The sequence below is a fragment of the Hafnia paralvei genome (genome assembly GCF_020150375.1).
GTDB classification, from domain to species: domain Bacteria; phylum Pseudomonadota; class Gammaproteobacteria; order Enterobacterales; family Enterobacteriaceae; genus Hafnia; species Hafnia paralvei.
Window position 1 is genome coordinate 1,093,752 of the sequence record NZ_CP083737.1, and the last position, 56,115, is coordinate 1,149,866.

General features: G+C 47.5%; 62 protein-coding genes and 1 riboswitch (1 of these 63 cut by a window edge). Of the genes, 36 read left to right on the top strand and 26 right to left on the bottom strand.

The window, feature by feature from the left end; all coding sequences use genetic code 11:
• Positions 1-22 precede the first annotated feature (22 nt).
• Both K9N75_RS04955 and K9N75_RS04960 read left to right on the top strand, forming a co-directional pair.
• Positions 23-307 (top strand): hypothetical protein, encoded by a 285-nt coding sequence (locus K9N75_RS04955; protein ID WP_004847375.1) that lies wholly within the window; start codon positions 23-25, stop codon positions 305-307.
• Positions 304-642, top strand: a complete 339-nt coding sequence (locus K9N75_RS04960) for a type II toxin-antitoxin system RelE/ParE family toxin (RefSeq protein WP_008812523.1) — start codon at positions 304-306, stop codon at positions 640-642. The genes K9N75_RS04955 and K9N75_RS04960 overlap by 4 nt, the downstream gene beginning before the upstream one ends.
• Positions 643-801: 159 nt before the next feature.
• Here the strand turns inward: K9N75_RS04960 and emrB are convergent, their stop codons facing one another.
• The 7 genes from emrB to K9N75_RS04995 all read right to left on the bottom strand — a co-directional run bounded on the left by emrB (position 802) and on the right by K9N75_RS04995 (position 7,574).
• Positions 802-2,298: a multidrug efflux MFS transporter permease subunit EmrB gene (emrB, locus tag K9N75_RS04965; protein WP_208326293.1), complete on the bottom strand. Its 1,497-nt coding sequence runs from the start codon at positions 2,296-2,298 to the stop codon at positions 802-804.
• Positions 2,299-2,354: 56 nt separating this feature from the next.
• Entirely contained in the window at positions 2,355-3,530 is a 1,176-nt protein-coding gene (gene emrA / locus K9N75_RS04970) for a multidrug efflux MFS transporter periplasmic adaptor subunit EmrA (protein WP_008812525.1), read from the bottom strand.
• 24 nt (positions 3,531-3,554) lie between these two features.
• A complete protein-coding gene (locus tag K9N75_RS04975) occupies positions 3,555-5,012 on the bottom strand; it encodes an efflux transporter outer membrane subunit (RefSeq protein ID WP_008812526.1) in 1,458 nt (485 codons plus the stop codon).
• 34 nt (positions 5,013-5,046) lie between these two features.
• Positions 5,047-5,565, bottom strand: a complete 519-nt coding sequence (gene mprA, locus K9N75_RS04980) for a transcriptional repressor MprA (RefSeq protein ID WP_004847364.1) — start codon at positions 5,563-5,565, stop codon at positions 5,047-5,049.
• Between the two features lie 157 nt (positions 5,566-5,722).
• Positions 5,723-6,064 (bottom strand): L-valine transporter subunit YgaH, encoded by a 342-nt coding sequence (gene ygaH / locus K9N75_RS04985; protein WP_174705379.1) that lies wholly within the window; start codon positions 6,062-6,064, stop codon positions 5,723-5,725.
• Between the two features lie 22 nt (positions 6,065-6,086).
• Positions 6,087-6,848 (bottom strand): AzlC family ABC transporter permease, encoded by a 762-nt coding sequence (locus K9N75_RS04990; RefSeq protein WP_039187395.1) that lies wholly within the window; start codon positions 6,846-6,848, stop codon positions 6,087-6,089.
• 231 nt (positions 6,849-7,079) lie between these two features.
• Positions 7,080-7,574 (bottom strand): DUF1198 family protein, encoded by a 495-nt coding sequence (locus tag K9N75_RS04995; RefSeq protein WP_020303905.1) that lies wholly within the window; start codon positions 7,572-7,574, stop codon positions 7,080-7,082.
• A gap of 268 nt (positions 7,575-7,842) precedes the next feature.
• Between K9N75_RS04995 and K9N75_RS05000 the strand changes: the two genes are divergently transcribed.
• Positions 7,843-8,847 (top strand): dihydroxyacetone kinase subunit DhaK, encoded by a 1,005-nt coding sequence (locus K9N75_RS05000; RefSeq protein WP_130996279.1) that lies wholly within the window; start codon positions 7,843-7,845, stop codon positions 8,845-8,847.
• 1 nt (position 8,848) lies between these two features.
• Positions 8,849-9,484, top strand: coding sequence for a dihydroxyacetone kinase subunit DhaL (gene dhaL / locus K9N75_RS05005; RefSeq protein ID WP_039187389.1), 636 nt, complete (start codon positions 8,849-8,851; stop codon positions 9,482-9,484).
• A 42-nt stretch (positions 9,485-9,526) separates the two neighbouring features.
• Here dhaL and K9N75_RS05010 read toward each other — a convergent pair whose 3' ends face one another.
• The 12 genes from K9N75_RS05010 to cobD all read right to left on the bottom strand — a co-directional run bounded on the left by K9N75_RS05010 (position 9,527) and on the right by cobD (position 20,993).
• Entirely contained in the window at positions 9,527-9,793 is a 267-nt protein-coding gene (locus tag K9N75_RS05010) for an HPr family phosphocarrier protein (RefSeq protein WP_039187387.1), read from the bottom strand.
• Positions 9,794-9,815: 22 nt separating this feature from the next.
• Positions 9,816-10,466 (bottom strand): dihydroxyacetone kinase family protein, encoded by a 651-nt coding sequence (locus tag K9N75_RS05015; RefSeq protein ID WP_224452286.1) that lies wholly within the window; start codon positions 10,464-10,466, stop codon positions 9,816-9,818.
• A 1-nt stretch (position 10,467) separates the two neighbouring features.
• A complete protein-coding gene (locus K9N75_RS05020; RefSeq protein ID WP_039187386.1) occupies positions 10,468-11,487 on the bottom strand; it encodes a dihydroxyacetone kinase subunit DhaK in 1,020 nt (339 codons plus the stop codon).
• A 123-nt stretch (positions 11,488-11,610) separates the two neighbouring features.
• Entirely contained in the window at positions 11,611-12,267 is a 657-nt protein-coding gene (locus K9N75_RS05025) for a class II aldolase/adducin family protein (protein WP_096081158.1), read from the bottom strand.
• Positions 12,268-12,336: 69 nt separating this feature from the next.
• Positions 12,337-14,400, bottom strand: coding sequence for a BglG family transcription antiterminator (locus K9N75_RS05030; RefSeq protein WP_224452287.1), 2,064 nt, complete (start codon positions 14,398-14,400; stop codon positions 12,337-12,339).
• A 53-nt stretch (positions 14,401-14,453) separates the two neighbouring features.
• On the bottom strand, positions 14,454-15,854 hold the full coding sequence (locus tag K9N75_RS05035; protein WP_224452288.1) for a PTS galactitol transporter subunit IIC: 1,401 nt from the start codon (positions 15,852-15,854) through the stop codon (positions 14,454-14,456).
• An 87-nt stretch (positions 15,855-15,941) separates the two neighbouring features.
• Complete coding sequence (locus tag K9N75_RS05040) at positions 15,942-16,220, bottom strand: PTS sugar transporter subunit IIB (RefSeq protein WP_004847337.1); 279 nt, start codon at positions 16,218-16,220, stop codon at positions 15,942-15,944.
• Entirely contained in the window at positions 16,217-16,741 is a 525-nt protein-coding gene (locus K9N75_RS05045) for a PTS sugar transporter subunit IIA (RefSeq protein WP_224452289.1), read from the bottom strand. The genes K9N75_RS05040 and K9N75_RS05045 overlap by 4 nt, the downstream gene beginning before the upstream one ends.
• Before the next feature lie 290 nt (positions 16,742-17,031).
• Entirely contained in the window at positions 17,032-18,009 is a 978-nt protein-coding gene (locus K9N75_RS05050) for a DMT family transporter (RefSeq protein WP_166712989.1), read from the bottom strand.
• Positions 18,010-18,106: 97 nt separating this feature from the next.
• Positions 18,107-18,928 (bottom strand): AraC family transcriptional regulator, encoded by an 822-nt coding sequence (locus K9N75_RS05055; protein WP_039187377.1) that lies wholly within the window; start codon positions 18,926-18,928, stop codon positions 18,107-18,109.
• A 121-nt stretch (positions 18,929-19,049) separates the two neighbouring features.
• Positions 19,050-19,604, bottom strand: coding sequence for a Dps family protein (locus tag K9N75_RS05060; protein WP_008812532.1), 555 nt, complete (start codon positions 19,602-19,604; stop codon positions 19,050-19,052).
• Between the two features lie 309 nt (positions 19,605-19,913).
• Positions 19,914-20,993, bottom strand: coding sequence for a threonine-phosphate decarboxylase CobD (cobD, locus tag K9N75_RS05065; RefSeq protein WP_224452290.1), 1,080 nt, complete (start codon positions 20,991-20,993; stop codon positions 19,914-19,916).
• A gap of 203 nt (positions 20,994-21,196) precedes the next feature.
• A riboswitch (cobalamin riboswitch) is annotated at positions 21,197-21,389 on the top strand.
• Between the two features lie 174 nt (positions 21,390-21,563).
• On the opposite strand from cobD, the gene K9N75_RS05070 reads away from it, so the two are divergent.
• The 29 genes from K9N75_RS05070 to K9N75_RS05210 all read left to right on the top strand — a co-directional run bounded on the left by K9N75_RS05070 (position 21,564) and on the right by K9N75_RS05210 (position 47,933).
• On the top strand, positions 21,564-22,928 hold the full coding sequence (locus K9N75_RS05070) for a cobyrinic acid a,c-diamide synthase CobB (RefSeq protein ID WP_008812534.1): 1,365 nt from the start codon (positions 21,564-21,566) through the stop codon (positions 22,926-22,928).
• A complete protein-coding gene (gene cbiB, locus K9N75_RS05075) occupies positions 22,928-23,881 on the top strand; it encodes an adenosylcobinamide-phosphate synthase CbiB (protein WP_039187438.1) in 954 nt (317 codons plus the stop codon). The genes K9N75_RS05070 and cbiB overlap by 1 nt, the downstream gene beginning before the upstream one ends.
• A 49-nt stretch (positions 23,882-23,930) precedes the next feature.
• Positions 23,931-24,575, top strand: a complete 645-nt coding sequence (locus K9N75_RS05080; RefSeq protein ID WP_071887129.1) for a cobalt-precorrin-8 methylmutase — start codon at positions 23,931-23,933, stop codon at positions 24,573-24,575.
• On the top strand, positions 24,572-25,735 hold the full coding sequence (cbiD, locus tag K9N75_RS05085) for a cobalt-precorrin-5B (C(1))-methyltransferase CbiD (protein ID WP_114446061.1): 1,164 nt from the start codon (positions 24,572-24,574) through the stop codon (positions 25,733-25,735). Before K9N75_RS05080 ends, cbiD begins: the two co-directional genes overlap by 4 nt.
• On the top strand, positions 25,732-26,334 hold the full coding sequence (locus K9N75_RS05090) for a cobalt-precorrin-7 (C(5))-methyltransferase (RefSeq protein WP_008812538.1): 603 nt from the start codon (positions 25,732-25,734) through the stop codon (positions 26,332-26,334). The genes cbiD and K9N75_RS05090 overlap by 4 nt, the downstream gene beginning before the upstream one ends.
• On the top strand, positions 26,324-26,893 hold the full coding sequence (locus K9N75_RS05095; RefSeq protein WP_039187367.1) for a decarboxylating cobalt-precorrin-6B (C(15))-methyltransferase: 570 nt from the start codon (positions 26,324-26,326) through the stop codon (positions 26,891-26,893). The genes K9N75_RS05090 and K9N75_RS05095 overlap by 11 nt, the downstream gene beginning before the upstream one ends.
• Positions 26,886-27,659 carry a cobalt-precorrin-4 methyltransferase gene (locus K9N75_RS05100; protein WP_008812540.1) on the top strand — a complete coding sequence of 258 codons (774 nt, stop codon included), beginning with the start codon at positions 26,886-26,888 and terminating at the stop codon, positions 27,657-27,659. The genes K9N75_RS05095 and K9N75_RS05100 overlap by 8 nt, the downstream gene beginning before the upstream one ends.
• Positions 27,640-28,749, top strand: coding sequence for a cobalt-precorrin 5A hydrolase (locus K9N75_RS05105; protein WP_224452291.1), 1,110 nt, complete (start codon positions 27,640-27,642; stop codon positions 28,747-28,749). The genes K9N75_RS05100 and K9N75_RS05105 overlap by 20 nt, the downstream gene beginning before the upstream one ends.
• On the top strand, positions 28,749-29,489 hold the full coding sequence (locus K9N75_RS05110) for a precorrin-3B C(17)-methyltransferase (protein ID WP_224452292.1): 741 nt from the start codon (positions 28,749-28,751) through the stop codon (positions 29,487-29,489). The genes K9N75_RS05105 and K9N75_RS05110 overlap by 1 nt, the downstream gene beginning before the upstream one ends.
• A gap of 86 nt (positions 29,490-29,575) precedes the next feature.
• On the top strand, positions 29,576-30,403 hold the full coding sequence (locus K9N75_RS05115) for a cobalt-precorrin-6A reductase (RefSeq protein WP_130973817.1): 828 nt from the start codon (positions 29,576-29,578) through the stop codon (positions 30,401-30,403).
• 15 nt (positions 30,404-30,418) lie between these two features.
• On the top strand, positions 30,419-31,210 hold the full coding sequence (gene cbiK / locus K9N75_RS05120; RefSeq protein ID WP_040012512.1) for a sirohydrochlorin cobaltochelatase: 792 nt from the start codon (positions 30,419-30,421) through the stop codon (positions 31,208-31,210).
• Complete coding sequence (locus K9N75_RS05125) at positions 31,210-31,950, top strand: cobalt-factor II C(20)-methyltransferase (RefSeq protein ID WP_130996287.1); 741 nt, start codon at positions 31,210-31,212, stop codon at positions 31,948-31,950. The genes cbiK and K9N75_RS05125 overlap by 1 nt, the downstream gene beginning before the upstream one ends.
• Positions 31,947-32,675, top strand: a complete 729-nt coding sequence (locus K9N75_RS05130) for an energy-coupling factor ABC transporter permease (RefSeq protein WP_008812546.1) — start codon at positions 31,947-31,949, stop codon at positions 32,673-32,675. The genes K9N75_RS05125 and K9N75_RS05130 overlap by 4 nt, the downstream gene beginning before the upstream one ends.
• Before the next feature lies 1 nt (position 32,676).
• On the top strand, positions 32,677-32,958 hold the full coding sequence (locus K9N75_RS05135; protein ID WP_008812547.1) for an energy-coupling factor ABC transporter substrate-binding protein: 282 nt from the start codon (positions 32,677-32,679) through the stop codon (positions 32,956-32,958).
• Entirely contained in the window at positions 32,945-33,622 is a 678-nt protein-coding gene (gene cbiQ, locus K9N75_RS05140; protein ID WP_061060390.1) for a cobalt ECF transporter T component CbiQ, read from the top strand. Before K9N75_RS05135 ends, cbiQ begins: the two co-directional genes overlap by 14 nt.
• Positions 33,622-34,437 carry an energy-coupling factor ABC transporter ATP-binding protein, CbiO family gene (locus K9N75_RS05145; RefSeq protein WP_061060389.1) on the top strand — a complete coding sequence of 272 codons (816 nt, stop codon included), beginning with the start codon at positions 33,622-33,624 and terminating at the stop codon, positions 34,435-34,437. Before cbiQ ends, K9N75_RS05145 begins: the two co-directional genes overlap by 1 nt.
• Before the next feature lie 9 nt (positions 34,438-34,446).
• On the top strand, positions 34,447-35,991 hold the full coding sequence (locus K9N75_RS05150) for a cobyric acid synthase (RefSeq protein ID WP_215758178.1): 1,545 nt from the start codon (positions 34,447-34,449) through the stop codon (positions 35,989-35,991).
• Entirely contained in the window at positions 35,988-36,536 is a 549-nt protein-coding gene (gene cobU, locus K9N75_RS05155) for a bifunctional adenosylcobinamide kinase/adenosylcobinamide-phosphate guanylyltransferase (RefSeq protein WP_008812551.1), read from the top strand. The genes K9N75_RS05150 and cobU overlap by 4 nt, the downstream gene beginning before the upstream one ends.
• 108 nt (positions 36,537-36,644) lie before the next feature.
• Positions 36,645-37,694: a nicotinate-nucleotide--dimethylbenzimidazole phosphoribosyltransferase gene (cobT, locus tag K9N75_RS05160; RefSeq protein WP_008812552.1), complete on the top strand. Its 1,050-nt coding sequence runs from the start codon at positions 36,645-36,647 to the stop codon at positions 37,692-37,694.
• A 787-nt stretch (positions 37,695-38,481) separates the two neighbouring features.
• Positions 38,482-39,027, top strand: a complete 546-nt coding sequence (locus K9N75_RS05165; RefSeq protein ID WP_008812553.1) for a fimbrial protein — start codon at positions 38,482-38,484, stop codon at positions 39,025-39,027.
• Between the two features lie 151 nt (positions 39,028-39,178).
• Positions 39,179-39,706: a fimbrial protein gene (locus K9N75_RS05170; protein WP_008812554.1), complete on the top strand. Its 528-nt coding sequence runs from the start codon at positions 39,179-39,181 to the stop codon at positions 39,704-39,706.
• 185 nt (positions 39,707-39,891) lie between these two features.
• Positions 39,892-42,447 carry an outer membrane usher protein gene (locus K9N75_RS05175; protein ID WP_008812555.1) on the top strand — a complete coding sequence of 852 codons (2,556 nt, stop codon included), beginning with the start codon at positions 39,892-39,894 and terminating at the stop codon, positions 42,445-42,447.
• A 4-nt stretch (positions 42,448-42,451) separates the two neighbouring features.
• A complete protein-coding gene (locus K9N75_RS05180) occupies positions 42,452-43,174 on the top strand; it encodes a fimbria/pilus periplasmic chaperone (protein ID WP_008812556.1) in 723 nt (240 codons plus the stop codon).
• A gap of 11 nt (positions 43,175-43,185) precedes the next feature.
• Positions 43,186-43,809, top strand: a complete 624-nt coding sequence (locus K9N75_RS05185; RefSeq protein WP_008812557.1) for a fimbrial protein — start codon at positions 43,186-43,188, stop codon at positions 43,807-43,809.
• A gap of 49 nt (positions 43,810-43,858) precedes the next feature.
• Complete coding sequence (locus K9N75_RS05190; protein WP_008812558.1) at positions 43,859-44,389, top strand: fimbrial protein; 531 nt, start codon at positions 43,859-43,861, stop codon at positions 44,387-44,389.
• A 46-nt stretch (positions 44,390-44,435) separates the two neighbouring features.
• On the top strand, positions 44,436-46,163 hold the full coding sequence (locus tag K9N75_RS05195; protein ID WP_224452293.1) for a PglL family O-oligosaccharyltransferase: 1,728 nt from the start codon (positions 44,436-44,438) through the stop codon (positions 46,161-46,163).
• Complete coding sequence (locus K9N75_RS05200) at positions 46,160-46,819, top strand: EAL domain-containing protein (protein ID WP_224452294.1); 660 nt, start codon at positions 46,160-46,162, stop codon at positions 46,817-46,819. The genes K9N75_RS05195 and K9N75_RS05200 overlap by 4 nt, the downstream gene beginning before the upstream one ends.
• Positions 46,820-46,841: 22 nt before the next feature.
• Positions 46,842-47,543, top strand: a complete 702-nt coding sequence (locus K9N75_RS05205; RefSeq protein ID WP_215758185.1) for a LuxR C-terminal-related transcriptional regulator — start codon at positions 46,842-46,844, stop codon at positions 47,541-47,543.
• A gap of 126 nt (positions 47,544-47,669) precedes the next feature.
• A complete protein-coding gene (locus tag K9N75_RS05210) occupies positions 47,670-47,933 on the top strand; it encodes a FaeA/PapI family transcriptional regulator (protein WP_020303900.1) in 264 nt (87 codons plus the stop codon).
• A gap of 269 nt (positions 47,934-48,202) precedes the next feature.
• Here the strand turns inward: K9N75_RS05210 and K9N75_RS05215 are convergent, their stop codons facing one another.
• The 3 genes from K9N75_RS05215 to K9N75_RS05225 all read right to left on the bottom strand — a co-directional run bounded on the left by K9N75_RS05215 (position 48,203) and on the right by K9N75_RS05225 (position 50,967).
• Positions 48,203-49,201 carry a fimbrial protein gene (locus K9N75_RS05215; RefSeq protein ID WP_130975818.1) on the bottom strand — a complete coding sequence of 333 codons (999 nt, stop codon included), beginning with the start codon at positions 49,199-49,201 and terminating at the stop codon, positions 48,203-48,205.
• Positions 49,202-49,211: 10 nt separating this feature from the next.
• Positions 49,212-49,748, bottom strand: coding sequence for a fimbrial protein (locus tag K9N75_RS05220; RefSeq protein WP_020303899.1), 537 nt, complete (start codon positions 49,746-49,748; stop codon positions 49,212-49,214).
• A 337-nt stretch (positions 49,749-50,085) separates the two neighbouring features.
• The gene (locus K9N75_RS05225; RefSeq protein WP_008812564.1) at positions 50,086-50,967 is read right to left on the bottom strand and encodes a LysR substrate-binding domain-containing protein; all 882 of its coding nucleotides are present in this window, start codon (positions 50,965-50,967) and stop codon (positions 50,086-50,088) included.
• A gap of 108 nt (positions 50,968-51,075) precedes the next feature.
• On the opposite strand from K9N75_RS05225, the gene K9N75_RS05230 reads away from it, so the two are divergent.
• The 3 genes from K9N75_RS05230 to K9N75_RS05240 all read left to right on the top strand — a co-directional run bounded on the left by K9N75_RS05230 (position 51,076) and on the right by K9N75_RS05240 (position 53,157).
• The gene (locus tag K9N75_RS05230; RefSeq protein WP_224452295.1) at positions 51,076-52,053 is read left to right on the top strand and encodes a TDT family transporter; all 978 of its coding nucleotides are present in this window, start codon (positions 51,076-51,078) and stop codon (positions 52,051-52,053) included.
• Between the two features lie 252 nt (positions 52,054-52,305).
• Positions 52,306-52,614 (top strand): ArsR/SmtB family transcription factor, encoded by a 309-nt coding sequence (locus K9N75_RS05235; protein WP_008812566.1) that lies wholly within the window; start codon positions 52,306-52,308, stop codon positions 52,612-52,614.
• A 9-nt stretch (positions 52,615-52,623) separates the two neighbouring features.
• Complete coding sequence (locus K9N75_RS05240) at positions 52,624-53,157, top strand: rhodanese family protein (protein WP_064574887.1); 534 nt, start codon at positions 52,624-52,626, stop codon at positions 53,155-53,157.
• A gap of 63 nt (positions 53,158-53,220) precedes the next feature.
• On the opposite strand, the gene K9N75_RS05245 is transcribed toward K9N75_RS05240, so the two are convergent.
• The 4 genes from K9N75_RS05245 to K9N75_RS05260 form a co-directional block, all read right to left on the bottom strand.
• The gene (locus tag K9N75_RS05245) at positions 53,221-53,556 is read right to left on the bottom strand and encodes a hypothetical protein (RefSeq protein ID WP_008812568.1); all 336 of its coding nucleotides are present in this window, start codon (positions 53,554-53,556) and stop codon (positions 53,221-53,223) included.
• Between the two features lie 261 nt (positions 53,557-53,817).
• A complete protein-coding gene (locus K9N75_RS05250) occupies positions 53,818-54,942 on the bottom strand; it encodes an MFS transporter (protein ID WP_233454366.1) in 1,125 nt (374 codons plus the stop codon).
• Positions 54,943-55,244: 302 nt separating this feature from the next.
• Positions 55,245-55,739: a FidL-like protein gene (locus K9N75_RS05255; protein WP_008812570.1), complete on the bottom strand. Its 495-nt coding sequence runs from the start codon at positions 55,737-55,739 to the stop codon at positions 55,245-55,247.
• Positions 55,736-56,115 carry the 3' end of a winged helix-turn-helix domain-containing protein gene (locus K9N75_RS05260; protein WP_008812571.1) on the bottom strand. 493 nt of this gene lie beyond the right edge of the window, so the window shows 380 of its 873 coding nt (coding positions 494-873); the start codon falls outside the window, past its right edge; its stop codon occupies positions 55,736-55,738. Before K9N75_RS05260 ends, K9N75_RS05255 begins: the two co-directional genes overlap by 4 nt.

The window sequence follows — 56,115 nt, forward strand, 5'->3', positions numbered from 1 at the left end:
TTATAAATGAGAGCCGCCAATTATGAGTACTATTCATTTTCGCATTGATGAAGAGACTAAACGTCTAGCGATGCAGGCTGCGGAGCGTAAAAAGATGAGCCTAACTGAGTTAGTGAGGGAACGCGTGGAGGCGTTGGCTGATGAGGAGCGCCGCTTCCAGTTAGAAAATGCCAATATGGAGCTTGAAACGCTGATCGAACAGGCTTTCAGCGATTATGATTCAGGGAAAATGGAGTTTATTTCTGACGAGCAAATGAATTCGGAAATGGGCAGTCTGAAAGACTTAGCACGGCAGGGAAAGCTGTGAATTCTGTATTTTGGGGAAATCAGGCAGTTGCCGACAGAATGTCTATTTTCCGTTTTTTGGTTCACAAGGCTGGCGCTAAGGTAGCGATTGCGACGGATGAGCGCTTTATCGCGCTGTCTTCATTGCTTTCCGAGCACCCAAAGTCGGGGCATGCCATTAATGGCAATATGCAACGGAGAAGGTTAATTGTGCCACATTTTCCTTTTGTCATGGTTTACGCCTTAGAGTCTCACTCTGTGCGCATTTTGCGCGTAATCTACACCTCTAGAAAGATCGCGGTAAATTACACTCAAAAATCATCGTTACCAATAAAAAAGCCCAGACCGAAGTCTTAATGCTTGTCAGTTAAGCCTGATTTTAGGGGAAGTACACCGATGGGGTCGTAGCAGCTTTAGCTGCCGGAGCGCCCCGCGGTGTGCTAGCCCCGTGTATCTCGATCTCTTAAATGAACAGCATTAAGACCGAAGTCTGAGCTTTTTCCTAAACGCATCGGGTTAGTGAGCACCACCACCGCCACCGGCGGTTGAGAACGGTGGGCGAGCGAACCAAATGAGTACCAGCAGTACCAAGAACACGCCCGCAGACATCCAGAATATCTCGTTGGCGGAGATGATCAGTCCCTGCGAGGTAATTTCATTCGCGAGGTAAGCAGAGGCTTGCTTACTGCTCATACCCAGTTTTTCAAGCTCGCTGTACGTCTGCTGTGCCAGCGGATTGTACGGATTCACCGATTCGGTCAGCTGTGAATGGTGTAGCGCTTCACGGCGAGTCCACAGCGTGGTTGTGATCGATGTACCAATAGAACCGGCCAGCGTACGGCAGAAATTACTCAGGCTAGAGGCTGCCGCCAAACGCTCAGGAGGAAGTCCCGAAAGGCTGATGGTTGTCAGTGGCATAAAGAAGCACGCCACGGCGAAGCCTTGAATAAACTGCGGCCAGGCTGAAGCGCCAAAGTCCATCCCCGGTTCAAAAGTATAGGCACGCCAGTAGAAGCAGACGGCATACATTATGAAGCTGAATGTTACTAAGCGGCGCATGTCCAGTTTAGGCGCAAACTTACCGATAATGGGCGATAATATAACCGGTATCAAACCGACTGGCGCGGACGCCAAACCAGCCCAGGTTGCGGTATATCCATAGACCTCTTGCAGTAGCTGCGGTAGCAATACGATTGCACCGAAGTAGAGCATGTAGGCCAAGCTGATACATAGCACACCAATGGTGAAGTTACGCATTTTGAATAAGGATAAATCGACCACCGGATGTTCGTCGGTAAGCTCCCAGACGAGCAGGAAACACAGAGCAACGACGGCGACAACCGTCAGTACAATGATCTCGGTGGAGTTAAACCAGTCGAGCTCTTTCCCCTTATCCAGCATCACCTGTAGACAACCTACGCCGAGCGCAAGAAGCACCAGCCCCACGGTATCGATAGGCTTGATTTCGGTTTTGGTTTCGCGTCCTTTCAGCGTAGACATGGCGACCAGCGCAACGGCGATCCCCAAAGGCACGTTGATGAAGAAGATCCAGCCCCAGTGATAGTTATCACTGATGTAGCCACCCAGAACCGGTCCGCAAATCGGCGCGACGATAACGGTCATAGACCACATCGCCAACGCCATACTTCGCTTCGCAGGCGGGTAGTTACTGAGCAAGAGACTTTGCGACAGGGGAATCAGTGGGCCTGCTACGATCCCCTGTAACACGCGGAAGAAGATCAGCATCTCGAGGCTAGAGGAGATCCCACACAGCCAAGAGGCTGCGGCAAATAGGATCGTTGACCACAGAAATAAACGAACTTCCCCGAAGCGTTTTGCCAGCCAACCGGTGATCGGGATCGAGATGGCGTTAGCCACCCCGAATGAGGTGATCACCCAAGTTCCCTGCGAGTTAGATGCACCTAGGTTCCCGGAGATCGTCGGGATCGCCACGTTGGCGATCGTCGAGTCCAGAACCTGCATAAAGGTGGCCATTGCAAGGGCCACCGTCATCCATGCAAGCCGTGCGCCCTCAAGTGGTTTTTGTTGCACGTTAACCTCTGCCGTTTTTAGCTTGCGTTAGCCTGAATGATCTCGGCAATCACCTGATTCACCGGTTCAAGGTTCAACGTCAGGACATTACTTTCATATGCAGGCGTTTTGCGTACGTTGTTAGCCAGCACTAAACCGTCGGCATTGGCGGTATCTACCGTAACCAGCGTAGACAAACCAATACGCAGCGGATGCTCTGCAATCTGTTTGGCATCTAATTCGATACGGACGGGTAAGCGCTGAACCACTTTGATCCAGTTACCGGTCGCATTCTGTGCCGGGAGCAGAGAGAACGCACTACCGGTCCCCATGTCTAAGCCGACAACTTTACCTTTATAAACGACATCATCGCCGTACATATCACTGATAACGGTGGCTGGTTGCCCAATACGCATGCCGGCGAGCTGAGTTTCTTTAAAGTTGGCGTCAATCCACAGCTGGTTATCGGGAACGACGGCCATCAGAGGAGTGCTTGGTGTAATTTGAGCTCCCACCTGAACGCTACGGCGCGACACATAACCCGTGATCGGGCTACGGATCTGAGTACGCTCCAGCGCCAACCATGCATCACGAACCTGTGCTGCGGCCTGCTGAATCGCGGGTTGTTTTTCAAGCGGCGTGTTCAGAATCAACGCTTGGTTCGCGTTATATTGCTGAATAGCCACATCCAGCGCGGCTTTAGCGCTTTCAACCGCATCTTGCGCGTGTTGCAGTTCTTCACGACCAATAGCATTAACACTGCCTAGCACCTGACGACGCTTGTAGTCATCGGTGGCTTTATTTAGCTCGGTTTTACGCAGCTGGATGTTGGCCTGATATTGCTTGCCGTTAATGATGAGCTGATGCGTTTGACGCACGCTGTTTGCCAGCGCGGTTTTCGCTTTTTCATAGGCTTGTTCAGCGTCGGTACGATCAAGTGTTACCAGAATATCACCGGCTTTCACTAAATCGGTGCCATCAAAATACACTTTAGTCACGCTGCCAGAAACCTGTGCGTTAATCTGCACCTGATTACCGGTGACGTAAGCATCGTCAGTTTCCTGATGATGACGCAGTACGAGGAACCAATAGGCCAAATAGGCAATACCAATAACGACAAAAATAACGGTCAAAATCGTGAGCCACGTTTTGCGCTGTCTCTTTTTGTTCGAAGGTTGCTGCTGAGTGGTTTGAGCTGCCACGCTTTCGCTCATGTGTGTCTCCGCCTTGCTAAAATATTATGCTTTTGAATTCACGACAGGGGCTTGATAGCCGCCGCCAAGTGAACGAATAAGTCCAATTTTTGACTGCAACAGATTATTTTTGGCATTCAATTCTGCCTGTTGCTGCTGTAACAGCTGAGTTTCACTGTTTAACATAGGCAAACGCCCAGTCAGTCCGCTTTGGTACTGGGCTTGGGCAACACGATAAACCTGTTCGGTTGACTGCGATGCGCCCTGTGCTTGCTGATACATCTGGCTCGCGCTTTGCTGCTGAGTAATGGCGTCAGCGGCATCTTGAACTGCATTAAGGATAGTCTGGTTGTAGGATTCTACCGCTTGATCATAAAGCGCTGATTCTTCTCCCAGTTTGCTCTGCAGTGCACCTGCGTGGAAGATAGGTAGCGAAATCGCTGGCGCTAAGTTCCATGCTTTACTGGCTGCTTCCAGCAAGGTTGGATTCGTTCCTTTGAAGTTAGCAGTAGTAAATCCGGCAAAACCGCTGATGGACACGCTTGGATAAAAATCTTTGCGTGCCGCTTGAACGCTTTGTTCATAAGATTCAACTAACTCACGCTGAGCAGTGATGTCGGGACGCTGGCCTAACAGATTGATAGTTAGCTCTGTCGGTGGTGTTAGCCACTGGCTATCAGGAAGACTAACGCGCTGAATGGCTGATTTTCCGGCTGCGCTTTTGCCTGTCAGTGCTGCGATCTGATGCGACAGCAAATCGATTTGCGTCTGGATTTGCGTCACCATTTGGCGGTTGATATCCACCTGTGCCTGCGATTGCTGCCAAACCTCAATACCAACCACGCCAGCGTTATATTGCTGCTGATTGATTTCGGCCAACGCCTGATAGGACTGGATCTGCTTGTTCAGCAATTCTTGCATGGCATAGTTGCTTTGCAGCTGATAATAGGCCGATGCAATGGCAGACGTCAGTGATAACGCTGTCTGCTGCTGTTCAGCCTGCGCCGCATTAACCTGTGCTTTTGCAGCATTGACCTGATTACGGTATTTCCCCCACCAGTCAAACTCATAGCTAAAGTTAAGACCCAAATTATTGGTGGTTTCATACAGCGGCTGCGGGTTTGGCATATTAGGTGCCAATGGCTGAATCGTATTCTTAGAGAAACGATCGCGACGACTGCTGGCGGTGAGATCGAGATTCGGGCCATTGGCTGAGTTGGCCATACCTACCGCGTTCTCAGCTTCACGCACGCGCGCCGCCGCCTGTTTCAGCGTCGGTGCATTTTTCAGGGCGTCAGCCATGAGTGCATTCAACTGTGCGTCATTGGCTGCCGTCCACCAGTTAATGCTCACCGCTTTAGCGGTGTTAGTTGACGTGGATAACTGCAACTGCTGTGAGTTAATCAGCGAGGACTGCGGTTCAATATTATTGGTTGATGCGCAGCCTGCCAGCAGGAGCACCGCAGTAAGCGCGGTAAATTGTCCACGAATAGGGAATTGCATGGTTAATACCTGATGGTTTAGTTGCCAGACGCGGTTATTGCGTCAGGCCAGATTGTTCCATCTCTTCAATGCGACCCAGCAGCTTACGCGTCAAGGTTTCGAGCACCTGTTGCTCATCCGCAGTCAGAGTGGACCATAAGAAATGCAGGCATTTGTGCTGTGGAGGAAGGATCTCTCCAAGGAACGCTTCGCCGGCTTCGGTCAGGTGCAAATGCAGACAACGACGGTCGCTGTCACTTTCCTGACGTTCAATCCAGCCACGTTTTTCCAGCTCATCGGCAATTCGAGTTGCATTGGTACGCGATGAACCTAAAGCGGCGCTCAGCTCAGATGGTTGAATACTTTTGCTCTCTTGTGCATCCAGCGTGATCAGAGCCATGAACAGTGTTTCGTTAATCCCTTGTTCTTTAAGCATCTTGTTGCGATTTTCCAACAATTTGCTTTGCATATGCATACACAGACGTGTCAGGAGAATTTCTTGGTATGGGAAGTCTTTCTGACGGAGTGCGCGTAGCTTTAGCATTTCCTCAATATGAGCAATAGAACTTGACATGGATGTAACCTCGTTAGTTTCAGGCGGTATAGTAACTATGGGAATTAATAATGTAAATAATCTAACACATAAATAATTAGCGATGATTGTTATTAATTGCTGTTAGAAACATTAATCGCAAAAAATAATTTGCCTGATTAATATCACTGAGATGAAATCAGGTGAACATCATCATCATCTTAAAAACCAAACCGAAGGTAACTGCGCCCGATATGGTAGACATAATGATGCTTTGAGTGCGGTAAAAACACAGTGAAAGGGCGAGAAAGCCACAGAGCGTGGGAATGAATCGTTCGTGGTGAGATAAAATTTCAGGCGTACTCGAAACCACCAACAGAGCGCAAATAGACGCGATGCCGATATTGTCTAAGAGCAAAGAGACAATTCCCTGTTTCGCGGTGTCGCTTTTGCGCGCCCGCCCGAGTCTGAGTGGTAAATAGCGAAAGAGAAAGTTTGCCCCCCCGACGATCAGGCTGATAGTGACGACCGTTGAATCCATCGCAAGGCTACTGAAGGTAAAATTATTTATCATTGCAGACCTCCGGTAACGGCTGTGATTTTGGTCCAAACAGTGAGGCAAGGCAGCCTGCAGCAATACCGGCCAAAATGGATGCAGGAATCGAAAAGATGAGAAGCGCAGCCAAAGAAGCAGCCAATGATGCTATTACGGTAAAACTTTGCTGGCGTTTAAACGAGGCTAATAAAAAGCTCAGAAACAGCGCTGGAAGCATAAAGGTCAGCGATGCTTCGATGGCAGGATAGGCTTTCAGTGGTCCATTGCCAAAAAGTGCGCCAACCGCGGTGCCAAATACCCAAGACAGCCACGAACAGAGTGCAATACCGATCATCCAGTTTTCGCTCCACCGGCGATTATCGCGCATCAGTTTGCTGGTGGCTGCGGCAAAGACTTCATCGGTCAGGCCAAACGCCCAAAGCGCAGTTTTTCCCGGACTCATCTTGGTGATAATGCGATGGCGGAGCGAAGGTCCATACAAGATATGACGAATGTCCATCGCCATCACCGTCAGCGCTGATATCCATAACGACATCCCCGCACTGAGCAGCGCGGTTATCACAAACTGGCTGGCACCTGCGTAGATCACGCTGGAAAAGAAGATGCTCTCAAGCGGAGAGAACCCGAGTTTCACCGCGGTTAAACCAAAGGCAAAAGCGACAGGCAAGTAACCAATCACAATCGGCAAGCTATCTACAATGCCGTCTTTGAAGGTTGATGGCGTAACGATAGTCTCTGCGGCTTGTTCAGCAGAAATTTGAGTTTGCATGTTTGGGTCGTTATGGCTGGATTAGAGATAACACATGGTGAATGAATCGTTAATATGATCACATTATCAGACTGTATACACGCATGATAGTCCCGTGATTAATTAAAATTAAAAATAACTATTTGCAAACTAATTTATGCAAGGGATGATTTGTTTTTTGATTGAAATTTATACAGATGGCGTGAGGTCCCCTAACGAACATTAGGGGAGAACGGGGGTTTATACTGAATGCTAATCTCGATGAGATGATCCATCTATATAAAAGACATTACTGTTGGACGCTTCGCCTTCAGGCACAACGGCGGTAAACCGTGCATTATAGCGTAGGCGATAGGACGCCATTTCATTCGGATCAGGTTCAAGCTCGCGTAAGAAAGACAACGCCAGTCGAACATGCTTGTGGGTTATCTCTGTTGGCAGATGCGCTTTACGCAATACCGAACGCCAAAACGTTAAGCTCTCTTCAGACTCATCAACGATAAACGTTTGGTAAATCAGCAGCACACCCGCTGCGTTTCCCATGTGTGATTCGCTATCCTGCAACAGATACTGGATAAATTCTCCACCCGCGGTCTTGCCCATCTGGCTAAGCATCGATTCCACATAGACCGGCTCGATGTTCAACCGTTTGGTCAGAGCCTGTGATGCGCGACGCGCATCGGAGTTCAGTACTCGAAAACCGATAATAAAAACCACCACTAGCGTCGCCAGCATTAACCAAATCATGGACAGTCCTATCAAGAAAGATGGCGGGTATCATAAAGGGAAATAGCGAGAGAGAGAATAGCTGCTGAGTAATACTTCTCAAGGAGATATTAACAGTCAACGATGCCCGATAAAAATTGACGTAACAATCATGCGCCATGGGTAGGATATTAATTGTCATTAACGGTTGTGGCTCAATAAAAACATATTAAATAGAATAAAAATAGCTATTGGTCTTTATGTCCTAAGAACCTTTATACAACCATTAACCTCTCGAGTGAATAATATTATGCGAAAGCCAAAGAAGATATTAAATAACCCCGACAATTTACGCCATGAAATTATGCAAGGAATGGTTTATGCCTACCAAGGAAAAATGATTTCTATCGATGAGTTTTCGGCGGTTTACCGACAAGGCATTAATCCTGAACAGGTGGTGATCATCAGCGGAGGTGGAAGTGGCCATGAACCTACCTTCGCTGGTTTCATTGGCTTTGGTGGTATTGATGGCTGTGCGCTAGGGGAGGTTTTTACCTCTCCATCGCCCGATCAAATTATCGCTGTAGCTAAAGCTACGCATAAAAATAATGGCGTGCTATTCCTTTATGGGAATTATTCTGGCGACAGTATGAATTTTGATATTGCGGCAGAAATATTAGCCGAGGATGGTATTGAAACTCGCACGGTGAAAGCAACTGATGATATTGCTTCTGCACCTTTAGATCGAATTTCAGATCGTCGCGGCGTGGGCGGGATTATGTTTTTATATAAAATTGCTGGTGCCGCGGCACAGTATAAAAAATATGATATTTCTCAGCTACAAGATGTCGTTATCAAAGCGAACTTTAATACCCGCACCATTGGCGTCGCTTTAGACGTTTGCGCGTTACCACAATCTGACTCATTTAATTTTAGACTGGCTGACGATGAAATTGAAGTCGGCATTGGTATTCATGGTGAGCCTGGACTCTATCGCCAAAAATTGACTACGGCAGATGAGATTGTAGACATCATGATCGAACGCTTGTGTCAGGACAGACCTTTCAAAGCCGGTGATCGCCTGTGCGTAGCCGTCAATAACTTGGGGGCTCTAAGCAATACCGAACTATTGGTTATTAGTCGCAGAGTGGGGATGGCATTGAGTGCTCGTGGCTTAGAAACCCATGACGTGGTCATTGGTCACTTTTGTACATCGCTAGAGATGTCAGGTTTTTCCATCAGCCTCATGTTGCTGGATGAGGAACTACAGGCGCTGTATGACATGCCGCATTCCACTTTAGGTTGGAGCAAATAAAATGAATATCTCACAGTTAAAACAAATGATGTTGTTAACGGCACATCAGATGATTAAGAGCGAGCCCATGCTGACTGAATTAGATCAGGTTATTGGCGATGGCGATCACGGAATAGGTATGAAGAGAGGATTTTCAGCCCTGATTAAACTCATGGACAATCCAACTTTTCAGCCGCAAAACGTGGGGGAATTTTGGGTGCAAATAGGCACGACATTGATGACATCTATGGGCGGTGCCTCTGGTGCCGTATTTGGCACGTTATTTCGGGCTGGGGGCAAAAGCTTAGACGTAGAAAAAGAATTTAACGCTGTGTCATTAGCGCGTTGGCTGAATCAAGGATGGCTTGCAGTACATACCCGTGGAGGCGCTAAACCTGGAGATAAAACAATGGTTGATGCGTTATCGGCAGCGGCGGACGTTGCGAACGCAGTGCAATCGTTGCCGTTGGACGAGGCGCTTTCTCGCTGTGCTGAGGCCGCAGACCAAGGTGCGGAAGGGACTAAAATGATGGTGGCGTCTTTTGGTAGGGCCAAGAATTTAGGGGAAAGGGCAATAGGGCATTGCGATCCGGGAGCTGTATCTATGGCACTCATTCTCCGATTTATGGCGCAATATGCCGCGAATGAAATGAAGTGATTGTATGCTAACGGCTACTCTGTGTGGCCGTTAGCGCTCAGCTTAGTCAAATCCAAAACCACGTGCAAAAAGCTGTTTCAATTCCTGCATGGCACGCTCTTCATCTTGCCCTTCACAGATGATTTCGACTTGAGCACGGCCCTTAATTCCAGCGCCCAGAATTCCCATAATGCTTTTAGCTTTAATGGTTTTTCCGTTATAAACCAGCTCAATGCGTGATTGAAATTGCCCCACGGTTTTAGCAAGAACCCCTGCGGGACGGGCGTGGATACCAGTTTGATTACCTACGATGACAGTTTCTTTTAGCATGGGAATATCCTCTTTATTCTCATCATTCGTCTTGAGCTAAATAATCATCAGCAAACATGCAATACCCACCGATCAACAGTTGGGCGACATAGGCTCCGGGATCGAGCAATGCGCGTGAGCGCTCTCCATGCGTTGCGGCGCGCCCATGTTTTGCTATTAGCGTGGTCGTGTTTTGTGCTCCCCGTTTTGCTTCTTCATGAGCTAGATGAGCAAGAGAAATCCAATCCTGTTTCTCTGCATTCTCCTGATTTAGCACACTGATTGCGGGGAATAGACCATCTAGAAAAGTTTTCTCGCCGAGTTGAGCTTTGCCGCGGTTTTGCACTCCGCAAAAAAAGGATTGAAACAAGATGCCAAACTCTTCGCTTTTAAGGGTGGTTTTTCCTTTAAATGTTTTGCCAACTTCAATAAGACCTGAGGCCATCAAAGTCCCCATGGTGGAGGGCACCGCGGAGGACATCGTTTTACCCGCGAGGTAGAAAAATTTGCCTATATCAGTTTCGTCACTGCGAGATACCGCGTGATAGGCAGAGCGGAAGCCATCGCTCATGGTGAGTCCAAGATCGCCATCACCGACGATGCTATCCATTTCAATAAGTGTTTCTTTTTGAGCCAACATAATATTGGCCCACTGGGCAAACAATGATTTAAGCTGCTGAGCGGTCAAAAGCATATTAGTCTTCTCCCTGAAATTGTTTAAACATCGGGGTGTTGGCTTCATGTACTAGGAGCTGTTTCAGTTCGTCATCTACGCGCATTAAACTGATCGATAACCCCGTCATTTCCATTGCTGTGGCATATTCACCCACATAGGTTTTAAACACGTTGATTCCTGCGCTCTTCAGCGTTTGATAGGCTCTGCCATAAACTAAATAAAGCTCTTCTAGGGGCGTTGCGCCAAGTCCATTAATCAGCACGGCAACTTCATTGCCAGCGTGGAGTGGAAAGTCGGCAAGAAGATTATTCATCAGTTCATCAACAATAGTGTTGGCTGGCTGTTTTTCTCCACGACGAATACCGCTTTCGCCGTGAATTCCAATGCCGATCTCCATTTCATCTTCGCCAATATGAAAGCTAGGTTTGCCTACACGGGGGACGATACAAGGTGAAAGCCCAACACCGATGGTTCTGATGTTATTACAGGCTTTTTGGGCAATACGCTGAACGTTGGCTAAATCTAACATTTGCGCTGCAGCAGCTCCGGCACACTTATACGCAAAAAAGATACCTGCAACGCCTCGACGACGGCTAGGTTCACCGGCAGATGGAGAAGGGCAAGCGATATCGTCGCCAGCAATGACCGTTGCTGTGACAATATTGCTTTCGAACTCAGCCATTTCTGCGGCCATATCGAAATTGAAGATATCACCGTTATAGTTACCATATAGGTAGAGTACGCCTGCGCCTGAATCGACAGCCTGAGTTATTGATAAAATTTGCTCAGGGCTAGGAGACTGAAAAACATCACCGACTCCGCAGCCGTCAAGCATGCCTTTACCCACGTAGCCTAGAAACAGGGGCAAATGTCCGGAACCTCCACCGGTAACGATGGCAACTTTTCCTGGGTGTTTATTGGTAGAGACTAAACAATGTGGGTCGTTATTAACAAAATGAAATTGCTTGGCGTGAGCGAGATAAATTCCATTTAATACTTCAGGAATAAAGTCTTCGGGAGAGTTAATGAATTTTTTCATAATGTATCTCAGTGGAATTGAATAAGCACTATTGTGATGTTAAATAGCCTGCGCAATAGAATAGAACGCAAGCTATTACCGACCTGGTGGTGGCTGGGGATAATTTATTTAAATAAAGGTTTATTAGAATTTAATTTCTTTTGGGTAAGCCCAACTCTGTAACTCATGAGGAGGGAAGCTTTCTGGCTCTTTACCCCCGTTGATAAGTAATGCATGGTAGTAAATTTCCGCCATTTCCTCTATGTAGGCTGACTTTAATACGGCTTCATAGGGTTCTTTGTCTACTCCGATAACCCCATGTTTTTCCATTAATATAGCGTCTGCACGTAAAATAGGGTCTATAACGCTAGTTGAAAGCGCTGGGGTGCCTGGTCTACCATAAGGTGCGACAGGAATAACACCGTCTTTTAAGTTTAAAATCGCACATTCGTATACGATAGCGGGTATTGGCTTATTTAATACTGCAAATGACGTTGCATAGATTGAATGAGTATGAGATATGGCAAATACATCATGACGAGCTTTGTATATTTCAATATGCATTAAACATTCGCTAGTCGGGCGAAGACCTGATTCACTCTCAATAACATTAGCATTAATATCCATAACGACGATATCTCGTGGAGTGAGTACGGATTTATCTATGGTTGTGGGCGTGACAAGTATATATCCAGTATCTTTATCTCGTACGCTAGAATTTCCTGCCTTATGTTTACATAAGCCCCACTGCTGAGCCATTTTGGCCATTTCTACGACTTGCTTTTTCTGAATGTCTAACATGATATTTATCCTATAATCAGAATGACGGAGAGAATGGCGACAGGTAAACGCCATGCGGTATGATGTAATTTAATAGTACTCAGACAGATGCTGTAATAAATCCTCTTTAGTTATTGATGTGCGAATTTTTTCTCCCCCATCGTTGAACTCAAGAAATTCATTAAGTTGTGCTAATGCTTTCAAGTGTTTTTGCGGGTTGTTTGTGGCAAGAACAATAATGATGTCTGCTTGCATGTAACCAGCGATACTAATTTTCTCCGGTAAGCGTAGGAGAGACATACAGGTTTTATTTACCCCATCATCAACACCGGCATGAGCAATAATGAGGCCGTCAGCCAACATGATATACGGCTGCTCAATAGAGATTTTATTGATCATAGTGGTTATGTAACGCGGTTCGAGCAGCTGTTCTGTTAGCAATGGTGATGCTGCTTTGGCGATAGATTGCTCCCACGACAAAGTATTTATATCTTGAATACAAAGGTGTTCATTGCACAGCAACTCACTCAAGGATGGGGTTTCAGAGGCCAAAGAATGTGGTGGGCATTCAGAGCTGCTTTCATCGTAAATGTAGCTAGCCAGTTCTTTTTGTAGGCCTTTTCTATCATGGATTGTTCCATATTTTTCAAGGATTAGTAGTAACTCCTCCATCTGGATAATATGTGGGTCTACACCCTGCAATGAGCTAATGACTTGATGACGAAATGTGCTTTTATGAAAGTTATTAATCGCGGGGTTTACTACGAATAGTATTTTATCGGTCTTAATAAAAGTGGTGGAAAAAACGACGTCATAATGACGTGAGTATTTTTCAAACTCTCTCCGTGACATCATTTCTATAAAATGTAATTCTGGCAACAAAACCTGTAACGTTAGATAGAGATAAGTTGAGACCGTAGCGCTATTTTCGCTAACCACAATCGCCGTTTTTTGAGTTTTTATCTGATTAATAAGTCCTTCGCGCGTGAGCCATCCACCAAATAACACGGTTAAGAATGCCACCTCTTCGTTTGGCACCTCACAGTGTAATATTTTTTCAAAAGGCAGCATTGCGCGACGTACCATCTCATGCAGATGGCTAAATTCTTTCGCAACTAAGTCATACACACTATTGGTGTTGGTCAGGTGATAGCGAATGCGATAATAAGCAGGTTTCCAGTGCTGATAGATTTTTTCTATGAGTTCACTCTTCTCTTTGATAGTGATACAGCTAATTTTTTCAAAGTTATCCACTACGACTACGACACTTTCAAGGAGAAGAGTATCTAAATGAAAATATTTATCCGAGATGGTTTGAATATTAGAGCTTTGAATTATAGCAGTTAAAAATATGTGTTCGTTATACTGATGAATCCCCATTTTATGAATAATGTTTTGCATCAGTTTAAAATCACGGCCATGAGCGATTTCACTGTAAGTATCTGGGAGGGTTTTTATCGTCTTGCCAAACTTAATACGATGTTGGATAAAACAAATAAAATAGATTAGTTCTTGTAGTTGTTGATCGGTGAACTGAATTTTTAGACATTTTTCTATCTCACTAAAAACATAACCAACTTGTTCAATATGTTCTGAGATGACATTGTTATATTGTGCAATAATGCTTTTAGCAACAGGGATCATAAGGATGTTACGTAACGCGCTAAGTAGAAGATAGCGTTTTTTAATCTCATCTCCCGCAATGTGATACCCTTGCTCACGATTATAGTGAATTTTTAAACCGTATTGGCTAACGCTTGATTTAACTTTTTTAATATCATTGATGATCGTATTTTGGCTAACGTTAAGTGCAGACGTCAGGTGTAATAGTGATAAACGTTCAGCACGTGTTAGTAAAAAGAGAATAATTAATTGCCCACGTTCTTCTTCAGAGAAAAGGTAGCGATTATTAAATACTACATCTTCTTGATGGCGAAAGTTTTCGATAACGAGCTTAGGTACATGAAGTTTGCCTGTTTTTAATCGAGTGATAGTCTCAAAGTGGTGCGATTCAAGATAATCATTAATTTTCTTTATTGTGTAGCTTAATTGCTTACGAGTCAGATTAAATTCAGACTCAAGCGCTACACCCGTGATACTAGGATCGCTTACAATCGCATCAAGTACGGTGAAGACACGTTTATCAACAGCCATAATGCAATATCCTCGTATGTGAAGGGTGACTCCAGCGCCTGTCTTAGTAGACGTTATGCTTCTGGTATCTGTTCTGCCTCAAGATTTTTTGTTGCTTGTACTGTTTCTCTTTTTAATTCCCGAGCATAGAAAAAGTAGCTACATGCCCAGAATAAAGCTAACAGCAGCGGGATAAAGCTTCCTTGCAAGAACTTGAATAAAAAAGAGAACGCATAAGTAAATACAGGGCCATCAATAGAACTGTTGGAGATTAATTGACCGACAGGGATATCGATAGCTTTAGTGGCAAGTCCCAGCTCTGTAATCATTGGGGCAAATTGAGTCCCTACAAACAAGAAGAATGGAATGCCAATAATGCTGAGAATTACCATGCGTAACGTATTGCCTTTGGTGACTAAATACGCGGGGACAATCAAGGCGATATTAATGATACCGGCAAAAGGCAGTATTTTATTTCCGGGCAAAATGACTGCCCAGATGAGGGTAAATGGAATCGCCACAATGACTGCAAACCAAATCTCGCTTGCCCCTCCCATAAACGGCCAGTCAATACCAACAAACAGTTTGCGACCTGAGAACTTCTTGTTCATATAGGTGCTAATGGCTTCGGATATTGGAGAAAGCGCCTGCATAAACAGTTTTGAAATCATAGGGAATAACATTAAAGCCGTTGCGGCTTGTACCCCGAGCATTAATGTCGCAGCAAGGCTATATCCAGCGATAATGCCGAACATGATGCCGAGGAGAAAACCGATGATATGGTTTTCTGCAAATACGCCGACTTTCTGGCGTAAAGCGGCTGCATCCATCGGTTTGTTTAATGCTGGGATTTTTCGTAACAGCAGATCGAAGGGATAATAGATGGCACCAAAAAAAACCATCCGGTGGGTACAGGTCACACCTGGGATTCCCGTCAGTTTTTCTATTCTGTGCTGATGAATGTCGCCAGCGTTTAGCTCCATGACAATCTGGAATGCGGCAATGATAAATGCCAACGCTAAGCTCCAACCGCTACCAAATATCGGCGTGGTCACGCTGATAACGATGAATGCGGTGAATATTTTTCCCCAAACGTTCCAGAGGTCAGCATTAAACGTGTTGGTTTTATTGCACATAAGCATCAGGATATTGACACCGACCTGTAGCGGGAACATGGCAAAGGCATAGGGCCATGCCCACGAAATATTTGCCATGGTTGTCCAACCGCCGTCAATGATGCTTAACTCCAGCCCTGTGCGTTTCATCATCGTTTGTGCCGCAACACCAATAGCGCCAACCATAAAGCCAATAAGCATACTCATGCCGACAAAAGCAACGCCGAGGGTGATGGCCGCTGATGCTGCATCTTTAAACTTCATGCGAACAATTAAACCCGCAAGAAGCATAATTAATGGAACGAAAACGGGGGCGCCTAAAGCTAAAATATAATTTATAATTGTACTGAGAAAGTTCATCGCTTTGCTCCGTTACTTTATGTTTTAATCAACTTAATCCTTTATTTCTTTTACCGGTTTTACGTAAAACTCTCACTATCAATATGTTTACTTACATGCATCAATTATTTTTTGTAGCTCGCTCTCCATGCCAATGCCAGTGAGAAATGCGATGCCGTTAATCACAGGGATGGGATACTCTTTATCTACTTTTGTTATGGCAATATAAGCGAGGCTATCCTTTATATGTGTGTCGAGTGATTTAAGGTCAATAACTTCCACGTTAATATCGTTATGATTTTTTTCTTTCAATAACCGAGACACTTTGCTTGCTACGGTTTGTGATGTGGCAACACCACTTCCGCAGGCAACAATTATTTTTTTCATTTTACATTTTCCTTATTGTTAATGGTAATGGCTGATTTGAGCAGTTTTACCAAAGAGGCTGGTGTTGGCGCTTGATTCATTTCTTCAATGAAATGCTCATCACTTAGGCATTCCATTAACGTTTGTAGTAGTGTGATGTGATGATCCTTGTCAATAAATCCTAGTAAAAATATGAACTTAGCCTTGAGTTCATTATCGTCATTTGCCATCTCATGCCATGTGATTTCATGATACAGGCGTGTTACGCAAATAAACGGTCTTATCACATGTTCTGTGTCAGTGTGCGGTAAAGCAACGACATAAGGGTGGGTGGGAAGAGCCGTTGGATATAGTTTCTCGCGCTGTTTAATTGCGGGTAAAAAAGAATCGCGTACGTAGCCACGATTTTTTAATGATAGAAATATAGAGTCAAAGTAATCACTCTGATGTATAAAGGAACTGTCTATAAAAGTCAGTTCCTCGAAAAAATAGGCATCGGGATCTGAATGAGTATCTATATTATCTATAGCAGCTATGGTCATATAATTAGCCTTACTTAAAAGCTAGGGGTTGTAATGATATTAATCATTCGAGATAACGATGGCGAATACTATCGATAACAAAAAATGCCCTATACATTGGGCATCATATTAATTTTAGAAAGCTTGATCTAGCTCACCAATTTATAACCGATAAGCTGGAAGAAAAATAAGGATATGTAGTTGATGTCACATAATAGACTTTAGGGGAATAAATCCCCTTATTTTCTCAAAGCCGAAGTGAGCTCAATAATTTCAATAGAAACGTTGTTGAAATATTTTTTATAAATCCTTCAGCGACTCTCATCCATCGTTTGCAGTGGCGTGATTATCACTGGCGTTGATTTTACTCTCATGGCGCTGATTACGCCGATAATCAGACATGTGATACCTACCAGTGTCAGCACGGGAGGCCATTCGTGACGCCAAATAAAGGCATAGCTCAAACCAGCGAGCGTTTCAAACACAATAAGCGGTCCCACTTTGGCGGTAGGTAAGCGTTGGCTTGCCTGATTCCAACATAGTGTCCCTAACCATGAACATAGCAGACCGATAGCGATCATTAGGCCAACAAACACCATGGGACGCGGGCCAAACGGCATCGGAAAATCACTTTCTGTTATGGTCGAATGCCCCCATACCAGCGCATAACCAATAACTGCCAGCGGTAGGGTGACCAACCCCTGTGCGGTGGCCCAGGTTGTCGGGCTTTTGTCCGGGTGTGTTCTTAACCAACTGGCGTTGCGCATGGGATACCATGTCCAGCACACTACCGCGATGAAAGCTAAAACTAAACCAGTGGCATAACGGAACATATCTGTTGGCGCGTGTGCGCTCTGTAGTTCGGCCACGTTGACGCAGCCCAGACCTAAAGCGATTAGTAGTAGCGACGGGGCAAGGTGTCGCCATGAAAGCTTCCCATCGCGGTGGCTGTATTTCAGATTGGCGCTCACCGAAATCACCACCGGCAGGGTACCAATAATCATCGTGCTCACCGGTGCGCCAGTGCGTTGAATGGCACTCGCCAAACACAGGTAATAGATAAAGTTACCAACAACGGTAAGCTTGAGCGCTTCAAGCCAATCAGTGCGTATTAGCTGACGTAGACGATGGCGATCGTGCCACGCCAGAGGTAACGCAATGAGACCAAACGCCAAATAGCGTCCTACGGATTGTAAGCTGGCTGGATATTCCGGCACGATAAGCGGGCCCACAAAAATCAGTCCCCACATTAGCCCTGCCGTCAGCGCGTAAAGCACTCCGATTAGCATCGTTCTACACTCTTAAAATGGATTATGTTAAGAGTCTAGAAGGGGTTTTTAGAAGCGTCTTGTAGCAGATTGCTGTTTGAGGAAAAACGTCAGAAAACTACCGTACTTGTTTTTGATAGCGTGCAGGCGTGACACCGTAGAAGCGGTTAAAAGCGCGAGTGAGGTGAGCCTGATCGGTGAGGCCTACCGCTGCGGCCACCTGCGCAGGCGGCAATCCCTGAGTCAGCAAGTTTTTAGCTTCGTATAAACGATAGGCCATCAGCATTTGCTGCGGTGTGACGTGGTATTGCGCTTTAAACTGGCGCAAAAAATGGTAAGGGCTGAGATCGGCCAACGTTGCCAGCTCAGGTAATGTCATACGTTTGTCCAGATGCGCACGTAGATACTCTTTTACGACCGTGAAACGTTGCGGGGCATCCAGCCTGAGCGGTTGCGGTGCTTTCGCCCAATGACGCGTCAGCGATAGTAATTCACTCAGCAAGCTTGATTGCGCCAACGGTTCATCGCTTTGCCACAGGGCATTTATCAGTGCGGTAGTCGCTCTGGCAAACTGTGGATGGTGTGTCACCGCGTCGTTAAACCACCAGCTTGGTTCACCACTGACCTCGGCTAAAATCTCAGGCGTGAGATAAATCATGCGATAGCGCCAGCCGCCTTCGGTGCCAGACTGTCCGGTATGTAGCTCATCGGGATTCATTAAGACCAATGAATCAGCGGGGGCGACATGATTCACACCGCGATAGCGAAAGCGCTCGGCGCCATATTCAATTGCGCCAATACCATAGGCTTCGTGCGTATGGGGTTCAAATTCATGATGCTCGATATGCGCCCGATACACTTCAACGCCGGGCAAATGAGCGAAGTGTTTAAACTGGGCACGATCTCGATCGTCAACAAATTGGGCTGGAACGCCGTGCATAGAAGAATCTCTGGTAGAAACAGGGATAACCGCGATTAATTTATCACTATAGCGGAATTAGGCGGGGGGGAAATAAAAAAGCAGACCCGAAGGTCTGCTTTTGCCGTTCTCGCCAAAAAAACTAGTGGCCAGAGGTTTGTGACTGGCGGCAGGCTTCAAACAGGAACCACACGCGGCGTTCGGTTTGATCTACCCAATTTTCAATCAGGCTAGTGGTTGAAACGTCATTATGTTCGCTACACACAACATGTGCTGCACGCAGTTCGGCGGCTAACAGCTTGTTGTCTTCGCACAGTTCAGCCAGCATATCCAGTGGTTCAACGTACTCAGCATTATTATCTTTAATACGCTGCATTTTAGAGATCTGTCCGATTGAATGCAGGGTCATGCCGCCCACTTTACGTACGCGCTCGGCAATATCATCCGTCATTGCGAATAGCTCTGCGCCTTGCTCGTCCAGTAGCAGATGATAATCGCGGAAATGTGGACCGCTCATATGCCAGTGGAAGTTTTTAGTTTTCAAATAAAGCGCATAGATATCAGCAAGAATGGCATTCATTGCACCACTGATTTCTTTGGTTGCCTCAGCGCCCAAATCGCTTGGGGTTGCCAGAGGAATGAATTGACGTTTTTTAGCGTCACCGACTTTGCTTTTGTCCAATTTTGGTGTGCTCATCTTCATCTCCTAAGGGTATTGATAGATTCACCACTCGCAGTCTAGTCACTGTTTGGTACGGAATCAGTATAGATCATCCTCACAAAATTAGAGCTCAATATGTATGACAATTAGCGCCATTCCTGTACCTGAATCTGTACACTTTGACATGCTTTTCCCTTAGCACCCGCCTCTCAGAACGATCCGCAGTAATCTCATTTTCGGATAATACGGGGGAATTTTTTATACGGAGCTTATCTATGAAACCCGTTTTCGCTGCCTTCTCTCCAACCTTGAATTAATTCACTACACGAAGCAGGGTAGCGGGCTTCAGCCATCCGATAAAATCTGCGTTAATGCGGCAATCAGACGATCGTTATCCCGTGAATTCTTGATCGCCACACGATAATAATCTGCGCTAAGCCCCGGATAATTGGCGCAATGGCGAATCAAAATATGGTGCTCTAACAGCGCCTGCTGCAGGTTAATGCGACTATTGGTGCAGCGTACAAAAAGATAGTTCGCCGTAGGAGGCCACACTTTGAGCTGCGGCAATGCTTCCAATGCCGCGAGCATTCTTGGCTGCTCTTCTGCCAGCCAGCGATGGGTTGCGGCGATGTAATCCACATCATCCAGAATAATTTCGCCCGCTAACGCAGCAAACGCGTTGATAGTCCATGGTTCGCGCTGTTGTTTCATCCGCGTGACTAGCGGCGCATTGGCGCTCACCAAATAGCCTAAGCGTAGGCCAGGAATAGCGAAAAATTTGGTCAGAGAACGCAGCACATAGAGATGAGGATATTGAGCTAATAAAGGGATGAAGCCTGATTCAGTCGGTATAAAATCAAGAAAAGCCTCATCTAAAATCAACGCAATATTCATCTGCTGGCAACGGTCAGCTATCGCCATCAACAAGCTTTTATCCACCAGCAAGCCGGTCGGATTATTGGGCGTGCATAAAAATAGGCAATCAAGATCCGGAGTTAATGCTTCAAGCAAGCGCTCATCGGGTTGAAACCCCTCTTCTTCGAGCAGAGCATAATCGACAATCTTGCAGCCAATTCGCATTAATGCGCGTCGATATTCGGCGAAACCGGGGGTAAGCAACAGTGCTTTAGCAGGTTGGAGTTGATTGACCAACGCAAATATGAGTTCGGTTTCTCCATTGCCAGCCATCACCCATTCATCAGGACAATCATGATGTCGAGCCAGCGCTGCGTGTAGTTCACGGTATTCTACGTCGGGGTATTTTTCTGCTACTGCCATCTGGTTGATGATGGCGTGCTTAAGGGATTCAGGCATGCCTAATGGATTGATGTTGGCGCTGAAATCAATAATGGCGTGAGGAGAAACGCCTAGAGTGAGTGCGGTTTCTAAAATGTTTCCGCCGTGCTGGCTGCTAATGGCCATAGATATTCTCGCTTCCTGAATAACGACGATATGTTAACCCATTTACTGTTTATTCTCGGTTTTTGTTGATCTCACAGTGGGTATCTCTATGTCTAATGATTTACCTTGTATACCCAGCATACTTCAAGTTGCCTTTTTATTGGCTGTGTTCATTTGCCGCCTCAATGCAACTCGAATGACTAGGGTATATCCCAGATTACAAAATGAAACTAAGACATACAGGTTTTTGACGTTCCGTAAGGACGTCAGGAAGGAGGTGCGTATTCCAATACAATTCCTCCGCAGCCCCCGCTGCTGTGATGCCGACGAACCCACAAGATGCCACTGAACGATATCGGGAAGGTGTGGGTAAGGATGACGCTAAGCCAGAAGACCAGCCTGTAAGCCCAATTGATTGATCGCTGTTGCGTGATTTTATTCGGGTATTTCTATTAATTTCAGCTCCTTCGGTGGGAAGTGAGTTGTCATTGTTTCCCTGCATGTCGCCGCATAGGCGGCGGTGCAGCGTGCTGCTATGACAACGCAAAGCCCATCCATCAGGATGGGCTTTTTTGTTAGGTAGACGAATTGATGAAGGCATTTCTGATTGGCGGAACCGGTAGCGGCTGTGGCAAAACCACGCTGACCCTCGGACTGCTGCGGGCATTTACCCGCCGCGGTTTAAAGGTTCAGCCGTATAAAGTTGGGCCCGACTACATTGATACTGGGTGGCACAGCGCTGTCTCCGGTGTTGCATCACGCAATCTGGATGCCTTCATGTTGCCTGCGTCTACGCTCAATTGGCTGTATAACCAACATATGCAGGCCGCTGATATTGCGGTGATAGAAGGTGTGATGGGGCTGTACGACGGCTTCGGCACCGATCCCAACTATTGCAGCAGTGCTGGTATGGCGAAACAGCTTGGCTGTCCCGTGATCTTGCTGATCGATGGCAAAGCCGTTTCTACCTCGGCGGCAGCAACGGTGCTGGGATTTTGCCATTTCGATCCTGAAGTGCGTATCGCTGGCGTTATCGTTAACCGAGTTAACAGTGAACCCCATTATCAGTTGTTAAAACAAGCCATTGAGAAATATACCCAAGTCCCCGTTCTCGGTCGCATTCCCTCGTTGCCTAACGTCAGTCTGCCCGAGCGCCATCTAGGTTTAATCACCGCCCACGAACAGCATGACATGGATGAACAGTGGAACACGCTGGCTGACCACCTCGAACAACATATCGATCTTGATCGTCTACTGGCGCTGAGTAACGTTGAGCCGGCCACCAATGCCAGCGCACCCAGTTTACCTGCATCTGAATCAGGCCGTGGTTTAACTATGGCTTTAGCCGATGACGAAGCCTTCCACTTTTACTATCCCGATAATTTACAGTTGCTTGAGCAAATCGGTGTCAACATCGTGCGCTTTAGCCCGCTGCGAGACGCTGCTCTGCCCGAATGCCAGATGGTTTATATCGGTGGTGGCTATCCTGAATTACATGCTGAAACGCTAACGAAAAATCACGCTATGCGTCAGTCATTGCGTGACGCACATCAGCGCGGCGTGGCTATCTATGCGGAATGCGGTGGGCTGATGTATCTCGGCACTAGCCTGAAAGATCAAAATGGAAATACACACGAGATGACCGGTATTTTTGCCGGCGAAAGTCGAATGGAAGGGCGGCTCAAGCGATTTGGCTACTGTCAGGCCACGGCGCAGCAAGACACCGTGCTGGCGGCACGAGGGGAAACTCTGCGCGGCCATGAATTTCATTACTCGGATTTTCACGCAGATATTCCGTGTGCGTTCCAGTTTGAAAAACAGCGCGATGGCGTCACGTTACAACGCTGGCAGGGAGGCTACCAGCGAGGGAATACGTTGGCGAGTTATCTGCACGTGCACTTTTATCAGAGACCGGAAATGCTGAAGCACTGGCTAGAACGAGGGAGAGCCCTGTGATCAGTTTCTCCGCCTGCCTAGTGGCGTATCTGCTGGATTTACGTTTAGGCGATCCACCCACGTGGCCGCACCCGGTGCGTTGGATCGGCAATTTTATTACCTTTCTCCAAGGCCGGATCCGAGCGTTCTGTCACACCACAACCTCTCTCTATATAGGAGGCGCTTGCCTGTGGCTGATTGTGGTTGGGGTGAGTTGGGGGGCGACCTACGCGCTGCTTGCGTTTCTAACCCAGATTAACCCTTGGCTTAGCTGGGCTGCACAGGTGTGGATTATCTACACCCTATTGGCGGGACGCTGCTTAAGCGACGCGGCGATGGCCGTCTATGTGGCACTTCAAAACGGTTCGCTGGAAGAGTGCCGCCGTCAGCTCTCCTACATCGTCGGGCGTGATACGTCTGAATTGGATCGTCCACAAGTGACTCGTGCGGTAGTTGAAACGGTGGCTGAAAACAGCGTTGACGGCGTGATTGCGCCGCTTTTTTTCCTGTTTATTGGCGGTGTCCCGCTGATGATGGCTTACAAAGCGGTTAACACCCTCGACTCGATGGTGGGTTACCGCACGGAGAAATATCGCGCTATCGGCTGTGTGTCTGCGCGCATGGATGATCTTGCCAATCTGATTCCTGCTCGTTTGAGCTGGCTGTTGCTAAGCCTTGCCGCCCGCTTGCTGTGCCTTAACGGTAAACAGGCGTTCAAAATTGGCTGGCGCGATCGGTATCTGCATAAAAGTCCGAACTGCGCATGGTCTGAAGCCACGGTGGCTGGTGCGCTGGGTATTCGCCTTGGCGGACCCAATAAATACTTTGGTGAGCTCGTAGATAAACCGTGGATCGGCGATGAAGAACGCGAGATCGATATTCAGGATATTCGCTTGAGCATCCGTCTGATGATGACGGCTTCCGCGCTGGCATTAGCGCTCTTTGCGCTAGTCAGATGGCTGATTGTGATGTGAGACTTTTTAAAAAGGCGGGTAGGGCATGACGAATAACTCAGGGTTGACCATGGACTACAACAAAAATCCCCAAAACATCGAGCAACAGAGCTTTGAAATTATCTCGCAGATTATTGCCGAAGAGCGCCCTAGCTATCGCTTTGTCGATGAAATCCAAGAAAAAATCATCAAGCGAACTATCCATACCAGCGCTGATTTTGAATGGTTGGATATTCTGCATTTCTCACCTGACGTACTAAGTCGAATTACTCAGGCGCTGCGCAACGGCTGCACGATTTATACCGACACCACGATGGCGCTATCTGGCATCAATAAAACACAGCTGGAACGCTTAGGTTGTCAGTGGAAGTGCTACATCGCAGACCCCCGCGCTGTAGATATCGCTAAAACGCAGGGCATCACTCGTTCGATGGCTGCGGTGGATTTAGCGGCGCAAGAATCGGGTGAAAAGCTGTTTGTGTTTGGTAATGCGCCTACCGCGTTGTTTCGGTTGCTCGAACTGTATCAGCAGGGCGTGATGACGCCAGCGGCGGTGATCGGTGTTCCGGTCGGTTTTGTTGGTGCCGCGGAATCTAAACAGGCGCTGGCGGAAAGCCATGTGCCTAACATCGCTGCGCTAGGGCGCAAAGGGGGCAGCAATATTGCCGCTGCAATTGTTAACGCCATTCTGTATCACATGAGAGATGCGCAATGAGTGAAAACGGGCTGGATACGCTGTGGCATAACGGCAAAAGCTATCGCAAGGGCTACACCACCGGTTCTTGTGCTACGGCAGCGGCTAAAGTGGCGGCGTTGATGGCGCTACGTCAGCAGGTGATTAATCAGGTTTCGATTGTGACCCCTTCTGGCATCACGTTACGGCTAAACGTTGAACAACCGCTCATCTGCGGGCAGCAAGCCAGTGCGGCTATACGCAAAGACGGCGGAGATGACGTTGATGCAACCCATGGAATGTTGATTTTTGCGCAGGTCGCACTTAATGACAGCGGCAGCATTACCATCGGCGGTGGTGAAGGGGTCGGTACCGTTACGCGTAAGGGGATTGGGCTACCTATCGGTAGCGCGGCAATAAACCGTACACCGCGACAAACTATTGAGCAGGCGGTGCGTGAAGTCATAGGTCCCGAACGCGGCGCTGATATCGTGATTTTCGCCCCTGAGGGTGAGGAGCGGGCGCAAAAAACCTATAACGGGCGGTTAGGCATTCTGGGGGGAATTTCGATTATCGGCACCACCGGCATTGTGACCCCAATGTCGGAAGAGAGCTGGAAACGTTCACTGGCTCTTGAATTGGAAATGAAGCGCGCTCAGGGCATGACAAGTGTGATTTTGGTGCCGGGTAACCACGGCGAACGCTTCGTGCAGGAACATATGCAAATTGACGCTGAGCGCGTGGTGACTATGAGTAATTTCGTTGGCTATATGCTGCAAGAGGCACAGCGACTGGGATTCCAGCGCGTAGTGCTGGTGGGGCATTTAGGCAAACTGATCAAAGTCGCAGCGGGGATTTTTCATACCCACAGCCATATTGCCGATGGGCGGATGGAAACACTGGTTGCTCGATTGGCGTTGTTGGGGGCCCCGCATGAATTTCTGCGCGCGGTCTTTGAATGCAGCACGACGGAAGCTGCAATGGAGCTGATTGAACAGCAGGGTTGGCAGGCTGTTTATGATGATATTGCACAGGCCATTGGTGAACGGGTGAAACAAATGCTGCGTTTTGCTCCACAACCTTTTTGCTGCGATGTGGTGCTGTTTTCATTCGACAACGTTGTGCTCGGAAGTAACCGTCCAATCAGCGAGATTGTGTCAGCGCTCCACACACAAATGACCTACGAAAAGGAGTCGTTATGATTCACATAGTTGGTATGGGGCCAGGAGATCTGGATTACATCACCCCGCTAGCGCTGCGTTTAATTGCGCAAGCCGATGTGTTGGTCGGCTGGCCGCGTCATTTAGCGTCGTGTGCTGATTTCCAAGGAGAAAAACGCTCAATTGGCACCGATCTGGCTAAAGCTGCGGCGTGGCTACAATGCAATGCCGATCGCAATATCGTAGTGTTGGCGTCGGGCGATCCGATGCTATTCGGTATCGGTAAACGGCTATCGCAAGATCTCGAACCGGCTAAGATCCGGATCGTACCGGGAATTAGCTCGATTCAGTATCTCTTCTCGCAGATTGCCATCGATATGAATGACATCTACATCACCAGCAGCCACGGAAAAAAGCCTGATTTCAATTTCATCTTGCAGCACGACAAAGTGGCAATGGTCACGGATTTGCATATTGGCCCTTATCAGATCGCCCAAGAGATCCTCCTCCGCGGACAAAAGCGCACGCTGGTTATCGGCGAGAACCTGACTTATCCCGATGAATGTATCCATATCTTGCCGCCTGAAAAGGTACAGCAAGCGTATGCCATGAACGTAGTGGTGATCCTCAATGAAAGATGATCTATTTTTGCGCGGCCATAAAGTGCCGATGACCAAAGAGGAAGTCCGTCTAGCGGCGCTGGAGCGTCTGAACCTGCCAACGGCGAAACGCCTGATTGATGTAGGCGCGGGAACCGGCAGTGTTTCCCTAGAAGCCGCTTTACGTTACCCCGATTTACAGATTACCGCCATCGAACGTAACCCCGTAGCGCTGGCGCTGATCGCTGACAACTGCCGCCATTTCGGTTGTCCCAATATAGCGATTGTTGATGCTGATGCACCGCTGCCGCTAGACGTACGCGCTGATGCGATATTTATCGGCGGTAGCGGAGGAAACCTTGCTGACATTATCGACTGGTCATTAGGGCTGCTTAACGACGGCGGTAGTCTGGTGATGAATTTCATTCTATTGGAAAACTATCAACAGGCATTCAGTCAGCTACAAAACCGCGCTGTTACCGAGCTAGAAAGCAGCCTGATTCAGGTATCCCGTCTCACCGCCTTGGGCAGCGGACACTATTTCAAACCGAACAATCCGACTTACTTGATTTCCTGCCGTAAGGAGCAAACCCATGGTTGAGCCTATCGACCCTTCACAGGTCTATTTCATCGGCGCAGGGCCGGGCGATCCTGAGCTGATTACGCTGAAAGGGCACCGTATTTTGTCACAGGCCGATGTTGTGATTTATGCCGGATCGCTGATTAATCACGATCTGCTGAACTACTGTAAGCCGCAGGCGCAGTGTCACGACAGCGCAGGTTTAAATCTCCAACAGATTATCGATCTGATGGTGCAGGGGGTACGTGCAGGAAAACGAGTAGTGCGTTTACAGACCGGTGATTTGTCACTGTACGGCTCTATCCGTGAACAGGGCGAAGAGTTGGGTAAGCTGGGCATCGGGTTTAGCTCAGTGCCGGGCGTTAGCTCGTTTTTAGGTGCGGCTTCGCAGCTTGGCGTGGAATACACAGTACCAGAGGTTTCGCAAAGCTTAGTGATCACGCGAATGTCGGGGCGAACGCCAACGCCAGCACGTGAGTCGTTGGAGTCGTTTGCTGCTCATCAAACCTCGATGGCTATTTTTCTATCGGTTCAGGAAATCGAAGACGTTGTTCAGCGCCTGATCGACGGTGGCTACCCAGCCACAACGCCGGTGGCCGTTGTGTATAAAGCGACGTGGCCGGATCACCAAACGGTGCGTGGCACCTTGGAGAATATTGCCCCACGAGTGCGTGATGCGGGTATTCGCAAAACTGCGCTGATTTTAGTTGGCGCATTTTTAGGTGATGAATACCACTATTCCAAGCTGTACGACGCGGGTTTTAGCCATGAATACCGTCAGGCCTGAGGCAACGAAGCTGAATTCGCTAGCGTTGTTTTGCCTGACGCCGGGCGGCGTTCGCTTGGCGCAACGCCTACAGCCGATGTTGCCGCAGATATCGCTACACAGTGAGAGTTTCACTAGTGAAAAACTTGCAGTGTCCGGATTCAGTACGTTTGACGGATCTTTTGCCGCCAGTATGGCTCAGGCATTCACGCGTTTTGATGCGCTGGTGGTCATTGGCGCGACCGGCATCGTGGTACGGGTGCTGGCTCCGCTGCTGCAAGACAAATTGCAAGATCCTGCGGTTGTGGTGCTCGATGAGCGGGGCCAGCATGCAATTAGCCTGTTGTCTGGGCATCTGGGCGGAGCTAATCGGCTAGCGCGACAAATCGCCGCGCTGATAGAGGCAGAACCGGTGATAACGACCGCCACCGATGTTAACGAGGTCGCCGCGCTGGATATGCTAGCGCAGAAGCTCGACGCGCAGCTGGCTGATTTTCGTCAGGGAGTGAAACGCGTCAACCAGATGCTGGTGAGTGGCGATCGTGTTGGTCTATGGATTGATCCGATGTTCGACGAGCATGTGAGTGAGCAAGATCGGCGCGGATTTATGGTGGTTGACGATCTGGCGGCGCTGCCGGATCTCACGGCTTTGGTGTGTATTTCGTGGCAGGCAAATTTGCCGCCGTTGACGCTGCCCGTTTTCAAACTTGTGCCGAAGCGTGTGGTGCTGGGCGTGGGGTGCCGTCGAGATACACCTTTTGCCACGGTACATCATCTGCTGTTGCAGCAACTGACCTTGTTAAACATCGATCCGTTAGCGTTTCGCGCAATCGGCAGTATTACTCTCAAACAGGATGAGGCCGCGCTGCAACAGCTTGCGCAGCGTTATGCGGTGCCCTTTCACCTGTTTACTCCCGATGCGCTTCGTGAGCATGAACACCGTTTTCCGTGTTCCGAATTTGTACGTAAGACCGTGGGCGTGGGGTGTGTTTCACAGCCTGCGGCGTGGCTGCTGCTTGAGAAATATGGCGGCGGAAAATTCGTTGGAGAAACGCTGCGTGAACAGGGCGTAACTCTCACCTTAGCCTTAACTCTTCAGGAAACTTTCTGATGTTATATGTAATCGGCATTGGGCCGGGCAGTCAGTCCATGATGACGCTAGAAGCCATCGAAGCGATCCGTGACGCGGACATTATCGTGGGCTACAAAACTTACACCCATCTGGTAAAGGCGTTGACCACCGATAAAGAGGTGATCAAAACCGGCATGTGCAAAGAGATTGAGCGTTGCCAAGAAGCCTTGAACTTAGCGGTTGAGGGTAAAAAAGTTGCGCTGATCAGCAGCGGCGATGCCGGCATTTATGGCATGGCGGGATTGATTCTTGAGCTGGTCACTAAGCAAAAACTGGAGGTCGAAGTAAAGCTTATCGCGGGTGTTACCGCCAGCACCGCAGCGGCTTCTTTGCTAGGCGCGCCGCTGATGCATGATTTTTGCCATATCAGCCTAAGCGATCTGTTAACGCCGTGGCCGGTCATCGAACAGCGGGTGATTGCCGCTGCGCAGGCCGATTTCGTGGTCTGTTTCTACAACCCTCGCAGTCGTGGTCGCGCAGAACATCTCTCCCGCGCTTTTGATCTGATGCGTCCTTATGTCGCTGCGAGCACTCCCGTTGGCGTGGTGAAAGCGGCGGGACGTAAGAAGCAGGAAAAATGGATCACTACCTTTGGTGAGATGGATTTCGAAAACGTTGATATGACCAGTTTGGTGATTGTGGGGAACAAGACCACCTATTGTCAGGATGGCCTGATGATTACGCCGCGCGGTTATGTTCTAGACCCCAGTGATGCCTGAAGTTGCCTCTCCGTTAGCTGCGCTCGTTGACCCGAGCCACTGACTTGCTGCCTTAATGCAACGCCGATTACTTTGGGGATAAGAGGATGTTTAATAACGATATGTCTCATAACGCGACCGCAAAAGAATTCCGACTTCATGTCTTTGGTGGAACCTCAGATGCACGCCGTATTTGCCAACGTCTTGATGCTATAGGGTTGAGTTACAGCCTATCGGTAGCGACCGATGCGGGTCGTGAGTTGGCTGGCGAGATCAAGGGCGAAATTATAGTCGGTCGTATGGACGCGTCTCAAATGAGTGCATGGCTGCAACAGCAAAATATCACCCACGTTATCGACGCCTCGCACCCCTATGCGGGTGTGCTGAGTGCCAATATTGCTGGAGCTTGTTCCGAGCTGCATATCACGCTGACGCGCTACCTGCGTCCGAGTGAAATTGAGGCGTTAGAACATCCGCTGCTACACAAAGTTTCTAGCGTGGAAGAGGCATGCGTTTTGGCTCGCAATCTTGGGGCGCGCATTTTATTGACGACAGGCAGTAAACAGTTAGCTGATTTTGTGCGTTTGCTAGCGGACCGAAATCTGTTTGCCCGGGTGTTGCCGACGCCAGAAGTACTGATGCAGTGCCGTGATTTGGGGCTCGGCGTTGACAATGTGCTGGCGTTGAAAGGGCCATTTAGCGCCGAGATGAATCATGCCACCTATCGTCATTGTCAGGCCGACGTCGTGATCACCAAAGAGTCAGGTGCTGAAGGAGGCTATCAGCAAAAGGTCGCGCCTTGTCTGGCGTTGGGCATTCACTGCATCGTAATTTGCCGTCCACCAGAACTATTCGTTGCTGGGCAAACTCAAGTCACGTCACTGGATGAACTGGAACCCCACCTGGCGAGCTGGTTGCAGCTTCAGAATAATTAACACGGAAGAAAAATGATGAAAAAAGCCATTTTGATTATCAGTTTTGGTACCAGCTATCACGAGACGCGAGAGAAAACCATTGACGCCTGTGAGCGCCGCTTAGCAGCGTCCTGCCCCGATCGCGATGCGTTTCGCGCCTTCACCTCGGAGATGATTATCCGCAAGTTGGCAAAGCGTGATGGGATGAATATTGATAACCCTCATCAGGCATTGATGCGTTTGGCAGAGCAAGGCTATCAGGATGTCGTGATCCAGTCATTACACATCATCAACGGCGACGAATATGAAAAAGTCGTGATGCAGGTCAACGCTCATGCGGGAATGTTCAAGCGTATTCGCATTGGTGCGCCTTTGCTGAGCAGCCATCAAGATTTTGAGCAGTTGATTGGCGCGATGCAGTCACAAATGCCCGCGTTGGCAGATGATGAGCGAGTGGTGTTTATGGGACATGGTGCGACGCATCACGCCTTTGCTGCCTACGCCTGCTTAGACCACATGCTGATGGCTCATCAGATCCCCGCGGTGGTCGGCGCCGTGGAGAGTTATCCCGAAATTCATCATGTGGTCGCACGTTTGCAGCGGCAACATGTACGCCATGTTCACCTCATGCCGCTGATGTTAGTGGCTGGCGACCATGCGATTAACGATATGGCTTCCGATGAAGAGGATTCGTGGAAAACTCAACTGGCTCAGGCGGGGATCGAGGCCACTCCTTGGCTGCAAGGCCTAGGAGAGAATCCGTTGATTCAACAGATGTTTGTCGAGCATTTACACGAGGTGATTAACGACGTGGAGGAGGTCGCCTGATGAACATATCGGTGAAAGGTAAAGTCTGGGCGATATCCACGGGACCTGGCAGTAGCGATCTCATCACGGTGCGCGCGGCGCGCCAGTTGGCGACGTTGGACGTGCTGTATGCACCTGCGGGGCGAAAAGGCGGAGATAGCCTAGCGTTGTCTATTGTGCGCGAATATCTGCGGCCTGATCTGGAAATTAAAGAGCGCCACTTTCCAATGAGTGCCGATCAGGGCGAAAAGAGCTCGGCATGGGACGGTGTCGCGCAAGAGATGCGCGCCGATGCAGACCACGGGCTGCAGGTAGGATTTATCACGCTTGGTGACGCGATGCTGTTTAGCACGTGGGTATTTTTGCTTGAGCGCTTGCAGGGTGGAGTCGATATCGAAATTATTCCTGGGGTCACCTCATTTGCCTGTATTGCTGCTCGCGCCCAGTTTCCTTTGGCGATGGAACAACAGTCGATGGCGGTGGTGGCTTGTACGGCTCCAGAATCGGAGTTGGAGCAGGCTCTGCGGAATCATGAATGCGTCGTGATGATGAAAGTCTACGGTCGAGTGCCGCAGATACGTGAACTGCTGCGACGCTTAAACCTACTGGATCACGCCATGTTAATGGCCGAGGCGTCGCTGCCTAATGAACAGTGTTTCCGTCATCTTGATGAGATTAGCGAGCAGACTGTGCTGCCATATTTCTCAACGATCTTGGTCAATCGCACCGTGTCGACAAAACAGTCTAAGGAGCATCAATGAAAAATCTCCAACGATTTCCTCTCTATGGAATGGCATTAGCCGTTCTGCTGACGTTAGCGCCTCAGGAGGCTTTTGCCATGCATATCATGGAGGGTTTTCTGCCTCCGTTTTGGGCGCTGGCGTGGTGGCTGATGTTTTTGCCCTGTCTGGTGATTGGCGCGACGCGGCTAAAAAATATCGTGCGTGATGATAGTGATAAAAAGGTTCTGCTCGCGCTGTGTGCCGCCTTTATTTTTGTGCTGTCGGCGCTGAAAATTCCTTCGGTAACCGGTAGCTGTTCACACCCCACCGGCGTTGGTCTGGCGGTAATTTTATTTGGGCCGTGGGTGGTGTCGGTACTGGGCGCAATTGTTTTACTGTTTCAGGCGCTGTTCTTGGCCCACGGCGGTTTAACCACGCTGGGCGCCAATGGTATGTCAATGGCGGTCATTGGACCGATGGCGGGTTACGTGGTGTGGAAATTAGCCACGCGGGCGGGCATTCGCCGTGATGTAGCGGTGTTCCTGTGCGCTGCGTTGGCGGATCTGGTGACGTATTTTGTCACGTCAGTGCAGTTGGGGTTAGCTTTCCCCGACCCTCAGCTTGGGGTCATGGCGTCGGTCACCAAGTTTATGGCGATATTCTGTCTGACACAGGTCCCCATTGCGATCGCTGAAGGACTTCTGACCGTTCTGATTTATGACCAGCTTTGCAAACGCCAACTGATTGGCGCAAGGAGTCACTAAAATGAAAAAAACGCTGATTTTGATTCTTTTGGTTATTGCATTAGCGGTGTTGCCATTCTTTATCAATCACGGTGGGGAATATGGCGGTTCCGACGATCAGGCCGAGGGCGTTATTGCCCAGATGGCTCCGGATTATAAACCGTGGTTCGAGCCTTTGTATGAACCTGCCAGTGGAGAAATCGAAAGCTTACTGTTTACGCTACAAGGATCATTTGGCGCTGCAGTCATTTTCTATATTTTAGGCTACTACCGCGGGCGCCGCGCTGCTCATGTTGGAGATTGATAAACTCTCTTACGGAAGCCGTTGGAGCCAGAAAAAACCGGAGCATAAGCTGGTTCTTTATCTGGTTTTACTGCTCATGGCGCTGCTAGGAACACGCCTTATTCAGCTTGGCGTGTTACTGCTGTGTGCGGGGCTGACATGTTATTTACTGCGTGTTGGATTGCGTCGTTACCTGCGCTGGCTAGCGGTGCCGCTGGCTTTTTTATTCACTGGGTTGCTGGGCGTGGTGCTCTCCTTTTCGTGGCAGGCTGACACATTGCTTTATAGCATTCGTATCGGCCACTTGGCGCTGGGTGTTGAGCGTAGCGGTCTGATCACAGGCATTAATACGCTGTGCCGCAGTCTGGCTGCATTGGCTTCTACCTATCTGTTTGTGCTAACGACGCCGTTTAGCCAGTGGGTTCTGCTGTTAAAACGAAGCCGTTTGCCGTTGGTTTTGATAGAACAAGTGCTGCTCACCTACCGTTTTATCTTCATCTTTATTGAAGAGGCTGCGGCGATTCATCGTGCGCAATCGCTGCGTTTTGGCTATGTGTCTTTGCGGAGCAGCTACCGTTCGCTATCGATGCTGGTAGGGATGCTGCTGGCGCGCGTTATGGAGCGCCACAAGCAAATGAGTATCGCGCTAGAAGTAAAACTGTATAACGGAGATTTCCATCTGTGATGACCCCAACGTTCGCAACTCAGCACCTGAGTTTCCAGTATCAGGATAGTGAAACAGTGCTGCATGATTTGTCGCTGGACTTTAGCCGTGGGCAAGTCACGGGGCTATTGGGGGCTAACGGCTGTGGAAAATCGACGTTGTTCATGAATTTGCTGGGGATTTTACAGCCACAGCAAGGAGCGGTGTTGTGGCAGGGCAAAAAACTGGGCTATGACAAACGTAGCTTACGTGAGTTACGCCAGCAGGTTGCCATGGTTTTTCAGGAACCCGATCAACAGATCTTTTATACCGACATCGACAGCGATATTGCTTTTAGCCTGCGTAATTTAGGCATGGATGAAGAAACCATCCGCCAACGCACAGAGCAGGCGCTTTCGCTGGTGGATGCGCTCGGTTTTCGCCATAAGCCAGTGCAGTATTTAAGCCACGGGCAGAAAAAACGGGTGGCGATTGCAGGGGCATTGGTGATGAATGCAGAGTATCTCCTGTTGGATGAACCTACTGCCGGACTCGACCCAGCGGGGCGCCAGCAGATGATCCATATTATTCACAAAATTGTGGCTCAGGGAAAACGCGTGGTTATTTCGAGCCACGATATTGATTTAATTTATGAAGTTTGTGATTACCTGTATGTTCTCGCGCAGGGAAAACTGGTGTGTGAAGGCAGTGAGCGAGACGTTTTTCTGCAGCAAGAAATGCTAAAACAGGCCGGATTGGTACAGCCATGGCTGGTGAAAATTCATCAACAGCTGGGGCTACCCTTGTTTAAGACTGAGCATGAGCTGTTTGCTTCCATGCCAAAATACGTTAAGTAGGCGGAAATTATGGGTTTATCCATTATGGTGCAGGGCACGGCATCAGACGTCGGAAAGAGTGTGCTGGTTGCTGGACTCTGTCGTATTTTCCATCAGGACGGGTATCGTGTCGCCCCCTTCAAATCCCAGAATATGGCGTTGAATTCAGGTATCACCGCTGACGGCGGCGAAATGGGGCGTGCGCAGATTTTTCAGGCAGAAGCTGCTGGTATTGAGCCTGATGTACGAATGAATCCGGTGTTGCTCAAGCCTACCAGCGATTTGCGGGCTCAGGTGGTACTGATGGGGAAAGTGGCGAATCAGATGGACGCCGTAACCTATCATGAATTCAAACCTCAGTTGCTTGAGCAGATTGCACAGGTGTACCGCAGCCTCGCCGATGAAGTGGATATTATGGTGCTGGAAGGGGCGGGGAGTCCTGCGGAGATCAATCTGCGCGACCGCGATATTGTGAATATGGGGATGGCTGAGAAAGTCGATGTGCCCGTGATTTTAGTGGCAGACATTGACCGCGGCGGGGTGTTTGCTTCGATTTATGGCACCTTGGCATTACTGGAACCGGCTGAAAAGGCGCGCGTCAAAGGTGTTATCATCAATAAATTTCGTGGTGATGTCAGCCTGCTAACGTCGGGCTTGCGCCAGATTGAAGAGCTTACCGGTGTACCCATTATCGGTGTGATGCCGTGGATTGAGGTGCAACTAGAGGACGAGGACGGGGTTGCGCTGCAAAAAGGGAAATATCGCCATCAGGATGAAAACCTGTTGGATATTGCCGTCATTCAAACTCCCTACATTTCCAATTTTACTGACTTTAATGCGCTCAATGCGCAGCCTGATGTTCGCCTGCGCTATGTGTCCCACCACGATGAACTAGGATACCCCGACTTACTGATTTTACCCGGTAGTAAAAATACCCTGAGCGACCTTAGCTATTTGCACAAAAGCGGTCTGACTCATCAAATTTTGCTGGCGCATCAGCAAGGTACTCCAGTGTTGGGGATTTGCGGTGGTTTCCAAATGTTGGGAAACCATATTGTTGATGGCGTGGAGTCTGGCGTTGAACAAATGGCAGGGCTTGGGTTGTTGGATTGTAAAACCACATTCTCACAGCAAAAAGTGACTACTCAGGTAAGTGGGGAAATTCGGCCAGATTTGGCGGGGGTTTTTGCTGCCTGTCAGGAGCACTCTCTGGTGGGCTATGAAATTCATATGGGGCATACCGAACTCGGTGAACAGGCACAGCCTTTTAGCGTTTTGCATAAGCGCAACGGTGAAAGTATCAACCAGTGTGATGGTGCAATCCATCTCGATGGTTCGGTGGCGGGAACCTATATCCACGGTTTCTTTGATTCAGATGGTTTGACTCGTAGTTTGTTGAATTCGCTGCGTGAGCGCAAAGGATTAGAGCCGCTGTTGGGCACTGAATTCCACTATCAGGCATTCAGAGAGCAGCAGTTTGATCGACTAGCTGCAGCGATGCGCGAGAATATCGATATAGAAGCCGTTTACGCGATTATGCGTGATCACCTCGCTATGCAGGAGAAACCACAGTGATTTTGATTACCGGCGGAGCTCGCAGTGGAAAAAGTGCTCTAGCAGAAAAACTCGCGGCTCAGCATGGCCATCGAGTTTTGTATATTGCCACCTCGGTGGTGACCGATGAGGAAATGGCGCAGCGCATCGCTCATCATCGCGAAACACGTCCAGCACAGTGGATGACCCATGAAGGATATCGCGATCTGGGTGAGATTATTCGCTCGCAAGGGGGGAATAGTGACGCCGTTATGTTGGAGTGCATAACGACGATGGTCACTAACCTGCTGTTCGATCAGTCTGGAAACGTTGCTCCCGAAGAAATGGATTTTGAGCATCTTGAGAAAATGATTCATCTGCAAGTTGATGAGTTAATTCAGGGCTGTGAACGTTGTAACGCACCGGTGTATATCGTCACTAACGAACTGGGGATGGGGATTGTCCCTGATAATCTTTTAGCGCGACGTTTTAGGGATATTGCGGGGCGGGTTAATCAGCGTTTGGCTGCGCAGGCGCAGCAGGTCTATCTCGTGGTTTCGGGGATTGAAGTGAAAATAAAGGGATAGCTTAACCCTTTAGCAAACATCCTTTCGACAGATCACGAAAACGACTTACGTTATCGCTTTTCTAACGGCTTTTATCGCGTGACCCTTTTAATTTCATCAGAGACAAACATGCAAACACTAGAACAAATTATTGCTCAGATTCAGCCTTTGAACCAAGACGCAATGGTCAAGGCACAGGTTAAGTTGGATGGTTTGTTAAAACCGACAGGAAGTTTAGGGCGTTTAGAGACACTGGCGATTCAGTTGGCTGGGATCTTCGGCGAAAAAAACGTAAACGTGAACCGCAAGCAGATTGTAGTGATGGCGGCGGATCATGGTGTTTATGATGAAGGTGTGGCTATATCTCCTCGTGTCGTCACCGCGATCCAAGCGCAAAATATGATTCACGGCGTTACAGGCGTATGCGTTTTGGCTAAGCACGCAGGTGCTGAAGTGGTGATTGTGGATGCTGGCATTGACTGTGAGCCGATCGAGGGCGCCGTTGATATGCGGATGGCTCGTGGGAGTGGCAATATCGCCCGCGAAGCAGCGATGAGCCGCGAGCAGGCGGAGTTTTTGTTGACGAAAGCGGCAGATTTCGCCATGACGCAGGCGGCAAATGGCGTGCGTTTACTTGGGGTTGGCGAGCTTGGGATGGCTAATACGACACCTGCCGCGGCAATTGTGAGTGTCATGGCGAAACGACAACCGGAGGAAGTTGTTGGCGTTGGCGCAAATTTCCCGAGCGCACAGCTACATCATAAAGTTGACGTGGTACGTAGAGCGATTGCCTGTAATCAGCCAAATGCGACTGATGGCGTTGACGTTCTAGCAAAAGTCGGGGGCTTTGATTTGGCTGGTATGACTGGCCTAATGCTAGGTGCTGCGGCAGCGGGTATTCCGGTAGTATTAGATGGTTTCCTGTCATATGCGTCGGCGTTAATTGCGTGTCAAATTTCACCGCGGGTGCATGATTATTTAATTCCCTCTCATCTCTCCGCGGAAAAAGGGGCGAGAATCGCACTCCAGCAACTGAAGCTGGAGCCTTACCTTCAGCTAGAAATGCGTTTGGGGGAGGGGAGTGGTGCCGCCGTTGCTATGAATATTGTGGATGCTGCCTGTGCCGCCTATAACGAAATGGGGAGTTTAGCTGACAGCAATATTATCCTTCCCGCCTAAGTCCTTTTCTTTTCTTAACCACGCCCTGCGCTCATACATGTGCAGGGCGTTTTTTTTGTAAAGAACACGGATAACCCCCTGTATTTCACTGCACCTTAGCGATAACTCTCTGCCATCTAAGGTGGTATCGCACATCATTTCTTATAATTAGTAATTATCCTATTGTAGTGCGTTTGCGCCTAGTGAGATGGGCAATGTATTTTCGATAATCGTAAATACTATTTACACAAATTTCTTTTGATTTATCCGCAAAAGGTAAAATTTATTATTTGGTATTAATCCTAGTCTGGTGAATTGTATTTTCACTTCTCATTGTTAATTATTTGTTGTGTCATTGTTTTGAAATTGATCTAAAATGGCCTTTTTTGGCTTTAAATACCGATTTTATCTGCTTTATAAAATTTTACTTTCTATATTGTCTTTCTTTAAAAGATAATATGTCTCATCTTATGATTTTGCGACAAATTAGCTCGCATAAATGATAGGAAATATCTTATTTGGGTGAAACTGTCGTATTAACCTATTAGTGTAAATTTTTGTTTTTTTATGACATGGTCGGAATTATTATTTCCTCATCCAGATGTGAGTGAGAATTGTGCATTTTTATCTGGGGAGTGAAATTTTCAAACTGGCTATATGACTTAATCTCCTGTTTGCATGAGATAAATTATTAAATATATTTATCTGAAAACAATGAAATAAAATTTCACAGGGAATAAATGCTTTATGGATATTTTCGCCTTAGCTGGCGAAGGATCTCTTATTACTTAAATTTATGGAAATAAAAATGAAACTGAATAAATTAGCTGTGGCATTGGTTATGACTATGGGTATCGCTTCTGCTGCGGCTAACGCTGCAGGTACTGTGGGCGGCAATGGTACTGTTAAATTCCACGGTTTTATTGTTGATGCTGCATGTTCTATTGCACCAGGTAACAGTGAACAAACAGTTGATCTGGGTTCCATTGCGATTAAAGCATTGAAAGACGGTGCTAAATCAACGCCAGCTAACTTCAAAATTGTTCTGGATAACTGTGATGTAACCGGTGGTGCTGCGCCTAAAGCCTCTATCACTTTCAACGGTTCTAACGCAGGCGGTTCAAGCAACCTGCTGGGTATTACCAGCAGCACCGCGTCTGGCGTAGGTGTTGGTATTGCTGATGCAAACGGTAAAGATTTCGAGCTGGGTAAAGAAACCGAAGTTAAGACTTTGATTTCTGGTACCAACGAACTGGACTTCACCGCTTACGTTCAGGCAACTGGCGCTTCTGGCTCTTCAATCACCGCGGGTGAATTCAACAGCCAAACCGACTTCGTAATTTCTTACAACTAATATGTCTTTATGGTTCGGGCTGCCTCTCATTGGCTGAAACTCAGTCTCCTGACGTAGCTCGAATTATTCAAGATATTACGTTGTATTAATTACTCAGGGCGTAAATTGCTACGCCCTTAATTCAAAGTCGCGGTTTAGCAGGAGAGATAGCATGGTAGTCCGCACGCTCTGTGCCTTTATGGTTTTCTTTGTGACAACGGCGTGGGCGATGGGAGAGCAACAAGGGCGCGTTAAAATGACGGGAACCTTGGTGGCGACTGCATGCAGTATATCTTCTGAGTCATTGGAGCAGGTGATTGATTTGGGCTCTATGCCAATCAGTGAACTCGCTAAAAATGGTCAAGGCCCAGAAAAAGAGTTTGTTATTAAATTAGAAAACTGTGAGCTGACTTCTCAAGACCATTTACGGCCAGATTTCAAAAGTGTGCACCTGACGTTTGATGGGACTCGGGATGAAATTGCAAATTTACTGAGTTTGCAGGGTGAGGCGAGTGGAATAGGTCTGGTTCTAAAGGATGAGGCAGGCAATATCATCGTGCCAGGGCAAAACTTACCGGATATACCACTGAATGTTGGCTCGATGGTGCTCAATTATAAGTTAGCCATCCAACGGAATAATCATGAGCTGCGAGCAGGGAATTACAGGGCAATCGTAAAGTTCAAAGTGGAATATCTATAATAAAAATAGATTAATCCGAAAAATAATTATTTCTCTTGCCATGAACATTTTCGGTGGGAGAGGTTCGCGCAAAAAATAAATCGCCGATGACGTTTTATCTCTGTGGTATGCGCGCATGGACGAATAGTTTTCTGTAAGAACTGTTTTTGTTTGGTGCATCTGAGCTAGAAATAATAGAGACGGTAATGTCTACATTCCATATCAATAAAATCAGTTTGGCTATGGCGTTAGCCGTGGCTGGCACCAGTCTATCGAGTGAAGCCGTTGAGTTTAATACGGACATGCTGGATACCGCTGATAAGGCGAACATCGATTTCTCTCGGTTCTCAAAAGCAAACTATATTTTGCCGGGGCTGTATCAGCTAGCGCTGCGAGTGAATGACCAAAGCGTGGGGGAATATCCCTTTAACTTTTATCCTCGCGAAAATGAACCCGATAGCAGTGAAGCTTGCCTTTCACCAGAGCTGGTGAGTGAGCTGGGATTAAAGCCCGCCGCACTGAATAAAGTGACCTACTGGCACCAGGGAGAGTGTGCGGACTTTAGCCAACTTCAAGGCACCACCGTACGCGGTGATTTATCCAATTCGAGCTTACAGCTTTCGATTCCACAGGCGTGGATTGAATACAGCGATCCGAACTGGGTGCCCTCTTCACGCTGGGATGAAGGCATCCCTGGTTTATTGCTGGACTATAACCTCAATGCGTCGGCAACGCGTCCAAATACGGGGGGCGATAGCCAGAATGCCAGTATTAGCGGGACCGTTGGGGCGAATGCGGGGCCGTGGCGTTTGCGCGGTGATTATCAGGGGAGCTATAGCCGCACCTCTGGCTCGGATCAGGGCAGCCAGCACAACATGGATTGGAGCCGCGTGTATATGTACCGCGCGCTTCCTCAGCTGCGTTCGACGTTATCGATGGGTGAAAACTATCTGTCGTCCAGCATTTTCGACTCATGGCGTTACACCGGCCTATCGCTGAGTAGTGATGACCGTATGTTGCCTCCTGCTCTACGAGGCTATGCGCCAGAAGTATCAGGGATCGCCAAGACTAACGCCAAAGTGGTGGTCTCCCAGCAGGGACGTGTGCTGTATGAAACTACGGTGCCTTCAGGCCCGTTTCGTATTCAGGATTTGAGCAGCGCCGTTACCGGCAAGTTAGATGTAAAGGTTGAAGAACAGGACGGAACTGTCCAGACATTTCAGGTTGATACCGCGACGATCCCGTATCTGACTCGTCCCGGAATGGTGCGTTATAAGCTCGCGATGGGGCGGCCATCAACCTACGAACATCATTTGCAGGGACCAACGTTTGCTACCGGTGAGTTCTCATGGGGTATCGCCAACAGTTGGTCACTGTATGGCGGTAGCATTCTTGCGGGTGATTACAACGCTGCATCAATCGGTATTGGGCGTGATTTGTTCTTACTGGGGGCGGTATCCGCGGATGTTACCCAGTCGTTTGCCAGCGTGCCTGGTGAAGCAAAACGTCAGGGGAAATCTTGGCGTTTAAGCTATTCCAAACGTTTTGACGAATACGATAGTGAAGTGACCTTTGCGGGCTATCGATTCTCCGAGCGTGACTATATGTCGATGGGGGAATACCTCGATGCGCGTTACCACGAGCAAAACTCAGGTCACGATAAAGAGTTGTATACCGTTACGGCGAATAAAAACTTCTCTGATGTGGGGCTGAGCTTTTACTTCACCTATAGCCATCAGACCTATTGGGATCAGCCTACCGACGATCGCTACAGTCTATCAGGTAGCACTTTTATGAATTTGTGGGCGCTGAAAAATGTCTCCCTCAATATTTCGGCTACGCGTAGCAAGATTAACCAGCGTGACGACGATGCGGTGTTTGTCAGTCTGTCGATCCCAATGGGAAGTTCGGCATCGGTGAGCTATGACGGCCAGTACAACAATAGCCGCTATAGCCAAAACGTGAGCTATTACGACCGTATTGATAATAACAATAACTACCGTGTTTCTACGGGCTTGAGCAGCGGCGGCGATGAAAGTACTCGCGGTCAGTTTAACGGCTATTACAGCCATCGCGGTGACTTCGCCAACATGAGTGCTAATGCGGCCTACTCACAGGGGAACTACTCCTCGGCGGGTATGACGATGCAGGGCGGCGCAACTATTACGGCAAAAGGTGCAGCGTTGCACTCCGGCGGTATCAGCGGCGGAACGCGTTTGATGGTCGATACCGAAGGCGTCGGTGGCGTGCCAATCAACGGAGGTCGTGTTCATACCAACGGTTATGGCATCGGCGTGATTACCGATATGAACAGCTATTACCGCAATTCTACCAGCATCGATTTAACCAAAATGGCCGATGACGTGGATTCCAGCCGCTCGGTTGTTGACTCTGCACTGACGGAGGGTGCCATCGGTTACCGTAAGTTTGGCGTAGTGAAAGGGGCGAAAGCGTTAGCGGTATTGGCATTGGCTGACGGTAGTCATCCTCCGTTTGGTGCCAGCGTGAAAAACAGTGAAGGCCGCGAACTGGCGATTGTTGGTGATGGTGGTATGGCTTGGCTAACCGGTTTACAGGGCGGGGAGTCTCTCGACGTGCTGTGGGATGGTGCTAAGCAATGCACGGTGGTTATTCCTAAAACCTTGAGCCAGCAAGAACAGTTGCTGCTGCCATGCCATCCAGAAAGCCAAACACAAATTCCTGCAGCGGTGAAAAATGTTCCTGCGGCAAACCCAATTGATAACATCCATGAAGAGCAATAACACCATGAAATTAAAACAGACTTTATCATTAAGCTTCGTTTTGTTACTGAGCGCGCAGGCCGCCCAGGCGGCAATTGCTCTCGATCGTACACGTGCGATTTTCGAAGGAACTCAGAAATCAATCAGCCTAAATATTCGTAACGACAACACTCAGTTACCGTATTTGGCGCAGTCCTGGCTGGAAGATATCAACGGGAAAAAGATTAGCGATCCATTAGTGGTCGTTCCCCCTGTTCAGCGCGTCGAACCGGGTTCAAGAAGCCAGATTCGTATTAACGCGACGGGCGGTATTGCCAAATTACCTCAGGATCGAGAGACCGCGTTTTACTTCAATGTGCGCGAAATTCCACCGCGTAGCAGCAAACAAAACGTGATGCAGATTGCGCTGCAAACCAAGATAAAACTGTTCTATCGTCCTGCCGCGATTGCCATCGATCCAGATACCGTATGGCAGGATCAGATCGTATTGACCAAAACCAGTGACGGCTACCAAATCCAAAATCCGACACCTTACTACGTCACTGTCATCGGTATTTCCGGCCAGCCGAAAGGTGAGTCTGCGAAAGATTTTCGTCCGGTGATGGTTGCGCCTAAGTCGACTCAAAAGGCGGTTACTCCAGCGTATTCCACTCCTTATGTCACCTATATCAATGACTTTGGTGGCCGTCCAGAGCTGAAGTTCACGTGCAGCGGCAATGAGTGTCGTGCAACGACGAACCGGAGCTAGTGGCCAACGCTATGCGTACTTCATATCTAAGATTGACTCGCACTACGCTGTGGATCTGCCTGCTTTCTGGGGCTGTGACCTTTTTTGATCTACAGCTGGCTAAAGCGAAAAGCATCGATGGATGGGACGTGTATGGCATGCATGGCGAAATGACGGTTCAAGGTTCATTGACTGAACCCGCCTGTGTGTTGGCGATGGAGTCGAAAGATCAGTCGATTGATTTAGGTATAACTTCTCGCGTCAGTTTGAATCGGATCGGTAATCGTACCGATCCAGTGACCGTGCATTTTCAATTGAAAGATTGCGGTGTCGTGGGTAACTCGCCCAGAGACGACTCCCACGGCGGCAACATCACCTTTCTTCCTGGGCAGTTGGTTTCTTATGTGACCGTCAGTGGGGTTGCGAGTGATAGCAACAAATATCTGATGAAGGTTTCTGGCTCCGCTGGAGGGGTGGGATTGCGTTTGGAAGATTACAAACATCGGCAGCTGATCCCCGGAGAGCACAGCGAGCCTTTGATAATGTCGCAGGGAAATACGGATTTGGTGATGTATGCCATGTTGGAACGTATTCCTGAAGAATTGATTGAAGGTGAATATCACACCACGATTAATTTAAACCTTACGTATCAATAAGTACCCAGACTAGAAATAGGCGTTCGTGATTTTGCAGAGGGAAATATATATGAGGCTCTTAGCTTTGCTAGGTATGGCGCTATTTTCTAGCTCTTCATTGGCAGCGGTAGATATCAATTTTCATGGTGAGGTTGTCAGCGAACCCTGCGAAGTCGACATCAATGCAGACGGCCAAGATGTGGATTTTGGCACTATTGCGATTAAGACATTTTATGCCGAGGGTCGCTCGGAATCGAAGCCCTTCAGCATCAACTTAAAAAACTGCGATATTTCGATCTCAAAAACCGTATTGGTCTCATTTACTGGCACAGAAGATGGCGAGCAAACAGGCTATCTCTCCTTGCAAAGTGCGAAGGTAAAAGGCTTGGCAGTGGGGCTTGAGTCAGTGTCTGGCGATGTGCAGAGCCCAACATCGTTCATTCCGCTCAACAACGGCTCGGCTAAATACAACCTCAATCAAGGGGCTAACTCCCTTAAGTTTTCTGCATTCATTAAAGCGTCATCAAAAAGTATCGCAGACCACAGTATCACCGAGGGGGATTTTAGTACTACGGCGGAATTCCATCTTGAATACCCGTAGTTGATGTTTCCTGTTGATGTTAGGTCACGCGTTTTAAGAGCAAATTATGCAAGCGATAAACCGAACGGCAATTTTTATTATTTTGCTAATTTATTTGGCGATAGGTATGCACATATTTATTCCTGGCATGGGCGGGAGTGGATTGCGGATGCCTGGAAATATTGTCGCTTGGGTCTTTATCGCGCTATCTGTATTAGCCTACTGGCTGCTGAATTCGCATCGGAATATCACTATTACCACAACGTTTAGACTGATCTTCACTGGCGTTGTCTTCTTGCTGATCCCTTTATTGTATACGCCAGAGAAATGGCTACGCGATGCGCTATTCCAGATGGCTGGCGTTATGGCTGGATTGGCCTTTTATTTCACGCTGTTACAGTGCCGTTTTAGCGAGTTTTGGCGGGTAAGAATCATTAACCTGCTGTTGTTTGCGGTTTTGCTACAGGGTGGGATCGGGTTTATCCAACTTTCACTATTATCACCAGACTCAGGATTAATGGCGCTAAGCGCAGAAGGGGCAAGGCCGACCGGAGTCTTCCGTCAGGTGAATGTTATGGCCTCTTTTATGGCTACCGGCATCGCCAGTGCACTCTATCTGCTCTATTTACCCCAATCATCTGACGCCTCTCAACAAAATGCACCTTTGGTCCCGCGTTTACTGCGGTGGCAGCAGTTGGCTGCCCTTGTTTTGCTACCCGCCATGTTGGTCTTACTTCAGTCGCGTGCTGGCTATATAGGTGCAGTGATCGTCATCGTTGCAAACTTTGCCCTGCGATGGCGCGAGTTCCCACGCCAAACCATCGTATTTGCCGGCCTCATTATTCTTGGTCTTCTGACTGGCTATTCGCTAATGATGGCGGCGGATCTCGTGACGCCAGTCTCCCATGAGGGATCAAATCTTGAACGTTGGAAAATCCTACAGATCACGTTAGCCATGATTGCCACTCATCCGTTAAGTGGTTGGGGATACGGCAGTTTCGAATATAGCTTTGCGCATTTTGCCTTGGGCATGACGCCGCCGAACGCTGGGATGGGGGTGATCACGCATCCGCATAATGAGTTGTTATTTGGCTGGGTAGAGGGGGGCGTTTCGGCACTGCTGGGCTATGTACTGATCGCCGTGGCTTTTATCCGTCTGATGTTTTTGGCGTGGAGGCAGGTGAATAAACATTGTTTTGCGCTATGGCTGTTGATGATGCCGATAGCAATACATAGTCAGCTTGAATATCCGTTTTATATGTCTACCGCTCACTGGCTCATCTTTCTCTTATTGCTGAGCCTGACCGATGTTGCGGTTTCAAATATCACCGTTGTGTCTAAGCCAAAAATGAACGGTGTGATTCGAATGGCCATGTGTTTGGCTGCGCTTGCAGGACTGACACTGATGCTGCCTACGTTGCAAACCCAAATTCTGCTAACTAAGGCCGAACAGCTACAGATGAAGCAAGCAAGAATTCACTTTCCACTGCTGGAACAGCAACTTTGGCAGCCATGGTTGCTGAGAGAACGCGTTGATTATGATCGCCAAGTTAGCCAACTGCTGCAATACAACCAGAGCCGTGCCCCTCAGATTTTACAACATTATTTAGATTGGTCGCAGGTATACCTTTCTCGCCATGTGGACGCGAATGTGTATGCATCCCGAATTGCCATTCTGCGCTTCAACAGAGATGTGGATGAGGCTGAAAAATTACGTCAGGAAGCCAGCCAAATTTTTAATCGGGATATTCGTTTCCAATTACCGGCTGTGATTGCCGTACAGGAGTCAAAATGATGTTTACTCATTACCCATCTCCGGTCGGAATAAAACTCCAGCCCATTGTTGAATTGAAAACGGGCTTGGTCATTGGTTACGAAGTGCTCAGCCATTTTTCTGATGCCGTTGATTCTGAGAGTTACTTTCGGCAAGTGCCTTCAAATATTGTATTTTCCATGTTTAACCATCAGCTTGAGCGAGTAACAAATTCTTCATCTGACGTGCACTATTTTATCAATTTACCCGTTAGGGATTTATCACGCTCAGATTTGGGCGAGTTGATTCAAATATCACCAGATAAAAAAGTCGTGGTTGAACTGCAAGATCCAGAAAATTTAGTTGGGTTAACGTGTGCCGAGCAGCAAACGCTGGTCAAAAATCTGAATGCATTGCATGAGCAGAATATCGCCGTTTGGCTTGATGATATCGAGGGTTCAATGTTGTCTGTAGTGCGTGAGCTCAATTTTCGTTTCGATGGAATAAAAATCGATAAGCATGAATTTTGGCGCTCTCAGTCAATGCCAAGCGTATTGAATCAACTGGTTAAAAACTGCTATCAAATTTCACCCAATGTATTAATTGAAGGCATTGAAACTTTACAGCATAGGGAGATTGCTGCTTGCTCTGGCGCTAGCCATTTACAGGGCTATCTGTGGCCAGAAATGATTATTTAATAATAATATTCCGAGTAATGATATGACGAGAGTTTTGATTGATGATGAAAATACATTCTATCGCGATGGGCTTTGGCATTTTATTAAGCAACATTTTGCTTTAAATGCGTTAGGTCCCGTTGAACTGCTAGAAAGTAGTGAAGATAACCTAAATTCTTCCGATATTATCGTGAAGGTATTTCAAAATGGTGCTGCCTCCGTATGCCATTACGAGTTATTACATCGTAAGGGAAATTCCTTACTGATTGGCGTTTGTACTGGGGAGTGGAAGACATCGTTAGCTCGATTGCCTGATTGCTTAAAAGGTGTGCTGTTTATTAAACGCAACGAATCTTTAAAATCGCTAAGTAAAAAAATCATACTCGCTTGGAAAAACTCGTTCGCCGGAAATGAAAAAGTACGACATTGTCATGAATGTCAAGCGCTCTATTTTTCTCCTCAAGAGGAAAAGGTTGTTCGCTATATATGCTCGGGGTTTAGCGTTGCCCGCATTGCATGGATACTCTCTTTAAACATTAAAACCATCAGTAGCCATAAACGTTCTGTTATGCACAAGTTTAATTTAAATAGCGATGCAGAACTCTTAGCTTTGATGAAAAGCTATGAAGACAGATTGACTTATTCTTCTGGCCGTAAAAGATTTGTCTATATGAGCCCATCCGCGAGAGAGTTAAATATTCGGCATCGCATAGTGGAAAGATTAATACACACCGTAGCTATTTAATTATTAAATTTGGACGCTCATCTCCGATGAGAGAAGTATCTGCTAAGGACAGTAGAATTGCCGCAGATGCGGTAGCAACAACAAAGACACATAACGTTCAATGATAACGAGTCAATGGAGTTGGAAATGGATAAATTAACGAAGAAAGAAAGAATTTACATGAATCTGGGAAAGATATGTTCAACTAGGATGGGAGAAACTCGGAGTACAGATCCCTATCTACCAGAATCATGTTGGCCAAAAACGAGAGAAGTTGCAGAAGAGTGTGGTGAAAGTATTTACGTAACTCGCCACTGGCTGTTGCAACTTGTTGGTGAAGGAAAAGTAAATTGCTATCAAGGAGGAGCTGGTCGTAGTAATTCTCTACGTTGGTGTATTCCAAATCGCTAATTTTTAGCAAAATAATTCATTATTGATTTTTAGTTTTATCAGGCATGTCCCTCAGGGATAGGCTGTTGCATTGCCAATTTCTCCGAGCATATTTATGTACGGAGCAATTTTCGTGATATTTTGCAATGGAATAATCCTAATTATCAATTCTTGACTTTATTTCTACTATTAATAATAGCGCAGATGGGGGGAACCTCATCTGCGTTTCTGCATGCGTTCCTATTATTAATTTCATTGTTAATTTCATCGATAGGATGATTTTTAATCATTTAATAATAATTCACTTTAACAATGGTGGTTGCAACAAATGGACCGGCCTTAATGGTTTGGCCTGGTATCATTGAAATGTTCGCTGTGTAATTTTTACTGATCTCGGTAATACCTTTCATACTGCCAAAATTAGTATATTTATTAAACTCTACGGCTTTATTATCTTGGTCAAGGAAACCAAGCTTTACACCATTGTTTAAGTTTATATTCGTACTATCTAATAAAGTTTCAGTTGTGGCAAATTGGGATGTTAAAGAGAAATCCTCTAGACACCCACCTTCTTTTACGGCCTTCACGGTGAAGCTTTTTGATAATACATTCCCGCTGCTCAGTTCTGTCCGATCGATATCACCAAAGTCCAGATTCTGATTCTCTGGATAAAGCTTGATTTGAGCACCGCAGCTTAAAAAACGTGCGCCGGTTAAGCCTGAAAGCGAGTATTTGAGGTTTTTGGCACTTGGCAGGTAGTTGATCCCGCCAGAACCGTCGAGCTGGAACACAACAAATTCGTCAGCACCTTGGTAATGCCCAGAAGCAGGAGGCGTTCCATCTGTACGAATATAGAGACGAAAAGTCACGGTTACCGTTTTGGACGTAGGCGTTCCTAAACCCTTTTTATACACTGGGCCGCCGTTAGGTACTTGTAAAGCCTGACCGTCTTGTTCTAGATCTTTCCCTTCATAGGTGACCCCTAATTTTAGCCCCTGACCCAACGATTTTGATTTAGGGTTGAAATAGAAGGTAACGTAGTCAGCTTTGCTCGAAACGTTATTATCACAAAAGGCGGTAACGGTGATTGGGTTTGATTCCCAGACTTTGGTTTTATTCGGCACATTAGCGGGTATGGCAAGTTCACCGATATCAATAGGGGGTTTATCAACGACGTTAGTACCGCTTTCGACGCAGTCAAATGCGGATGCATGAAAAGATGCCAACAATAATCCGGCTAAAGGTAGCAGGCGTTTTCCATGAAGTTTTGAAGGTAATGCGTATTTCATTAAGCACCTGTCATAGATAGCGTGTAATCAGCGTGGATGTTGCACTGAAAGTGCCTTCGTTCAGCTCCACCGCATCAGAAATTTTTGTTGGTACTGCGCGTAATTGGATAGTTTGTGTTTTCTGTATGGTGAAGAATTTATTAAGCTCAATATTATTGCCCGTGCTGTCGTCTGAAAGCGCTAGCGCTAAATTGTCCAAGCTGGTCGTCAGGTAATGACTCTTCCCAGAAGAGGTTCCGGTGAATTCTAATTGAACCGTCGCTCCGGTCGTGATACTGCAAACAATATCTATAGGCGTTATGTTGGCATAAGCAATGCCGTCAATTTTATTCAATGCGATGCGTTTGAAATCGATATCAAGGTTTTTATCGTTATTAATCTTGCAGGCTGCAGGCTCATAAATATTGCCGCGAATGTAAAGCGTGCTTTTTGATTCATCATCAGATCGACCGCCGCTAATCGGCGCTAGCGCGGCGAAGGCTGAGCCAAAGAGAGAGGATGAGAATAAAAAAACTAACAACGTTATGTTGCGAAGGCGCATGTTCATCTTATTAACTCGTTACAGCATTGACGGAATTTACCCACTCGTTTTTTCATTGTTCAAATGTCTTGGGGGTATATTGAGCGCAGTAAGGGTAACGTATTCATATGCTGGTAAAAACTAACTTTGTTACTGTAAATAAAATGCGAGTTAATTTGTCGTGTGAGGGCAAATGAGTTGCTCACACGACTAAAAATATTGTGATTTATCTAAATGATAAAATAATTATCTGTTAGATTTATCTTAGTAAGTGTTTCTACTTGTTTGTTGTTTTTTCTTTTTTAAAACAAATGGTTAATCTGTTTATACAGAGAGTCGCCAGGAGAATGGTCATGCTGTTTATCTACACGTGTGTCCACGAGTGGCTGAAGGAGAGCCAACTTTGCAGCGTAGGCGAAATAAATTTATTTTTGTGGTAGCACAACGTTAGCTTTCGCATAAAGCGTTGCTCTGTATGTAGCTGCACAAAGTGTCCTGCATAAAAAGGCTGCTGCAATACGCGTTTAGAAATAAAAGTGATGCCTAGATTGTGTGCTACACAGGAGAGAATAGCGTCAAAGGCATTTAGCGAGAGTGCAACCTGTGGGTTATCAAGATGCAGTGCAAGCTGGTTGTCAAAGAAGGCACGACTGCTGGAGCCTTGTTCGCGTAGTAACCAACGTTCTTGACTGAGTCTGGAATAGGGGACGATTTTTTCTTTCGCTAAGGCATGATCTCGCCCAGCAATCACCACCATCTCATCGTTAAGCCAAGGTTCGCTGATAAGATTAGGTTCGGTGGCGGGGCCTTCTAATAGCGCAACATCAATTTCAAAATGATCCACCATCTTGCTGATTTCTTGGGTGTTAGCGATGACTGATTGCGGCATCCAGCCATTGCCTTTAGCAAAACCTTTTAACATATCAGGCAGTAAGTAGCTGCCAATCGTTTTAGTGCAGCCTAATCGCAGGTGAGTGTCCTGACTCTTTTCCCCAAAGAGTGTTTCCACGCCTTGCATCCGCGCGAGTAGTTCATCTGCGACGGGCAATAACTTCCTTCCTTCGTGATTAATGAATAGACGAGCATGCTGTCTATCAAATAAGCGTACGCCAAGCTGATTCTCTAGCTCGGCCAGCGTTTGCGATATGGCTCCCTTGGTCATAAAAAGAGCGTCTGCGGCGAGAGTCATGCTGCCGTGATGGGCGATAGTGACAAATACGGATAGTTGCTTGAAGGTAATGTTCATCGTTTAGTTTCTCTAAACTTAGTGTCAAAAATAACTCGATTTTTTAAATAATACCCGATGGATATAGTTTGTGTCGCAGAAGAGATGAAGAAAAATCGAGGTGATAACGTGTTGAGACATTTACATCATAGAGTTCGAGGATTACCGACGCCTGTTGCAGGTTTGGCATTAGGGATCGCAAGCTTGGGGTGGTGTTTAGAGAATGCTTTACCGCTGCACGGCGTGGGGCAAAACGCGGGGGCTTTGATTGCGGCAGTGTTGCTATGTGCGATGGCGGCGCGCTTTGTCCTTCATCCCGATACGTTAACGCAGGATCTCAAACATCCGGTTGTGGGGAGTATCGTTCCAACTTTTGCGATGGCTGCGATGGTTGTGTCTAAAGCGTTAGGTCATTTTCTGCCGCTGGCGGGTCAGGTTCTTTGGCTGGGGGCTGTCGTTGTACATCTGATCGCGCTGGCATTTTTTATCTATCATCGTGCACAAGAGCCTAATCTGCATCATATGGTACCGAGTTGGTTCGTACCGCCGGTGGGAATTATCGTTGCAGACGTTACCTGCCCAAGTGATGCCTACACCGAGTTTGCTTTGATTCTGCTGGCGATTGGTATGGTGAGCTATCTGATAATGCTGCCAATGATGATTTACCGTTTTATGTTCCGTAATGAAGTACCGGATGCAGCAAAACCGACGATTGCGATATTAGCAGCGCCGGCAAGCTTGTCATTAGCGGGGTATCTGACCGTGGTTAAAGAGCCGTCGATGCTGATTTGTGCTGTGTTGCTTGGTATCGCCTTACTGATGACCCTTGTGATTTACTGTGCTTTTTTCCGGCTGATGAGACTGCCGTTTAGTCCGGGCTATGCAGCATTTACTTTCCCGATGGCGATTGGTGCAACGGCACTTTATAAAATGGCAAATTTGGTGAGTAGTTATCCACATGCCGCCGAGTATGCTCGCCAACTGCATATGATGGCGACCGCAGAAGCTGCGATTGCGACGTTGGTGATTGGTTATGTATCAGTACGTTTTATCCATAACTATCTGCTCCCTAGCCGGCTGAATATTCATCAAGGCGCGGTCAAATAGTGGGATATAGGAGTTCGACAATAATGAAAGATTCAGAGCAGGTTTCATTCGTTCCCGCTGCGGCATTGGTTTTGTTTTTAGGCTGTTTTGTGTGGGCGCTGTTTTTATAGTTTGGTGTAGGTGGCTTCTGCTGAAGGCTCGTCAAGTGACGGGCCTTCGTCGTATTAATCTATTGGTATTTCTCGCTTGCATTTCATTTGGCTTTATTTTAGATTTATCTAAATTTAGAAAGTTCTAAAGTAAGGCGTCAACATGGATTCTCCCTTCAATCTTGCAGAGTTACAGCAACGCGCGAGCCTAGCTAGTTCCCTATTGAAATCAATGAGTAATGAAAGCCGATTACTGATTCTATGCATTTTGCTTGGTGCGGAGCGTACCGGAGCGGGAGAACTTGCGGCGGCAGTGGGGTTGAGTCCTTCAGCAACGTCCCAACACCTGGCCCGAATGCGCGAAGAGGGATTGGTTGATTCCGAGCGCGTGGGCACTAGCGTGCTGTATTCCATAAAAAACCCAGCTGTTGAGCGCGTTATTGGCGTTCTTAAAGATATCTACTGTTCTTAAGGAGTCATTATGTCATCTGCTATTACTATTTCTCCGCAAATGGCCAGTAAAATGCTCGGGGAAGGCGCACTTTTGGTGGATATTCGCGATCCTCAAGAGTATGCCCGAGAGCACATCTTTCAGGCTCAGCTCTATCCTCTTGGCGAATTAGAGAAGGGGATGAAAATCTCTGGTGTAACGCCTACAAGCAAAGTGATTTTTCACTGTTTATCAGGCATGCGCTCCTCTAAAAATGCCGAACGTTTAGTTCAGGCTGCGGCTCCTGCTCAGGTTTATCTCATGGAGGGGGGAATTAACGCGTGGAAAACAGCGGGATTGGACGTTGAGATAGATAAGCGTCAGCCGTTACCTTTAATGCGTCAGGTTCAGATTTCCGCGGGGACATTGGTTCTGTTGGGGGTTATTTTAGGCTATCTAGTGAACTCCGGATTCTTCTTGCTATCTGGTTTTGTCGGCGCAGGGCTGCTGTTTGCAGGTATCACAGGGTATTGTGGTATGGCTCGTTTGCTGATGAAAATGCCTTGGAATAAAAAACCAACATAAGTGTTTTCCGTTGTAGAGGAGTGGCACAAACAATGGTTAGCTGGCTTCGAGCGGGTTCTCCTTTTAACACGACAGCGATTTAGCTAGGTAGTGAGTGTGTAGATAAATCTCCGCCAGTTCATCCACACTTGACTGTTCCATCTGGGGACTTGCATATTCCAGCACGATCCACAGTAAGGCGCTGCATTGCTGAATAACTAAGCTAACCGAATTATACGATAGCGTTTGTCGCGCTTGCTGCTGTTGGATTAACTCGTTGTTACTCATGTTTAGTAAATTAAAACCCAACGCCAGTACATCTAATAGGTTATCGGGTAAACCATTTTCCGTGCTGGTGTTAATCACTTGATGCAGGCGCAACATGTTACTGTGCAAAATCGTTAACGTTTTATCGCTCATTTAAATCTCCAGTGCTGAAAATTCATAATCTCAAAAAGCGGTTTTCTAGCGATAGTGGCTTCTAGCGATAGATAATATGCAGCTACCCAATTTGAATCCCTTGCCGAGGAGTCGAAATCGTATTCCTTTAAAAAGTGGCGACAAATTGAAATAGTAGGAAATGAGATGAGCATTCCAAGCAGAATGCGGCAGGAATGTCGTACGACAAATAGACTGGAATCAAGGTAACCCCGCGAACAATCGCGGGAGCTACCCGTTTGGCTATGCGTTAGATTTTGGCGGTTCCCCTACAGCGGGAGCTAACCAAATGGCAAAGGTGACTAGCGCCAAGACGACGATCATTGCTGAGCGCAATCCTAAGTGCTCTCCCAAGAAGCCAAGCATTGGCGGCCCCACTAAAAAGGCGATATAGCCAGTAGTCGCTACGGCGCTCACGCGCGCCGCTGGATTGGGGCCAGTGTCACTCGCTGCAGACAACGTGAGTGGGAAACCAAGCGATGCGCCTATACCCCAAAATAGAACAGATGCGCTCACCAAAAATGTGTTTTCAGCAAAGATAATCAGTCCTAGACCGATAACGCCAAATATGGCGCTACCCCGTACGACGTTAACACGACCAAATCTGCGTAAAAAATAGCCGCCACAGAATCGTCCAACCGTCATGCCTAATGCAAATCCTGTGTATATCAGCGAGCCTGACGTTGGACTAAATCCATGTCCGTCGACCATTAATAGTGGTAACCAGTCATTAGCTGATCCTTCTGCAAGCGCCATGGCTAATACAATAAGGCCAATGAGGATGAGGCGGCGATCTTTCCAGACGTTAGTTGTCATGCCCGTTGATTTATTGTTATCGGCAGTGTCTGTCACTGAAGGCCGTAGGCCATTACCTTGCGGCACGGATTTTAATGCCCAGAGTGTTGCGGGAATGCAAATAATGCCAATCAATAATAGATGCCACTGAATAGGAAAATTGACCGAGGTTAAACCGTTTCCAATACCGGCTCCGACTAAGGTACCTAGGCTAAAACAGCCATGTAGCATAGGCAGTAGAGGGCGATGAGAGAGACGTTCTACATCTGCGCCTTCAACATTAATAGCAATTTCCGCGGAGCCCATCCCTGCGCCAAATAGACATAGTCCAGCAGAGACGGTGAGCGCCGAAGAAAAAAAAGCACCGAGCGCGACAAGTAATATCCCAGCAATAACCAAACTGGTGCCGGCAGCAATGACGGGCTTAGTACTAAATCGTTGTACGAGATATCCTGAGCTGAGAATGCCAGCCATTGAACCAATGGATAGCCCGAATAGCACTAACCCCATTTCTGCCGTGGATGCGCCAAGTTTGTCGCGAATTGCTGGCGTTCGAGTGACCCAAGATGCCATCGAGACGCCAGGTAAGAAAAAGAAGATGAATAGGGCGAGGCTGCGGTGTTTTAGTGAAAGACTGGGCAAAGGAACCGTCCTAAAGGCGTAAAGACTGAGAAACTCAATGAAGGAGAAAGTGAATGTGTCTGATTACACTAAACTGTTTAGCAGGTATTTCAAGGACGAGATGGTGGAGTGGTAGCCTTGAACCTCTAACGCCATGGATAAAATCAATGGCGTTTGTTTGATCCTTTTCTATCTTAGGGGAATGGTTTGTCGTCGTGTTATAGCAAGATAGCTATAAACGTTGTCCTAATGAGTTAGTTTGGTTTTACCACGCAGATTGTCATGGGGGAGAATGAACCACCTAGTAGGTAGGTATTATTGTTTACTTTTTTGATTGTCAGTGCGTACTCATAGGCTTGTTTGATCATGAAACTATTCTCTATGAAATGATCCGGCGCATTATCGGCTAGCGATCTAAGCACTTTTGTTGGTGTTACTTTGTAATAGTCAGCCCCTTCTCTCTCGTAAGTGATGCTGATATCACGATTTAAAAAGTAGGATTTATCACCAATGTCAATCTTAGTTTTGATGCTGATACGCCCCGTGTAATCCGTATTGAAGCGATAGGTGGTTGAACCGTCAGCGCGTATTTTCACTTTTTCATTAGCAATTTCACTCATGCCTGAGCTTTCGCAATTGATGTTAAGGCGGGTTTTATAAGAGTAAAAGAAGTAAGCTATGTTAATAAGAGAAATGAAAGCAATAAAAAGAAGGATGTGATTTATTTTCACTTTTATTATCAGACTCATTTTGTATCCCAAGGTGAATAGTAAGAGCTATCGCATGCAATGAACTGGTTTGTACTCGCGTCTCGCAGGGTACATCTGGCGATGAAAATGTCGCCAATTCGCCCAAAGACTAAACTGTCATCAATGTAGGTATAAAATTCAGTCCCAGTAATGCAGCTGAGCTTGCTCCTGGTTATTGCAGTTTCAAATATTTTCTTTTTTATTGGTATTGCCTGTTCCGAGTTGGGGTGCAATGTGTAAACTCGACAGCTATCAATAGTGGTCAATAAATAGCTATGTACGGTTTCGCTTTTGATCTGATTACTAAAGCTAAATACAAATAGTAAAACATTGCCAATAAATAAGATTAGAAGTGAATAAAAAACACACCGTTTTT

What these genes read in the sequence shown, in the direction of transcription:
- K9N75_RS04955 (WP_004847375.1), top strand. Translation starts at nt 23, where the DNA reads ATGAGTACTATTCATTTTCGCATTGATGAAGAGACTAAACGTCTAGCG.
- emrB (WP_208326293.1), bottom strand. Translation starts at nt 2,298, where the DNA reads ATGACGGTGGCCCTTGCAATGGCCACCTTTATGCAGGTTCTGGACTCG.
- emrA (WP_008812525.1), bottom strand. Translation starts at nt 3,530, where the DNA reads ATGAGCGAAAGCGTGGCAGCTCAAACCACTCAGCAGCAACCTTCGAAC.
- K9N75_RS04975 (WP_008812526.1), bottom strand. Translation starts at nt 5,012, where the DNA reads ATGCAATTCCCTATTCGTGGACAATTTACCGCGCTTACTGCGGTGCTC.
- mprA (WP_004847364.1), bottom strand. Translation starts at nt 5,565, where the DNA reads ATGTCAAGTTCTATTGCTCATATTGAGGAAATGCTAAAGCTACGCGCA.
- ygaH (WP_174705379.1), bottom strand. Translation starts at nt 6,064, where the DNA reads ATGGATTCAACGGTCGTCACTATCAGCCTGATCGTCGGGGGGGCAAAC.
- K9N75_RS04990 (WP_039187395.1), bottom strand. Translation starts at nt 6,848, where the DNA reads ATGCAAACTCAAATTTCTGCTGAACAAGCCGCAGAGACTATCGTTACG.
- K9N75_RS04995 (WP_020303905.1), bottom strand. Translation starts at nt 7,574, where the DNA reads ATGATTTGGTTAATGCTGGCGACGCTAGTGGTGGTTTTTATTATCGGT.
- K9N75_RS05000 (WP_130996279.1), top strand. Translation starts at nt 7,843, where the DNA reads ATGCGAAAGCCAAAGAAGATATTAAATAACCCCGACAATTTACGCCAT.
- dhaL (WP_039187389.1), top strand. Translation starts at nt 8,849, where the DNA reads ATGAATATCTCACAGTTAAAACAAATGATGTTGTTAACGGCACATCAG.
- K9N75_RS05010 (WP_039187387.1), bottom strand. Translation starts at nt 9,793, where the DNA reads ATGCTAAAAGAAACTGTCATCGTAGGTAATCAAACTGGTATCCACGCC.
- K9N75_RS05015 (WP_224452286.1), bottom strand. Translation starts at nt 10,466, where the DNA reads ATGCTTTTGACCGCTCAGCAGCTTAAATCATTGTTTGCCCAGTGGGCC.
- K9N75_RS05020 (WP_039187386.1), bottom strand. Translation starts at nt 11,487, where the DNA reads ATGAAAAAATTCATTAACTCTCCCGAAGACTTTATTCCTGAAGTATTA.
- K9N75_RS05025 (WP_096081158.1), bottom strand. Translation starts at nt 12,267, where the DNA reads ATGTTAGACATTCAGAAAAAGCAAGTCGTAGAAATGGCCAAAATGGCT.
- K9N75_RS05030 (WP_224452287.1), bottom strand. Translation starts at nt 14,400, where the DNA reads ATGGCTGTTGATAAACGTGTCTTCACCGTACTTGATGCGATTGTAAGC.
- K9N75_RS05035 (WP_224452288.1), bottom strand. Translation starts at nt 15,854, where the DNA reads ATGAACTTTCTCAGTACAATTATAAATTATATTTTAGCTTTAGGCGCC.
- K9N75_RS05040 (WP_004847337.1), bottom strand. Translation starts at nt 16,220, where the DNA reads ATGAAAAAAATAATTGTTGCCTGCGGAAGTGGTGTTGCCACATCACAA.
- K9N75_RS05045 (WP_224452289.1), bottom strand. Translation starts at nt 16,741, where the DNA reads ATGACCATAGCTGCTATAGATAATATAGATACTCATTCAGATCCCGAT.
- K9N75_RS05050 (WP_166712989.1), bottom strand. Translation starts at nt 18,009, where the DNA reads ATGCTAATCGGAGTGCTTTACGCGCTGACGGCAGGGCTAATGTGGGGA.
- K9N75_RS05055 (WP_039187377.1), bottom strand. Translation starts at nt 18,928, where the DNA reads ATGCACGGCGTTCCAGCCCAATTTGTTGACGATCGAGATCGTGCCCAG.
- K9N75_RS05060 (WP_008812532.1), bottom strand. Translation starts at nt 19,604, where the DNA reads ATGAGCACACCAAAATTGGACAAAAGCAAAGTCGGTGACGCTAAAAAA.
- cobD (WP_224452290.1), bottom strand. Translation starts at nt 20,993, where the DNA reads ATGGCCATTAGCAGCCAGCACGGCGGAAACATTTTAGAAACCGCACTC.
- K9N75_RS05070 (WP_008812534.1), top strand. Translation starts at nt 21,564, where the DNA reads ATGAAGGCATTTCTGATTGGCGGAACCGGTAGCGGCTGTGGCAAAACC.
- K9N75_RS05080 (WP_071887129.1), top strand. Translation starts at nt 23,931, where the DNA reads ATGGACTACAACAAAAATCCCCAAAACATCGAGCAACAGAGCTTTGAA.
- cbiD (WP_114446061.1), top strand. Translation starts at nt 24,572, where the DNA reads ATGAGTGAAAACGGGCTGGATACGCTGTGGCATAACGGCAAAAGCTAT.
- K9N75_RS05090 (WP_008812538.1), top strand. Translation starts at nt 25,732, where the DNA reads ATGATTCACATAGTTGGTATGGGGCCAGGAGATCTGGATTACATCACC.
- K9N75_RS05095 (WP_039187367.1), top strand. Translation starts at nt 26,324, where the DNA reads ATGAAAGATGATCTATTTTTGCGCGGCCATAAAGTGCCGATGACCAAA.
- K9N75_RS05100 (WP_008812540.1), top strand. Translation starts at nt 26,886, where the DNA reads ATGGTTGAGCCTATCGACCCTTCACAGGTCTATTTCATCGGCGCAGGG.
- K9N75_RS05105 (WP_224452291.1), top strand. Translation starts at nt 27,640, where the DNA reads ATGAATACCGTCAGGCCTGAGGCAACGAAGCTGAATTCGCTAGCGTTG.
- K9N75_RS05110 (WP_224452292.1), top strand. Translation starts at nt 28,749, where the DNA reads ATGTTATATGTAATCGGCATTGGGCCGGGCAGTCAGTCCATGATGACG.
- K9N75_RS05115 (WP_130973817.1), top strand. Translation starts at nt 29,576, where the DNA reads ATGTTTAATAACGATATGTCTCATAACGCGACCGCAAAAGAATTCCGA.
- cbiK (WP_040012512.1), top strand. Translation starts at nt 30,419, where the DNA reads ATGAAAAAAGCCATTTTGATTATCAGTTTTGGTACCAGCTATCACGAG.
- K9N75_RS05125 (WP_130996287.1), top strand. Translation starts at nt 31,210, where the DNA reads ATGAACATATCGGTGAAAGGTAAAGTCTGGGCGATATCCACGGGACCT.
- K9N75_RS05130 (WP_008812546.1), top strand. Translation starts at nt 31,947, where the DNA reads ATGAAAAATCTCCAACGATTTCCTCTCTATGGAATGGCATTAGCCGTT.
- K9N75_RS05135 (WP_008812547.1), top strand. Translation starts at nt 32,677, where the DNA reads ATGAAAAAAACGCTGATTTTGATTCTTTTGGTTATTGCATTAGCGGTG.
- cbiQ (WP_061060390.1), top strand. Translation starts at nt 32,945, where the DNA reads ATGTTGGAGATTGATAAACTCTCTTACGGAAGCCGTTGGAGCCAGAAA.
- K9N75_RS05145 (WP_061060389.1), top strand. Translation starts at nt 33,622, where the DNA reads ATGACCCCAACGTTCGCAACTCAGCACCTGAGTTTCCAGTATCAGGAT.
- K9N75_RS05150 (WP_215758178.1), top strand. Translation starts at nt 34,447, where the DNA reads ATGGGTTTATCCATTATGGTGCAGGGCACGGCATCAGACGTCGGAAAG.
- cobT (WP_008812552.1), top strand. Translation starts at nt 36,645, where the DNA reads ATGCAAACACTAGAACAAATTATTGCTCAGATTCAGCCTTTGAACCAA.
- K9N75_RS05165 (WP_008812553.1), top strand. Translation starts at nt 38,482, where the DNA reads ATGAAACTGAATAAATTAGCTGTGGCATTGGTTATGACTATGGGTATC.
- K9N75_RS05170 (WP_008812554.1), top strand. Translation starts at nt 39,179, where the DNA reads ATGGTAGTCCGCACGCTCTGTGCCTTTATGGTTTTCTTTGTGACAACG.
- K9N75_RS05175 (WP_008812555.1), top strand. Translation starts at nt 39,892, where the DNA reads ATGTCTACATTCCATATCAATAAAATCAGTTTGGCTATGGCGTTAGCC.
- K9N75_RS05180 (WP_008812556.1), top strand. Translation starts at nt 42,452, where the DNA reads ATGAAATTAAAACAGACTTTATCATTAAGCTTCGTTTTGTTACTGAGC.
- K9N75_RS05185 (WP_008812557.1), top strand. Translation starts at nt 43,186, where the DNA reads ATGCGTACTTCATATCTAAGATTGACTCGCACTACGCTGTGGATCTGC.
- K9N75_RS05190 (WP_008812558.1), top strand. Translation starts at nt 43,859, where the DNA reads ATGAGGCTCTTAGCTTTGCTAGGTATGGCGCTATTTTCTAGCTCTTCA.
- K9N75_RS05195 (WP_224452293.1), top strand. Translation starts at nt 44,436, where the DNA reads ATGCAAGCGATAAACCGAACGGCAATTTTTATTATTTTGCTAATTTAT.
- K9N75_RS05200 (WP_224452294.1), top strand. Translation starts at nt 46,160, where the DNA reads ATGATGTTTACTCATTACCCATCTCCGGTCGGAATAAAACTCCAGCCC.
- K9N75_RS05205 (WP_215758185.1), top strand. Translation starts at nt 46,842, where the DNA reads ATGACGAGAGTTTTGATTGATGATGAAAATACATTCTATCGCGATGGG.
- K9N75_RS05210 (WP_020303900.1), top strand. Translation starts at nt 47,670, where the DNA reads ATGGATAAATTAACGAAGAAAGAAAGAATTTACATGAATCTGGGAAAG.
- K9N75_RS05215 (WP_130975818.1), bottom strand. Translation starts at nt 49,201, where the DNA reads ATGAAATACGCATTACCTTCAAAACTTCATGGAAAACGCCTGCTACCT.
- K9N75_RS05220 (WP_020303899.1), bottom strand. Translation starts at nt 49,748, where the DNA reads ATGAACATGCGCCTTCGCAACATAACGTTGTTAGTTTTTTTATTCTCA.
- K9N75_RS05225 (WP_008812564.1), bottom strand. Translation starts at nt 50,967, where the DNA reads ATGAACATTACCTTCAAGCAACTATCCGTATTTGTCACTATCGCCCAT.
- K9N75_RS05235 (WP_008812566.1), top strand. Translation starts at nt 52,306, where the DNA reads ATGGATTCTCCCTTCAATCTTGCAGAGTTACAGCAACGCGCGAGCCTA.
- K9N75_RS05240 (WP_064574887.1), top strand. Translation starts at nt 52,624, where the DNA reads ATGTCATCTGCTATTACTATTTCTCCGCAAATGGCCAGTAAAATGCTC.
- K9N75_RS05245 (WP_008812568.1), bottom strand. Translation starts at nt 53,556, where the DNA reads ATGAGCGATAAAACGTTAACGATTTTGCACAGTAACATGTTGCGCCTG.
- K9N75_RS05250 (WP_233454366.1), bottom strand. Translation starts at nt 54,942, where the DNA reads ATGGCATCTTGGGTCACTCGAACGCCAGCAATTCGCGACAAACTTGGC.
- K9N75_RS05255 (WP_008812570.1), bottom strand. Translation starts at nt 55,739, where the DNA reads ATGAGTCTGATAATAAAAGTGAAAATAAATCACATCCTTCTTTTTATT.